The 53,458-nt window shown below is 47.1% G+C and carries 63 protein-coding genes; 19 read left to right on the top strand and 44 right to left on the bottom strand.

Annotated elements, in window-relative coordinates; genetic code table 11:
- Both F5971_RS17785 and F5971_RS17780 read left to right on the top strand, forming a co-directional pair.
- The coding region (locus tag F5971_RS17785; RefSeq protein WP_193496443.1) for an IS3 family transposase at nt 1–110 on the top strand (110 nt) is incomplete at its 5' end.
- Nucleotides 111–152: 42 nt separating this feature from the next.
- Nucleotides 153–413: an AEC family transporter gene (locus tag F5971_RS17780; protein WP_193496441.1), complete on the top strand. Its 261-nt coding sequence runs from the start codon at nt 153–155 to the stop codon at nt 411–413.
- Here the strand turns inward: F5971_RS17780 and aroQ are convergent.
- The 5 genes from aroQ to trkA all read right to left on the bottom strand — a co-directional run bounded on the left by aroQ (nt 405) and on the right by trkA (nt 5,725).
- Nucleotides 405–869 carry a type II 3-dehydroquinate dehydratase gene (gene aroQ, locus F5971_RS17775; protein WP_036512521.1) on the bottom strand — a complete coding sequence of 155 codons (465 nt, stop codon included), beginning with the start codon at nt 867–869 and terminating at the stop codon, nt 405–407. The two genes, F5971_RS17780 and aroQ, sit on opposite strands and share 9 nt — an antisense overlap.
- A 27-nt stretch (nt 870–896) precedes the next feature.
- Entirely contained in the window at nt 897–1,832 is a 936-nt protein-coding gene (locus F5971_RS17770; RefSeq protein ID WP_036512519.1) for an AEC family transporter, read from the bottom strand.
- Nucleotides 1,833–1,869: 37 nt separating this feature from the next.
- Complete coding sequence (locus F5971_RS17765; protein ID WP_193496439.1) at nt 1,870–2,721, bottom strand: shikimate dehydrogenase family protein; 852 nt, start codon at nt 2,719–2,721, stop codon at nt 1,870–1,872.
- A gap of 163 nt (nt 2,722–2,884) precedes the next feature.
- Nucleotides 2,885–4,333 (bottom strand): TrkH family potassium uptake protein, encoded by a 1,449-nt coding sequence (locus tag F5971_RS17760; protein ID WP_036512516.1) that lies wholly within the window; start codon nt 4,331–4,333, stop codon nt 2,885–2,887.
- Between the two features lie 15 nt (nt 4,334–4,348).
- Entirely contained in the window at nt 4,349–5,725 is a 1,377-nt protein-coding gene (gene trkA / locus F5971_RS17755) for a Trk system potassium transporter TrkA (RefSeq protein WP_193496436.1), read from the bottom strand.
- A 295-nt stretch (nt 5,726–6,020) separates the two neighbouring features.
- Here trkA and F5971_RS18735 point away from each other — a divergent pair, with 295 nt between their 5' ends.
- The 3 genes from F5971_RS18735 to F5971_RS17740 are packed head-to-tail and all read left to right on the top strand — an operon-like array spanning nt 6,021 to nt 8,250.
- Nucleotides 6,021–7,502, top strand: a complete 1,482-nt coding sequence (locus F5971_RS18735; protein WP_036512513.1) for a DUF1538 domain-containing protein — start codon at nt 6,021–6,023, stop codon at nt 7,500–7,502.
- Nucleotides 7,499–7,849 (top strand): P-II family nitrogen regulator, encoded by a 351-nt coding sequence (locus F5971_RS17745; protein ID WP_036512510.1) that lies wholly within the window; start codon nt 7,499–7,501, stop codon nt 7,847–7,849. Before F5971_RS18735 ends, F5971_RS17745 begins: the two co-directional genes overlap by 4 nt.
- Before the next feature lie 14 nt (nt 7,850–7,863).
- Complete coding sequence (locus F5971_RS17740; protein ID WP_036512508.1) at nt 7,864–8,250, top strand: CBS domain-containing protein; 387 nt, start codon at nt 7,864–7,866, stop codon at nt 8,248–8,250.
- A 72-nt stretch (nt 8,251–8,322) separates the two neighbouring features.
- Here the strand turns inward: F5971_RS17740 and lipB are convergent, their stop codons facing one another.
- Genes lipB through F5971_RS17690 form a run of 10 tightly spaced genes read right to left on the bottom strand, consistent with a single transcriptional unit; the run spans nt 8,323 to nt 17,208 of the window.
- Nucleotides 8,323–8,973, bottom strand: a complete 651-nt coding sequence (lipB, locus tag F5971_RS17735; protein ID WP_193496434.1) for a lipoyl(octanoyl) transferase LipB — start codon at nt 8,971–8,973, stop codon at nt 8,323–8,325.
- Nucleotides 8,973–9,248 (bottom strand): HP0495 family protein, encoded by a 276-nt coding sequence (locus tag F5971_RS17730; RefSeq protein ID WP_036512502.1) that lies wholly within the window; start codon nt 9,246–9,248, stop codon nt 8,973–8,975. The genes lipB and F5971_RS17730 overlap by 1 nt, the downstream gene beginning before the upstream one ends.
- A gap of 16 nt (nt 9,249–9,264) precedes the next feature.
- On the bottom strand, nt 9,265–10,434 hold the full coding sequence (locus tag F5971_RS17725) for a D-alanyl-D-alanine carboxypeptidase family protein (protein WP_193496432.1): 1,170 nt from the start codon (nt 10,432–10,434) through the stop codon (nt 9,265–9,267).
- Nucleotides 10,435–10,487: 53 nt separating this feature from the next.
- Nucleotides 10,488–11,414 (bottom strand): septal ring lytic transglycosylase RlpA family protein, encoded by a 927-nt coding sequence (locus tag F5971_RS17720; RefSeq protein ID WP_036512499.1) that lies wholly within the window; start codon nt 11,412–11,414, stop codon nt 10,488–10,490.
- 8 nt (nt 11,415–11,422) lie between these two features.
- The gene (gene rodA, locus F5971_RS17715) at nt 11,423–12,565 is read right to left on the bottom strand and encodes a rod shape-determining protein RodA (RefSeq protein ID WP_193496430.1); all 1,143 of its coding nucleotides are present in this window, start codon (nt 12,563–12,565) and stop codon (nt 11,423–11,425) included.
- Nucleotides 12,562–14,460, bottom strand: a complete 1,899-nt coding sequence (gene mrdA, locus F5971_RS17710; protein ID WP_193496428.1) for a penicillin-binding protein 2 — start codon at nt 14,458–14,460, stop codon at nt 12,562–12,564. The genes rodA and mrdA overlap by 4 nt, the downstream gene beginning before the upstream one ends.
- Before the next feature lie 9 nt (nt 14,461–14,469).
- Complete coding sequence (rlmH, locus tag F5971_RS17705) at nt 14,470–14,937, bottom strand: 23S rRNA (pseudouridine(1915)-N(3))-methyltransferase RlmH (RefSeq protein WP_193496425.1); 468 nt, start codon at nt 14,935–14,937, stop codon at nt 14,470–14,472.
- Nucleotides 14,937–15,281, bottom strand: a complete 345-nt coding sequence (rsfS, locus tag F5971_RS17700; protein ID WP_036512653.1) for a ribosome silencing factor — start codon at nt 15,279–15,281, stop codon at nt 14,937–14,939. Before rsfS ends, rlmH begins: the two co-directional genes overlap by 1 nt.
- 16 nt (nt 15,282–15,297) lie before the next feature.
- Nucleotides 15,298–15,951 carry a nicotinate-nucleotide adenylyltransferase gene (nadD, locus tag F5971_RS17695; protein WP_237748646.1) on the bottom strand — a complete coding sequence of 218 codons (654 nt, stop codon included), beginning with the start codon at nt 15,949–15,951 and terminating at the stop codon, nt 15,298–15,300.
- Nucleotides 15,952–17,208: a glutamate-5-semialdehyde dehydrogenase gene (locus F5971_RS17690; RefSeq protein ID WP_193496423.1), complete on the bottom strand. Its 1,257-nt coding sequence runs from the start codon at nt 17,206–17,208 to the stop codon at nt 15,952–15,954.
- A gap of 166 nt (nt 17,209–17,374) precedes the next feature.
- Between F5971_RS17690 and F5971_RS17685 the strand changes: the two genes are divergently transcribed.
- The gene (locus tag F5971_RS17685) at nt 17,375–19,462 is read left to right on the top strand and encodes a hypothetical protein (RefSeq protein ID WP_051514524.1); all 2,088 of its coding nucleotides are present in this window, start codon (nt 17,375–17,377) and stop codon (nt 19,460–19,462) included.
- A 63-nt stretch (nt 19,463–19,525) separates the two neighbouring features.
- Here the strand turns inward: F5971_RS17685 and parC are convergent, their stop codons facing one another.
- Nucleotides 19,526–21,811, bottom strand: coding sequence for a DNA topoisomerase IV subunit A (gene parC / locus F5971_RS17680; RefSeq protein WP_193496421.1), 2,286 nt, complete (start codon nt 21,809–21,811; stop codon nt 19,526–19,528).
- Nucleotides 21,812–21,918: 107 nt separating this feature from the next.
- Between parC and F5971_RS17675 the strand changes: the two genes are divergently transcribed.
- Genes F5971_RS17675 through F5971_RS17630 form a run of 10 tightly spaced genes read left to right on the top strand, consistent with a single transcriptional unit; the run spans nt 21,919 to nt 30,164 of the window.
- Nucleotides 21,919–22,248, top strand: a complete 330-nt coding sequence (locus tag F5971_RS17675) for a hypothetical protein (protein WP_036512494.1) — start codon at nt 21,919–21,921, stop codon at nt 22,246–22,248.
- Entirely contained in the window at nt 22,245–23,141 is an 897-nt protein-coding gene (locus F5971_RS17670; RefSeq protein ID WP_193496419.1) for a ChaN family lipoprotein, read from the top strand. The genes F5971_RS17675 and F5971_RS17670 overlap by 4 nt, the downstream gene beginning before the upstream one ends.
- Nucleotides 23,142–23,157: 16 nt before the next feature.
- Complete coding sequence (locus F5971_RS17665; protein WP_051514523.1) at nt 23,158–23,661, top strand: Na+/H+ antiporter subunit E; 504 nt, start codon at nt 23,158–23,160, stop codon at nt 23,659–23,661.
- A gap of 10 nt (nt 23,662–23,671) precedes the next feature.
- Nucleotides 23,672–23,947 carry an MrpF/PhaF family protein gene (locus F5971_RS17660; protein WP_036512488.1) on the top strand — a complete coding sequence of 92 codons (276 nt, stop codon included), beginning with the start codon at nt 23,672–23,674 and terminating at the stop codon, nt 23,945–23,947.
- Nucleotide 23,948: 1 nt separating this feature from the next.
- Nucleotides 23,949–24,284, top strand: coding sequence for a cation:proton antiporter (locus F5971_RS17655; RefSeq protein WP_193496417.1), 336 nt, complete (start codon nt 23,949–23,951; stop codon nt 24,282–24,284).
- Entirely contained in the window at nt 24,277–25,221 is a 945-nt protein-coding gene (locus F5971_RS17650) for an MnhB domain-containing protein (protein ID WP_193496415.1), read from the top strand. The genes F5971_RS17655 and F5971_RS17650 overlap by 8 nt, the downstream gene beginning before the upstream one ends.
- Nucleotides 25,218–25,526 carry an NADH-quinone oxidoreductase subunit K gene (locus tag F5971_RS17645; protein WP_193496413.1) on the top strand — a complete coding sequence of 103 codons (309 nt, stop codon included), beginning with the start codon at nt 25,218–25,220 and terminating at the stop codon, nt 25,524–25,526. The genes F5971_RS17650 and F5971_RS17645 overlap by 4 nt, the downstream gene beginning before the upstream one ends.
- Nucleotides 25,526–26,974 (top strand): complex I subunit 5 family protein, encoded by a 1,449-nt coding sequence (locus tag F5971_RS17640; RefSeq protein ID WP_223116360.1) that lies wholly within the window; start codon nt 25,526–25,528, stop codon nt 26,972–26,974. Before F5971_RS17645 ends, F5971_RS17640 begins: the two co-directional genes overlap by 1 nt.
- Complete coding sequence (locus tag F5971_RS17635; RefSeq protein WP_193496411.1) at nt 26,971–28,467, top strand: complex I subunit 5 family protein; 1,497 nt, start codon at nt 26,971–26,973, stop codon at nt 28,465–28,467. Before F5971_RS17640 ends, F5971_RS17635 begins: the two co-directional genes overlap by 4 nt.
- Nucleotides 28,464–30,164 carry a complex I subunit 5 family protein gene (locus F5971_RS17630; RefSeq protein WP_193496409.1) on the top strand — a complete coding sequence of 567 codons (1,701 nt, stop codon included), beginning with the start codon at nt 28,464–28,466 and terminating at the stop codon, nt 30,162–30,164. The genes F5971_RS17635 and F5971_RS17630 overlap by 4 nt, the downstream gene beginning before the upstream one ends.
- A gap of 23 nt (nt 30,165–30,187) precedes the next feature.
- Here the strand turns inward: F5971_RS17630 and F5971_RS17625 are convergent, their stop codons facing one another.
- The 4 genes from F5971_RS17625 to F5971_RS17610 all read right to left on the bottom strand — a co-directional run bounded on the left by F5971_RS17625 (nt 30,188) and on the right by F5971_RS17610 (nt 33,677).
- Nucleotides 30,188–30,439: a DUF3137 domain-containing protein gene (locus F5971_RS17625; protein WP_193496406.1), complete on the bottom strand. Its 252-nt coding sequence runs from the start codon at nt 30,437–30,439 to the stop codon at nt 30,188–30,190.
- An 8-nt stretch (nt 30,440–30,447) separates the two neighbouring features.
- Complete coding sequence (locus tag F5971_RS17620) at nt 30,448–31,743, bottom strand: GGDEF domain-containing protein (RefSeq protein ID WP_051514519.1); 1,296 nt, start codon at nt 31,741–31,743, stop codon at nt 30,448–30,450.
- Entirely contained in the window at nt 31,740–33,116 is a 1,377-nt protein-coding gene (locus tag F5971_RS17615) for a substrate-binding periplasmic protein (protein ID WP_193496404.1), read from the bottom strand. Before F5971_RS17615 ends, F5971_RS17620 begins: the two co-directional genes overlap by 4 nt.
- A 165-nt stretch (nt 33,117–33,281) precedes the next feature.
- Nucleotides 33,282–33,677, bottom strand: a complete 396-nt coding sequence (locus tag F5971_RS17610; RefSeq protein ID WP_036512467.1) for a GFA family protein — start codon at nt 33,675–33,677, stop codon at nt 33,282–33,284.
- Nucleotides 33,678–33,738: 61 nt separating this feature from the next.
- Between F5971_RS17610 and F5971_RS17605 the strand changes: the two genes are divergently transcribed.
- On the top strand, nt 33,739–34,116 hold the full coding sequence (locus F5971_RS17605) for a type 2 periplasmic-binding domain-containing protein (protein WP_193496402.1): 378 nt from the start codon (nt 33,739–33,741) through the stop codon (nt 34,114–34,116).
- Between the two features lie 67 nt (nt 34,117–34,183).
- On the opposite strand, the gene F5971_RS17600 is transcribed toward F5971_RS17605, so the two are convergent.
- From F5971_RS17600 to F5971_RS17555, 10 genes are all read right to left on the bottom strand, one after another.
- Complete coding sequence (locus tag F5971_RS17600; RefSeq protein ID WP_036512462.1) at nt 34,184–34,663, bottom strand: YqhA family protein; 480 nt, start codon at nt 34,661–34,663, stop codon at nt 34,184–34,186.
- 69 nt (nt 34,664–34,732) lie between these two features.
- Nucleotides 34,733–35,068 carry a VOC family protein gene (locus tag F5971_RS17595; RefSeq protein ID WP_223116359.1) on the bottom strand — a complete coding sequence of 112 codons (336 nt, stop codon included), beginning with the start codon at nt 35,066–35,068 and terminating at the stop codon, nt 34,733–34,735.
- Nucleotides 35,069–35,224: 156 nt separating this feature from the next.
- Nucleotides 35,225–36,037 carry a DUF6597 domain-containing transcriptional factor gene (locus F5971_RS17590; protein WP_193496399.1) on the bottom strand — a complete coding sequence of 271 codons (813 nt, stop codon included), beginning with the start codon at nt 36,035–36,037 and terminating at the stop codon, nt 35,225–35,227.
- A 29-nt stretch (nt 36,038–36,066) separates the two neighbouring features.
- Complete coding sequence (locus F5971_RS17585; RefSeq protein ID WP_193496397.1) at nt 36,067–36,420, bottom strand: DOPA 4,5-dioxygenase family protein; 354 nt, start codon at nt 36,418–36,420, stop codon at nt 36,067–36,069.
- Between the two features lie 416 nt (nt 36,421–36,836).
- Nucleotides 36,837–37,022 (bottom strand): Txe/YoeB family addiction module toxin, encoded by a 186-nt coding sequence (locus F5971_RS17580; RefSeq protein WP_281348389.1) that lies wholly within the window; start codon nt 37,020–37,022, stop codon nt 36,837–36,839.
- Between the two features lie 106 nt (nt 37,023–37,128).
- Nucleotides 37,129–37,566, bottom strand: a complete 438-nt coding sequence (locus F5971_RS17575) for a helix-turn-helix domain-containing protein (RefSeq protein ID WP_193496394.1) — start codon at nt 37,564–37,566, stop codon at nt 37,129–37,131.
- A 10-nt stretch (nt 37,567–37,576) separates the two neighbouring features.
- On the bottom strand, nt 37,577–37,900 hold the full coding sequence (locus tag F5971_RS18855) for a DUF4258 domain-containing protein (RefSeq protein WP_425489370.1): 324 nt from the start codon (nt 37,898–37,900) through the stop codon (nt 37,577–37,579).
- A 107-nt stretch (nt 37,901–38,007) separates the two neighbouring features.
- Complete coding sequence (locus F5971_RS17565) at nt 38,008–38,256, bottom strand: hypothetical protein (protein WP_193496392.1); 249 nt, start codon at nt 38,254–38,256, stop codon at nt 38,008–38,010.
- Nucleotides 38,257–38,448: 192 nt separating this feature from the next.
- Nucleotides 38,449–38,766, bottom strand: a complete 318-nt coding sequence (locus F5971_RS17560) for a HigA family addiction module antitoxin (RefSeq protein WP_193496390.1) — start codon at nt 38,764–38,766, stop codon at nt 38,449–38,451.
- Nucleotides 38,767–38,775: 9 nt separating this feature from the next.
- A complete protein-coding gene (locus tag F5971_RS17555; protein ID WP_193496449.1) occupies nt 38,776–39,069 on the bottom strand; it encodes a type II toxin-antitoxin system RelE/ParE family toxin in 294 nt (97 codons plus the stop codon).
- Nucleotides 39,070–39,327: 258 nt separating this feature from the next.
- Between F5971_RS17555 and F5971_RS17550 the strand changes: the two genes are divergently transcribed.
- Nucleotides 39,328–40,371, top strand: coding sequence for an IS110 family RNA-guided transposase (locus tag F5971_RS17550; RefSeq protein WP_193496388.1), 1,044 nt, complete (start codon nt 39,328–39,330; stop codon nt 40,369–40,371).
- A gap of 525 nt (nt 40,372–40,896) precedes the next feature.
- Here the strand turns inward: F5971_RS17550 and map are convergent.
- Both map and F5971_RS17540 read right to left on the bottom strand, forming a co-directional pair.
- A complete protein-coding gene (map, locus tag F5971_RS17545; RefSeq protein WP_193496386.1) occupies nt 40,897–41,670 on the bottom strand; it encodes a type I methionyl aminopeptidase in 774 nt (257 codons plus the stop codon).
- Nucleotides 41,663–41,869, bottom strand: a complete 207-nt coding sequence (locus tag F5971_RS17540) for a ParD-like family protein (protein WP_193496384.1) — start codon at nt 41,867–41,869, stop codon at nt 41,663–41,665. The genes map and F5971_RS17540 overlap by 8 nt, the downstream gene beginning before the upstream one ends.
- A 649-nt stretch (nt 41,870–42,518) precedes the next feature.
- Between F5971_RS17540 and ltrA the strand changes: the two genes are divergently transcribed.
- Nucleotides 42,519–43,853 carry a group II intron reverse transcriptase/maturase gene (gene ltrA / locus F5971_RS17535; protein WP_246187841.1) on the top strand — a complete coding sequence of 445 codons (1,335 nt, stop codon included), beginning with the start codon at nt 42,519–42,521 and terminating at the stop codon, nt 43,851–43,853.
- Nucleotides 43,854–43,921: 68 nt separating this feature from the next.
- On the opposite strand, the gene F5971_RS17530 is transcribed toward ltrA, so the two are convergent.
- The 12 genes from F5971_RS17530 to F5971_RS17485 all read right to left on the bottom strand — a co-directional run bounded on the left by F5971_RS17530 (nt 43,922) and on the right by F5971_RS17485 (nt 52,753).
- Entirely contained in the window at nt 43,922–44,275 is a 354-nt protein-coding gene (locus F5971_RS17530) for a hypothetical protein (RefSeq protein ID WP_193496382.1), read from the bottom strand.
- Between the two features lie 327 nt (nt 44,276–44,602).
- On the bottom strand, nt 44,603–44,848 hold the full coding sequence (locus F5971_RS18625; protein ID WP_246187840.1) for a transposase: 246 nt from the start codon (nt 44,846–44,848) through the stop codon (nt 44,603–44,605).
- A 51-nt stretch (nt 44,849–44,899) separates the two neighbouring features.
- Nucleotides 44,900–45,679 (bottom strand): hypothetical protein, encoded by a 780-nt coding sequence (locus tag F5971_RS18620; protein WP_246187839.1) that lies wholly within the window; start codon nt 45,677–45,679, stop codon nt 44,900–44,902.
- Nucleotides 45,601–46,116, bottom strand: coding sequence for a transposase (locus F5971_RS18615; protein WP_246187838.1), 516 nt, complete (start codon nt 46,114–46,116; stop codon nt 45,601–45,603). Before F5971_RS18615 ends, F5971_RS18620 begins: the two co-directional genes overlap by 79 nt.
- A 129-nt stretch (nt 46,117–46,245) precedes the next feature.
- A complete protein-coding gene (locus F5971_RS17520) occupies nt 46,246–46,734 on the bottom strand; it encodes a hypothetical protein (RefSeq protein WP_193496380.1) in 489 nt (162 codons plus the stop codon).
- Between the two features lie 85 nt (nt 46,735–46,819).
- Entirely contained in the window at nt 46,820–47,797 is a 978-nt protein-coding gene (locus F5971_RS17515) for a hypothetical protein (protein ID WP_223116357.1), read from the bottom strand.
- A gap of 105 nt (nt 47,798–47,902) precedes the next feature.
- Entirely contained in the window at nt 47,903–48,409 is a 507-nt protein-coding gene (locus tag F5971_RS17510; RefSeq protein WP_193496378.1) for a hypothetical protein, read from the bottom strand.
- A gap of 93 nt (nt 48,410–48,502) precedes the next feature.
- Complete coding sequence (locus F5971_RS17505; protein ID WP_193496376.1) at nt 48,503–49,060, bottom strand: hypothetical protein; 558 nt, start codon at nt 49,058–49,060, stop codon at nt 48,503–48,505.
- A 104-nt stretch (nt 49,061–49,164) separates the two neighbouring features.
- Entirely contained in the window at nt 49,165–49,644 is a 480-nt protein-coding gene (locus F5971_RS17500; RefSeq protein ID WP_223116356.1) for a hypothetical protein, read from the bottom strand.
- A 101-nt stretch (nt 49,645–49,745) separates the two neighbouring features.
- Nucleotides 49,746–51,608 carry a hypothetical protein gene (locus F5971_RS17495; protein WP_112159978.1) on the bottom strand — a complete coding sequence of 621 codons (1,863 nt, stop codon included), beginning with the start codon at nt 51,606–51,608 and terminating at the stop codon, nt 49,746–49,748.
- Nucleotides 51,609–51,746: 138 nt separating this feature from the next.
- Nucleotides 51,747–52,082 (bottom strand): hypothetical protein, encoded by a 336-nt coding sequence (locus tag F5971_RS17490; RefSeq protein ID WP_193496372.1) that lies wholly within the window; start codon nt 52,080–52,082, stop codon nt 51,747–51,749.
- On the bottom strand, nt 52,082–52,753 hold the full coding sequence (locus tag F5971_RS17485; protein ID WP_193496369.1) for a hypothetical protein: 672 nt from the start codon (nt 52,751–52,753) through the stop codon (nt 52,082–52,084). The genes F5971_RS17490 and F5971_RS17485 overlap by 1 nt, the downstream gene beginning before the upstream one ends.
- Between the last annotated feature and the right edge of the window lie 705 nt (nt 52,754–53,458).

Here is a 53,458-nt window from a genome sequence, read left to right as displayed (position 1 = left end):
TCGCTGAATATATGCGATATTACAACTTGGAAAGACTGCACACAGCCAATGGCGACAAAACGCCGGTGGATTATGAAAACGAGCTAAAAAAAGTGTCCGGTTTTAGTTGACCAGTACAGGGAGCCCTTGTCGGGACAAACCTAAAGGGGAATTTGACAGATGTTAGTTTGATTGTCAGCGGGAAATTGATTCTACATCCCGCCATGATGTTGCTGATGATCTGGCTATTACCGAGCTATGATTCAACCCTACAGATGGGAGCGATACTGCTCGCGGCGGTGCCGATGATGAGCATCTATCCCATTCTTGGTAGTCAATATGGATATCGTAACCTGTGCGCCAGCGCCTTGTTAATGACAACGATTTGCTCGTTCTTTACGCTGGCTCTGTTACTTAGCCTGTTATCAATCTAACTTGGCCAAACCGCGTTTATGCGCCAATGCTTGAATGCCCAACACATACCCCTGCACCCCTAAGCCGACCAAAATACCACTGGCGACAGGTGAAATGTAGGAGTGATGGCGAAATGCTTCACGCGCGTGCACATTGGAAATATGCACTTCGATTACAGGCACATCGGCACCTTTAATGGCATCATGCAGCGCAATCGACGTATGAGTATAGGCACCTGGATTGAACACAACCCCTAGAGACTCACCCGCTGCGACCTCTTTTCCACTTTGATGGATCGCATCAATCAGGTCACCCTCATGATTGCTTTGCCGAAAATCCACCTCTAAACCATACTGCGCCGCCATCGAACGGCACATTACTTCAACATCCGCCAGTGTTTCGTAGCCATATTGAGCTGGCTCACGCGTGCCCAATAGGTTTAAATTAGGGCCGTTTAATACCATTATTTTTTTCATGTTTAACTCCACTGAAGCCACCATTCATTAGCTATACATATGGATCAGCGCACTGACGCTGATAAAAGAGAAGAGCGTCGTAACCAACAAGGTACTGGCGCAAAACTCTCGTTGACCATACTCGCCCCCCAAAATGGGGTAAATACTAAACATCGGCATGGCCGCAAACAAGATCGCCGCCATTTTTAAATCATTGGGCATCGTCGGGAAAAACTGGATGAAAACCAGCACCCACAACGGATGAATAACCAATTTCGCCAAACTCACACTGCCAATGCGGCTGTAACTGCCTTTAATGCTTACACCCACTAAGGAACCACCAATCACAATCAATGCTGCGGCCGCCGCGCCTGAGGCTAACAAGTTAAGCCCAACGTCCATAAAGGCAGGTAAAGACAGCCCCAGAACAGAAAAGAGAACGCCCGCAAACACGGAAATAATAATCGGGTTGGTGCTCACTCGCTTCAGGATACCTAGCCACTGCGCCTTGATACTCCCGTGCTCAGAGCGCCCAAACGCATATTCAACAAAGATTAGGGCAATGGGTAGGATGAGGATATTTTCGATCATCACCGTCATCGCGAAGGCCTGCGTGGGTGCATGATCAAAGAACTGCAAAAGGATGGGGAAGCCAATAAACGAGCTATTGGATAAAGCCGACCCCATGCCCCTCACGCCCGACACGCCTAAGCTGTCTTTAAACAAGTAACGACTGATCAGAACACCTGTAAACAAGGCGCAAATCGAGCCTACGCCATAGATGATCAAATACGCCGGATAGAACAACTGATCAATCGGCATACTGGATACCTTGATAAAGATCAGTGCAGGTAAAGCGACATACAACACGAAACGGCTTAAACCCAACAGCATTTCTTTAGGAATGAGGCGATAACGAACGCTGATATATCCTAGAAAAATGATAAAGAAGATCGGCGCTGTAATATTGAGCACGGCCTGCATAGACTATCCTTTCAGTATCCTAATCGAAGAACCAGGCTTAGCCCAGTAAATTACTTTTAAGCTCAAATCTGCGAATAAACTCGCGCTTAATGCCCTGTTCATTCACCTTTTCACCCGTAAAGTGCTCGAAGGCATCAATGCCTTGATGGATAAACAAATCAAATCCGGAGACAACCGCCAAACCCGATTCATGTGCCGCGACCATAAATTCTGTGTCAATCGGCGTATACACGGCATCAAAGGCCCATTTCTGATCAACAAACAACGCACGATCCAATGGATTACCCGGCGTTTTGTAGTGGCCCACTGGGGTGCAGTTCACCAGCCCATCGGCTTGCAATGCCGCCTCAGCCAACCCTTCTTTGCCGACCTGAGACGCAACAATGCCCGCAGTTTGCAATGCATTGACAAGGGACTCGGCACCGGCTGTGTTCAAATCAAATACCTTAACGTCAGTTGCACCCATCTCACCCAGCGCGAACGCCACGGCGCGCCCGACACCTCCCGCTCCAACCAACAGCACTGAACCGGCATCCTGATCGCCAACACGCGCACGATACCCTTTCATAAACCCTGTGTAATCGGTATTAAAGGCTTCTATATCCGGTCCAAGCAATAATGTATTACTCGCGCCGACATGAGCCACTTCAGGATGCAATATTTGGGCGGACTCAATGGCAACCTGCTTATAGGGATAGGTGACATTGGTTCCGCGATAGCCTTCATCCCGAATGCGCTGCAAAGTCGCTCTGAAGGCTTCAGGACTGCCATCATCGGGAATATGCATTTCATAGGTTAATTCTAAGCCATGAATGTTACCCAACATTGTGTGTAATGCAGGCGAGCGAGACTGCTGAATCGCTTGACCGATTAAGCCTAGTTTTATCATTGTTTTTCTCCTAACCGACTAGGATGTGAAATTGAAAAATGAAAAAAGAGGCTGTGCGCCTCTATCGTAATTGCAGACTATGCTAGCACTGTGAAAGAGACTATCCGAATTGAAACTTTAATTAGGCGATTGATTTTTTGCATCGCCCAACAACACTATAGGATTAACGGCGCCAAAAAACAGGGGTAAACAACACCAATAAAGTGAAGACTTCTAAACGCCCTAACAGCATGGAGAAGCATAAAATCCACTTAGCGGTCGAATTAATATCACCGAAATTACTTGCCACATCCCCTAGACCCGGCCCTAGGTTCGTAATGGTAGCTCCCACGGCAGACCATGCCGTGACTTGATCCAAGCCTGTGCCCATCAAGGCAATTAACATAATGACGAAGACCAACAGGTAAACAGAGAAAAACCCCCACACCGCCTGCAAGACGTTATCAGGAATGGTGCGATTGCCTAACTTTACCGGGAACACAGCATTCGGATGCACCAGTCGTTGTAACTCACGATAGCCCTGCTTCAAAATCAGCAGGATCCGAATCACCTTCATGCCACCGCCTGTTGACCCCACACAACCGCCAATAAAAGCAGTAATAAATAGCATAAACGGCAACATGACCGGCCAATTTGCAAACTCACCATTGCTAAACCCTGCAGTGGTTGCAATCGAAACGGTCATAAATGCGGCTCGTCGTAACGCATCAACCGAGTCATAGGTTTGATGAATAATCAGCACCGCAAGCGTAATCACAAACGTGATCATTAGAATACTTAAAAAAAAGCGAACTTCAGGATCTTTAAGATAGTGCAGCAAAGAGCGTTGCCGCCAAGCAAAGAAATGCAGGGCAAAGTTCATCGCCGATATGATCATGAACGTGATGCCGATCAGCTCGATCATGGGATTATTGAAATAGCCGATACTGTCATCATAGGTTGAAAAGCCACCGATGGCCACAGTCGAGAAGCTATGGCCAATGGCGTCAAAGGGGGTCATTCCTGCCAACCAATAGGCCAGCGCGCACAAAAGAGTTAACGCAGCATAGATATACCATAAAGCCTTGGCGGTCTCCGTGATGCGCGGCGTCAACTTGGTGTCTTTCACAGGTCCTGGAATTTCCGCTCTGTAAAGCTGCATCCCCCCGATACCAAGCATAGGCAGTATGGCCACAGCCAAGACAATGATCCCCATCCCACCCAACCATTGCAATTGCTGACGATAGAACAAAATGGATTTGGGGAGATGATCCAACCCGGTGATGACGGTCGCCCCCGTGGTCGACAACCCCGAGATAGACTCAAACACAGCATCCACGAACGACATTTGCGGCTCGGGCGCTAAGTAAAGGGGTGTCGCACCAAATAAACCCAGTACAGACCAAAACAACACTGTGATTAAAAACCCGTCTCTGACTCTCAATTCACCTTTTACACGATACACAGGCACCCAAATTGCGAACCCAATGCATAAAAGAATGAAAAAGGAGGCCATAAACGCAAAACGCGCGCTGTCATCATAGTAAACAGAGATGGCTAAGGGCGGAAGCTGCGTGAAGCTAAAGAGCATCAACAAGAGCCCCAACACACGTAAAGTCAATCGAAAGTGCATACACTAGCCCGTCGTCTAGAAAAAGGTCAAACCCACTTGGAAAAGACGCTCAACTTCCAAGATTCGGCGTTTATCTACCAAGAATAAAATAACATGGTCATCATTTTGGATTTCAATATCATCATGGGCAATCAGCACTTTATCGTTTCGAATAATGGCCCCGATGGTGGTTCCCGGTGGCAAATCGATATCCTCTATCGTCCGCCCTACCACTTTCGATGAGCCCTTATCGCCATGCGCGATAGCTTCCAGAGCTTCAGCCGCTCCGCGACGCAAGGAGTGGACGGCAACAATATCGCCACGACGTATATGAGTTAGCAGCGCGCCTATCGTACTTTGCTGAGGTGAAACGGCAATATCAATCACGCCACCCTGCACTAAATCAACATAGGCAGGGTTGTTGATTAAGGTGATCACGGTACGTGCCCCTAAGCGCTTAGCCAACATGGAGGCCATGATATTGGCCTCATCATCATTGGTCAGCGCACAAAAAACATCGGTATCGTCAATGTTTTCTTCTACCAGTAGTTCGCGATCCGATGCACTGCCATGCAACACAATTGTGCGGTTCAGTTGGCGTGATAACACATGGCATCGGGGCAAACTGCGCTCAATTAGCTTGACCTGAAAATCGGCTTCTAGACTCAATGCTAAACGCGAACCGATATTGCCCCCACCCGCGATAATGATGCGTTTGTAAGGCTTATCCAATCGACGCAACTCACTCATCACCGAACGAATATCAGGCTTGGCAGCGATAAAGAAAACTTCATCATCGACTTCGATGATAGTATCCCCTTGCGGCAATATGGCCCGATCCTGCCGAAATATGGCGGCAACTCGTGTATCTATATTGGGCATGTGTGTGCGCAGGTAAGCGATTTCGCGGCCAACCAGAGGACCGCCATAGTAGGCTTTGACGGCAACTAACTGGGCTTTGCCATCGGCAAAATCGAGCACTTGCAGTGCTCCAGGGTGCTGGATCAACTTTTTGATATGCAGGGTAACCAGCTCTTCCGGGCTAATCAGCACATCAACGGGCATGGCTTTGCTGCCAAACAGCGCATGATCGCCATATAAATAGTCATGCTCTCGAATGCGTGCAATTTTTGTGGGCACATTAAATAAGGTATGAGCCACCTGGCAGGCAATCATGTTCACCTCATCACTATTCGTGACGGCAATCAACATATCAGCATCCCTTGCCCCTGCACTTTCAAGCACACTTGGATTCGAAGCTGACCCCTCTATCGTTCGAATATCGAGACGATCCGCCAACTCCCGCAAACGGCCAACATCACTGTCAACAATGGTAATGTCGTTTGCTTCACTGGCAAGATTTTCGGCCACAGTGCCGCCCACTTGCCCTGCGCCCAAAATAATTATGTACATACTGTAAACGGCTCACTCGAGTTATTTAGCCATACACAGATCTATTTGATCTGTTTTAAATTCGTGCGCTGCTATTCTAGCGAAAAAATGCTTGAGCGGACACTCAAGCCTCACATCGAGACAACATTGCGCCAGATCAATGGATACAAGGCAAATTACATTTTTACGTATAAATGTGGTGAAATTGTCATCTCATTTAATTATGATGTTGTTTAGATGAGTGATGAACAAATTAACTCTTATTTATCAAACAATTAATAAAACTGATTCGTCAGCAACATAAGAGGCTCAATTCTTGTTTCTGAAAAGCTTCGGACATGCGTTTTTGCATGCACTCAAAAACCTACTGCCCATTGTCGCAGTCGTATTGTTTTTTCAACTGATCATCTTACAACAAATGCCAGACAACAGTCTGAACATGGCATTTGGTCTTCTTATCGTCGCGTTTGGCGTCGCCTTATTTTTACAAGGCTTGGATCTCAGTATCTTTCCAGTCGGCAAGAGTCTTTCGAATCAATTTGCGCGCAAAGGCTCTATCCCGATCTTACTGACCTTTGGTTTTGCCTTGGGCTTTTCTGCGGTGGTGGCTGAGCCTGCTCTGATTGCCGTTGCCAATCAAGCAATGGAGATCAGCGAGGGACGAGTCGATGCATTAACACTGCGCATCCTCGTTGCCATTTCTGTTGGTTTGGTTATCGCACTCGGCGTCTTCCGAATTATTTTCGGTCATGCGATTCACTGGTATATGATCATCGGCTACATTTTAGTGGTACTGGTAACGTTTTTTGCCCCTGAAGAAATTGTCGGCTTGGCCTACGACTCCGGCGGTGTCACCACCAATATTGTCACCGTTCCATTGATTGCCGCGTTAGGCATAGGACTGGCATCGTCGATTAAAGGACGTAACCCCTTAATCGATGGTTTTGGCCTGGTCGCGCTTGCGGTAATGGTACCCATGATTAGCGTTCAACTCTATGGCATTGTGGTGTACTCCCTCACGGCCGAGACTCAAGCCGTTTTCCAAGCGGTTACCCAGCAAGCAACCCAACATGCCCTCGTCACGGCCCTCTTAGACTTGCTGACGATGTTCAGAGATGTTTTACCGATTATCATCACTATTCTTTTCTTTCAGTACATCATTCTGAAACGCCCGCTCTCAAACCCACCCAAAATTGCTTTTGGTTTTTTGCTGGTCATCATTGGTCTTTATGCCTTTGTTGTTGGGCTTAAAATTGGATTGTTTCCCATCGGTTACAGCATGGCGGAGCAGCTTATTAACCTCAATCGTTTTGGCTTTATCTATTTGTTCGCCTTTATGATTGGATTTGCCACCACCATGGCAGAACCCGCCCTGATTGCCGTCGGTCAACAAGCAGAAGAAGCATCGGGTGGACGTATTAAAGGCAATGCCATTCGTTTAATGGTGGCATTGGGCGTGGCTGTTGGGATCACGATTGGCGTCTTTCGTTTAATTACTGGAGGGTCTATTCACTATTTCATTATTGGAGGATACACCTTAGTTATTTTGCTAACGATCATTTCGCCCAAGTACATCACGGCACTGGCCTTTGACTTAGGCGGGGTCACCACCTCAGAGGTTACCGTCCCCTTAGTAACAGCGCTCGGCATAGGCTTAGCGACCCATATTGAAGGACGCAACGTATTAATCGATGGCTTTGGTTTGATCGCTTTTGCATCCATTTTTCCTATTGTCTCTGTCATGTGCTACGCCATAGTGGCAGACCTGTTGACTAAATTTAACAAGGTAGAATCATGAAGTTTTCTGTTTTAGTAGCGATTGTTCCAGAAGAGCTGGAACAAAAAGTAGTTGATAATGCTCGTGATTTAGGTGCGGGTGGCATCACAATCCTAGGTGGCCGAGGAATCGGCAACAACACCAAGAAAACCTTTTTCGGTATGACCTATGAAGGGAGCCAATCGGTTGTCCTGATGGTGTTGGAAAAAGGCTTATCTCTGGAAATTCTAAAAGCCATTCAAGAATTACTGATCGATAAAGATAAAAAATCTCATGGAGTAGTCTTCACCTTTGCACTCGAGCATTTAGGTGGCATAGACTTATCTCAACTGTCAAAATTTGAAAATCATCTTAAAGATTCTATTTAACGGGAGCTTCTCTTATGCTGGTTAAAGATGTCATGGTTCGCGATGTCATCATCGTTTCTCCGTTTGCGACCATTCGTGAAGCCTTGAGCCTGATGAAGCGACACAGTTTAAAGTCACTGGTGGTGGATAAAACCAACGAACATGATGCCTATGGTTTGATTACCTATACCAATATCATCAAGACCATTATTGCTGAAAACGGTGATATCGATTTAATCAATGTCTATGACATTTGCGCAAAGCCCGCCATTTCGGTAGGACAAAGCCTTGCATTAAAACACGTTGCATCCTTAATGGCACAAAACAAAGTCAAACGTGTCTTAGTGCTGGATGATAATTCACTGGTGGGAATTGTATGCATGGATGACTTAATCGAGCAATTACTGAAGAACATTGAATAATGCTCAGCCAGGTTGTTTAACAGGACGTCTAAGCCATCATTGCGGATCAGGGTACGTGTTTTATTACCCTGATCAATGATGAAGGTCTGTTGAGTATTCAATCTCAGTGTAGCCAAGCTGGTTGACTAAGCTCTTCAGCAGTCGACTCGATACCCAGTCTAAGCTGGTGTTGCTATCAAACTGCTTAACCTGCGTCATTTGCATGCCGGCATAGCCACAGGGGTTAATCCGTAAAAAAGGCTCTAGATTCATATCAACGTTTAACGCCAACCCATGAAATGAACACCCTCGCCTCACACGCAATCCTAACGACGCAATTTTCTGCTCATCAACGTAAACACCCGGTGCATCTTTTTTGGCGTACCCCTGCACTCCCACCTGATCCAAGACCTCAACCACGGACTGTTCCATTGCCGTAACAACATCGCGCACGCCCAGTTTGTGTCGTCTTAGATCCAGTAACAGGTATACCACAAGCTGACCGGGACCGTGGTAGGTCACTTGTCCACCACGATCCACTTGAACCACTGGAATATCGCCTGGATTTAGCAGATGCTCTGCTTTGCCCGCTTGCCCTTGAGTGAACACAGGCTCGTGCTCTAAACACCAGATTTCATCGAGCGTGGTTTCCGTACGCTGATCGGTAAAGGCTTGCATTGCATGCCAAACCGATACGTAGGGTTGTACACCCAATGAACGTATAATCAGCGCCTTGTCTTGCATTATAGAACCATATGCACGCGGCCTGACGCCTTTAGATCTTCAAATAATGCCTGCAATTGCGCCTCTCCCGTTGCACGAATTTTCAAGCGCACAGACTGAAAACGTCCATTACGGCTGTCTTGGAATGTCACCTGTGTGATATCCAAGTCAGGTGCATGAATTTGAACCGTCTCAACGACAAACCCATAAAAGTTATTTTCATTATTCCCTACAACTTTTATCGGGTAATCCTCACACGGAAACTCAATTTTTGGGGCCTCTACCGAATCTGACATGCGCGCATCTCTCTATTTAACTGATCAGGCCAGTGAAAAACTGTAAAATCATATGCCATATACGTTTAATTAATCCACCTTGCTCGGCCGCCTCTAACGCAACCAAAGGCGCACTGGTGAGTTCCTCTCCATTCAAGCTGACAACCACACGACCGAGCTCTTGTCCTATCTCAATGGGGGCTTTAATACTGCGTGGCAAGTCTAAGGTCACCTCAACCTCATCCTCCTTGCCTCTTGGCAAGGTCACCGCGAGCTTATTGGACACGCCCACTTTCAGTTGATCCAAAGAGCCGCCCCAAATCCGTGGCTGACTCAACACCTGATTGGCCGGATACAGCTGGTGGGTATTGTAAAAACGATAGACAAACGACATTAACTGCTGCGTTTCCTGAGCACGCGTTTCTTCACTGGCGGAGCCCATCACCACAGTAATCAAACGCATACCATCGCGAATCGCAGAGCTCACCAAACAGTAGCCTGCTTCATTGGTGTGCCCTGTTTTAATACCATCAACGCTATCGTCACGCCATAAAAGACGATTTCGGTTCGGCTGACGAATTTTATTGTACTCAAAATACTTTTCAGCATAGATGGGGTAATACTGAGGTGAGTCATTAATCAAGGCTTGTGACAGCAAGGCCAAATCGTATGCAGATGAATACTGTCCTTCGGCGGGTAAGCCCGTCGCATTCTGATACTGAGTATTGGTCATGCCAATTCGACGAGCATGCTGGTTCATTAAATCAGCAAAGGCTTCTTCACTGCCCGCAATATGCTCTGCGATGGCAACCGAGGCGTCGTTTCCTGACTGAATGATGATGCCACGCAACAAGTCAATGACACTCACCTGTGTGCCTTCTTGCACAAACATGCGAGATCCACCGGTTCTCCAGGCTTTTTCGCTGATGCTGACCATATCGCTTTCTGCCAAGTTACCACGAATGATTTCTTGCTCAGCAATGTAGCTGGTCATAATTTTCACAAGGCTAGCCGGGGGATAACGGTCATGCTCATTATGAGCCACGATGACGTTGCCTGTATCCGCATCCATCACAATATACGAGCGCGCACCTATTTGAGGAGGAGCTGGGATTAACGTGCTGGACTGCGCCACAGGTACAAACACCAATAGCAGAACGACGAGGACTAAGCACTTCGCTGGGGATTTTATAAACTGTTTAAACATGACATTCCGTTCTTTCAGTTAGCGGTTAATAAACAAAATCGGTCTAACGTACATCAAGGCCTATCCACCAGATGAGCGGAATGATACCCCGCTGACTGCAACCTGGCCATCAAGGAGTCCAGAGAATCTCCGATGTTAAAAGGCCCTATTTTAACACGGTACACCGAACCATTGGCGGTTTGTGCCGGATAAATCCCGACAGGAACACCCGCAGATAAATTACTGACCTGCGTTTGCGCACGCTTAGCCGCCACCTCAGTTGAGAAGGCGCCAATTTGCAAATAGCGGCGATCTAATGACACTACGGGGGATGCCGTCCTCACTTGCGTACGGATTTCCTGTGTCTGAGAAGGTGCAGGCTTAGCGGCTGCGATGTTGTCAGACCAAGAAGGCTCTATCACAATAGCTTCTACTTCCACACGCCCTGTACCGTTGCGAAGGATATCCAACTGATACGCCGCCGCATAGGATAAGTCAATAATCCGCCCTTCATGGAAAGGACCACGGTCATTAATTCGAACAATCACCGATCGCCCATTATCAAGATTTGTAACCCGTGCAAATGTTGGTAAAGGAAGACTCTTATGTGCAGCCGTCATTTCATACATATCATAGACTTCGCCGTTCGACGTCAAGTGGCCATGAAACTTCAAACCGTACCAAGAGGCTCCTCCTTGTTCTTTATATCCTTTCGCACTGGGCAGGATATGATAGGTTTGCCCAAAAACCTCATAGGGTGAACGGTTTCCACCGCGACTCAAAGGCTCATAGCGCGGCACTGCATTGGGCACCTTACTCACATCAGGTGGGTTAATCGGTGCTTTATCATGCTGCATTGAATAGCGACCCGCATTGGTTTGCGGTTTCACTTCAGGTTTTTTTTGCGGTGTTTGCACAGTACTTTTAGACGAGCATCCTGCCAAAAAACTCAATACGACGCAGGAAATAATTCCAGCTCGCAACAGCTTAAAACATGACATTTGATCTCCTAATGCCTGCGTAATTGTGGATGAGAATAGATGGACATTAAAATGCCAAACCCTGCCATTAAAGTAACGATTGAGGTTCCACCGTAGCTAACCATCGGCAAAGGCACCCCTACGACAGGCATCAACCCTGTCACCATTCCAACATTAACTAAAACATAAATAAAAAAGGTAAGTGTAATACTGCCCGCCAACAAACGCGAAAAACTGTCTTGTGCTCGCACAGCAATCAGCAACCCGCGCAAAATAATTAACAGATAAATACACATGAGCACGACGATACCTCGCATGCCCAGCTCTTCGCCAATCACGGCAATAATGAAGTCTGTGTGTGATTCCGGCAAAAAGTTCAATTGCGATTGAGTTCCCTGCATCCACCCCTTACCCGACAACCCACCCGAACCTATCGCCGTTTTCGATTGAATGATGTTCCAACCCGCGCCCAGTGGATCGCTTTCTGGATTTATAAAGGTCATCACACGCTGCTTTTGATACTCCTTCATAAAGCTCCATAAAACAGGCAATGCAGCGCCAGCGGCCCCTAGCGCTAGGAACACATAGCGCCAATAGACACCGGAAAGCAAAATTACGAAGATCCCCGATGCCGCTATTAAGAAGCTGGTCCCAAGATCAGGCTGCTTCATGATTAGCAGCATCGGAACCGCCAGTAAAACCAAGGATACCAACAGCCTAACCAACGTTGGCGGTAAACTCTGCCGAACAATATACGCGGCGAGCGTCATAGGGAGCACAAGTTTCATCAACTCGGATGGCTGAAATCTAAACCCTGGCAAGGCTATCCAACGCTGAGCCCCTTTGGCTTGCACACCAAACAAAAGCACGGCAACGAGTAACGCCACCCCAGCGACATAAAGCCAAGGCGCGACGCGCATAAACACTTTTGGGTTAATCTGAGCCAAAAAAATCATCAGCAAAAAACCAGCCCCCATGCGCACCGCTTGACGTTCGACATAGGTGATGTCTTGGCCCGATGCACTGTACAGGACGTAGAGTCCAAAGCCGCAGAGTACACATAATAAAAGCAACATCCAAGCATCTAAGCAGGTATAGCTCCATAGACTTTTGGATCGCTGAAAGTGCGCTTTTGCCCCCGGCATTGTCCGCTGAAAATCACGATGGCTCATGGCATTTCGCCCTCATCATCCAGTGTATAGTTCCCTGACAACCATGCATCCATTACTTTTCGCGCAATCGGTGCCGCCACGCTAGAGCCCCCACCGCCATTTTCAACCACAACCGCCACTGCAATTTCTGGATTCTCAACTGGCGCAAAGCCTATAAACAACGCGTGATCATGAAAACGTGCGTCTATTTTGCTGGCATCGTAGCGAGCATCCTGCGCGATCCCAATCACCTGCGCGGTTCCGGTTTTACCTGCCATTTTGTACGTCATTCCTTGACCAACACGCCGTGCCGTTCCGGTTGGACCGTGCACTACATCAACCATTCCTTGGATAATGGGCCCCCAAAGATCTGGATTTTTAACATCGACATCGGCAGGAACAGGGTGTTGAGTGACGAGATCCGGTAAAGTTAAGCGCTCTTCCCCCTCATTCGTCTCATCGATCACGCCCATCAAAACGCGCGGCTGAACCCAGCGCCCTCGATTGGCTAAAACCGCTGTAGCAATGGCCAATTGCAAAGGTGTTGCCACCATATAGCCTTGCCCTATGCTCATATTGATCGAATCACCTGGATACCAAGGCTCATTCATCGTGGCACGCTTCCAGTCACGTGTTGGCAAAACACCCCGAATGGCCTCGGGCGTATCCACCGCTGTGATTTCACCAAAGCCAAACATGCGCATGTAATGTGCCATGGGTTCATTCCCCATGCGATGCCCTACGTCATAAAACCAAGTATCGACTGACTGAGCAATTGCCAAATTCATATTCACACGACCATGCCCACCCCGACGCCAATCCCGATAACGACGCCCGCCCTGAGTAACTTGATAGTAACCGGGATCCCAAATGGTATAATCCGCTCGCACGGTGTTGCTGTCGATTGCCGCCATTGCCATGATGGGTTTTATGGTCGAACCTGGCGGATACCCACCTCTGACCGCTCGGTTAAATAACGGCAGATCAGGCGAGTCTCTTAACTCGTTATAATCGGCATTCGATATTCCGGTAACAAACAAGTTGGGATCATAGGCGGGGGTGCTGACAAGTGCCAAGATGCCACCGGTTTCAGGATCGATAGCCACCACTGATGCCTTCCAGCCCTGCAGCACTTTTTCGGTAAATTGCTGCAGCTGAATGTCTAAACTTAGTTTTAAATCAACACCGGGTTTAGGATCTTCATGTTCCAGAATACGCAATACACGACCACGCGCGTTGGTTTCTACCTTTTGAAAACCGACTTCACCGTGGAGAATCGGCTCATAAAAGCGCTCAATACCGAGCTTTCCAATATAATCCGTCCCAGCATACTTAGCGGTGTCTATGCGCTCAAGATCTCGTTCATTAATTCGCCCAACATACCCCAGCACATGCGCCAAGGACTCTCCAAACGGATAAAAGCGAATTAAATCAGCCTCGACCTGAACCCCAGGTAAACGGTGATAATTGACAGAAATACGGGCAATTTCTTCTTCCGTTAAACGAAAGCGTAAGGGCACGGTTTCATAAGGACGCCGACGCTGCTGCAGCCTCTGCCTAAAGCGTTCCACATCACGCTCGGCAATATCAATCAACTCCGATAGCGTTTCGAGCGTCTCATCCATGTTCGAAATTTCTTCTCGAAGCAACGTCACGCTAAAGGTAGGCTGATTGTCCGCTAACAGAATGCCGTTTCGGTCGTAGATTAAACCTCGCCTGGGTGCAACGGGTTGCAGCTGTATACGGTTTCGATCTGAAATGGCCGTATAACGTTCATATTCGACCACTTGCAAAAAATAAACACGACCGATTAAAACTGAAAATAAAATCAGGACAATCAGAAACGCCAAAATCACTCTTCGAGTAAATGTACGACTTTCTTTGCTGGATTGATTAAACGTATCGTTAGAATACATGGCAGCCGATTATTTGTGGTATGGGTGACCTTGGAGGAGCGTCCAAGCACGGTACAACTGCTCAGCTAAAACGATGCGAACCAGAGGATGAGGCAATGTCAGTGCGGATAAGGACCATTTCTGGTGCGCAGCCGCTATACAACGCGCATCAAGTCCATCAGGACCTCCGATCAACAAACACACATTACAGCCATTCATTCGCCACCCCTCTGCTTGTTCAGCAAGGGTTTCCGTCGACCAGCTTTTGCCCTCCACCACTAACGCCACCACGTGCTCATTTTTACCAATGGCTGCGAGGATAGCATCGCCTTCTGCTTTCATGGCACGAGCAATATCGGCCCCTTTGCCTCGATAGCCAGGGGAAATCTCATGCAGTTCAATCTGAAAATCAGAGGGCAGGCGTTTGCTGTACTCAGCAAACCCCTTTTCAACCCAATCTGGCATTTTCGTGCCCACAGCAAGAATGCGTAACTTCATCAGCCTGTAACCGGCTCATCATCCGTATGGCGCCACAAGCGCTCTAAATCGTAGAATGCACGCGCATCTGGCATCATCACATGAACCACAACATCTCCTAAATCAACCAGTATCCAATCACCGGAGTTTTGCCCTTCTGACCCGAGTGGCTTAACGCCTGCTTTTTTGATCTTTTCCATCACATCATTGGCTATAGAGATCACATGGCGCTTAGAAGTTCCGCTCACGATCATCATATAATCGGTAACACTTGATTTACCCTGTACATCTAAGAGGACATAATCCTTTGCTTTCATGTCTTCCAGGATGGTTTGCACTTCTTTAATTAATTGCTCAGTTTGCATTGCGAGTCTGTTTGCCTCATTTAAAGCCATAAAGCTTATTTTGTTTAATGTATTCCCACACTTGATCTGGCAGCAAAAAACGGGGTGTTTGGCCGAGTTGTATCAAGTGACGAATCTGTGTTGCTGATATCCCCAAGGGTGTTAATTCATGAATGAATACATGACCATAGGCGCTATCTTTCAATTTTTGTGCATTATTTACTTGATGCGCACGTGTGTAGTGATCCATTATGGCATCTGGTCGGTAATCATACCCAGGCCTTGCCACAGCTATGATATGACAGAGTGACAGAAAAGTATCCCATCCTTGCCAAGTTGGTAGCGTTAAATACGCATCCATTCCAACAACCATAATAATCGATCGCTCACTTCCCAGCTCCTCACGATACGACTGCAAGGTTTTGAGCGTATAGGATGGCGTATCTGAACTGACTTCTCGATCATCGACCGACAAACGCCACGCATCGCGAGCCGCAAGCCTGACCATTTCCAGCCTATGTTGAGCGGGGCAGACATCATAATGTTTATGGACGGGTTGTCCAGAGGGCACTAAGCAAACTTGTTCACAACCTAACCACTGCTGCAGTTCAAGCGCCGAACGCAGATGTCCATTGTGGATGGGATCAAAAGTCCCACCCATGAACACAAAAGGATTCTGATCAATCTTCACTCAGACGCGTACCTGACCATCACCCAAAACGATGTACTTTTCTGATGTGAGCCCTTCAAGACCAACAGGTCCGCGAGCGTGTATTTTATCGGTGGAAATGCCAATTTCCGCCCCTAAACCATACTCAAAGCCATCGGCAAAGCGCGTTGATGCATTCACCATGACTGAGCTTGAGTCAACATCACGTAAAAACGCACGCGCATCCGTGTAGTTTTCAGTAATAATTGCATCGGTATGGTGTGAACCATACTGGTTAATATGGACGATTGCCTCATCCATGGACGCAACGATCCGAATCGCCAACACTGGCGCTAAATACTCTGTCGCCCAATCCTCTTCCGTCGCAGGCAGAATGCAGGGCAAGTGATTCAACGTACGCGAGCAGCCTCTAAGCTCAACCCCTGCGGCTTGATAACGTTCGGCTAACTCAGACAACACCTCGGATGCAATCGATTCATGAACCAATAAGGTTTCCATGGTATTGCACGTACCATAGCGATGGGTTTTTGCATTAATTGCAATATTGATGGCTTTGATTTTATCGGCAGCTTTGTCGATATACACATGACAAATACCATCCAAGTGCTTAATCACAGGCACTCGGGCTTCGTTTGCAATACGCTCAATCAAGCCTTTGCCGCCACGTGGAACAATGACATCCACATACTCAGGCATAGTGATGAGATGGCCCACCGCTTCTCGATCTGGAGTCTCAACAACCTGAATGACTTCAAGGGGTAATCCGGCCACCTCTAGGCCTTGTCGAACACAACGCGCAATTGCCAGGTTGGAGTTGACCGACTCAGAGCCACCACGAAGAATCGCCGCGTTACCTGATTTTAAGCAGAGACTGGCCGCTTCTACCGTCACATTAGGACGAGATTCATAAATAATCCCAATCACCCCCAGCGGCACACGCATTTTACCTACTTGAATCCCAGAGGGCCGGTAGTTCATACCTGTGATCCCCCCGATCGGGTCTGGCAATGCCGCCACCTGATTCAAGCCTTCGATCATGCCATCAATACGAGCCGGCGTCAGTGCTAAACGATCCAGCATGGCGGCATCCAGTCCTTTTTCACGACCAGCCATTAAATCTTTTTCATTGGCGCTCATCAACTCAGCACGTGCTTCATCAATCGCTTTTGCCATTGCAAACAATGCTTTGTTTTTTTGCTGCGTATCTGCTTTTGCAATCAGACGTGAGGCATGGCGTGCCTTTTGCCCCAAATCTATCATGTATGCTTGAGTATTCATGCGATGTACTTTCCCGTTTTATCTCGCTGCCGATACCGCATTATAACCTGCTATTCAACGGGGGTCATTCTAGGAATCATCTTCTCTGACAGGTGTGACTGAAGTAAGGTAACTGGTATCATATTTACTCTTACAAGTTGATCTCTTATTGCGGATTAAGCATCACATGAGCACCGTAGACTCAGACAAGGAAACACCCAAAGGTAACAGCAGCTTTAGAGCCCTGTTTGTCACCGCTATTATTATGCTTGCAGGCATTGTTCTTACCGCTATTTTGTTAAAAACAGATAGCCAACTCATGTCTGAGCGTAATGCATCAGAATTAAGCCAGTCATTGGCGCGCAGTGCCGGGGTCTTAATCCAACCCTTTTTGCTGAATGATGATCGCGTCAGCCTCAACTATATTTTGAACGAACTCAGTTCACAGCCGATGGTGACAGGGATGGAACTCACTGACCCATCCGGTTTGCGGCTCGGGATGGCGGGAGACGCCCAAGGGGCGGTGTTCAGTGTTGAGCTAACAGGTGCCAATGAAATACTTGGCAAGCTGAGTATCTGGAGTGATGTAACGCCTATACACGCCATCATTGAGCGCCAACACAAACTCATGCTCGCAGGGGCAGCGGGTACTTTTTTGTTGACGCTGTTTTCCTTGTGGTTAAGCATCTCAAGCCGTCCTGAGCGCGCGGTTAACCGTGTGAAGGAAACCAAAAGCCGTTTTGATGCAGCCCTTAGCAATGCCATGAAAGAGCAAAATCAGAGCGATAGCTTGCCTGAAATCAATTTAGATGAATTACTGCGTGCACCTGTTGATCTAAAATCAGATGCGATCCCACAAGCGGCATTCAGTAAGACTGATACACTTCCTGAAAGAGCAGCAGAAACAGTGCCTGAGCGGATGCCGGAAAGAGCCACGGAAAGGGCAACTGAACCCCTTTCTGAAAGAGCCTATAACAGCGCACCTGTTCAGACACCGGTTGAAAGACCCCATAATAGTACCCCTCTACAGGCGCCGACTGAAAAACCCCATTACAGTTCGCCTCTAGAGACACCAACTGAAAGACACCATTACAGCACATCTGCACAGGTCCCGACTGAGCCAACGCAACGAGCGCAAGAAGCACCCATTCAGGCTCATGACCGCCACCCGCCTAGTCATTTAACACCTGCGGATACCCGTCAAGTCTTTGCCGATGTCAACGAATATGCAACCAGTGCCCGACCTCTCGCAGACTCAATACGTCGATCTCAGACCAAACAGACTCCACCACAACGAGCGAGATTTGTAGAGGATGAGATCCCATCCATCTCAACGCATTTAGACGATGCACCTGAGCCACCCTTACTCTACCCACATCATAACGAAGCTACGTCTTCGAATATGGGAATGCGCGCCTCGCACAAGCAAGAGCTCAATGATCATGAACTCGTCTCGCTGCTCAAGCCTGAGCCAAAGCATCGTGTGATTCCAGAATTTAATCCTAAGGTCGCCATGTTGCACACTCATGAGCATTTCCAACGCGGCTCGGATCCTGATGATGGCTTTGAATTAGAAGAAAGCTTTGGCAGAGCCATACGCGATGATGAGGATGAGCCTCACTTTTCGATGCCAAACAACCCTCTCAGTGCAAGCCGAGAAGAGACCACGCCTAATATTTATGCATTTGAGCAAGATCTTGAACTTGTATTAGATGCTAAAGAAGCTGCCTATTTGATGCTAATCGACACCACCAGCGCTCATGCTGAATACGTTGATGAAGAAGAGCGCGCGCAGCTCATCGGCGCCTACCAAGAGCTGGCCAACTCCGTTGCCGCCATCTATAACGCCGAAGTGTCCGAGTGTAAAAATGGTGATTTGCTTCTGCACTTTGACGAAGCCCAAGAGGATGACACGCACGGTGTAAATGCAGTGTGCGCAGCAATGCTCTTTACGCATTTATACAAGCACTATAATCAGAGTCGGATTCGGTATTTCCAGCCAGTCATGAACCTCCATATGGCACTTGTCCGAGGGCGTCATGACAAGCAAGACCGTCTACTCGAAGAAGCCCGCTTTTTAACACGCAACACACATAGCAATGATTTAATCAGTCACACCGCGCTCACGGAAGCACCAGAGCTAAAGCGGTCGTTATTAGATGGGGCCAATATCCGTCGTGAAAACGAAGATAAGGTATTGATTTTGCAAGTTGGAACTTCGTATCACGATCTACTTGAAAAACAGGCTAAGCACTTATTAAGTAAGCTTGTATAAACAACTCTCCGGCCACCACCGACGCAATACAGAATCGGTGGTGGCGGGAAAAACACTTCCAGATTACTCGCTACTGCTCTCTGGCTCTTTGTCAGACGCGTCTTGAATCACCATTAAACTATCCACACGCTGATAGCCTCTGGGTAATTTATTGCCACGACGACCGCGCTCGCCTTGATAATGCTGCAGATCCTCACCTTTCAGCTTAAGATGCTGACGCCCTGCATTTACCACGAGCGTTGCATCGACAGGCAATACCGTTAATGCAACGAGCAACTCTTCACCTGAACTGGCTTTCGCCGAAGGAATATTTAAGATCTTATTGCCTTTCCCTTTCGCCAATTCAGGCAATTCAGACACAGGAAACACCAGCATACGCCCTTCGTTCGTCACCGCCGCCAACAGATCCGACTCAGGCTGCTTCACCACCACAGGCGGCAGTACTTTCGCATTGGTCGGCAAACTGAGTGCGGCTTTACCGTTCTTCGTTTTGCTGGTCAAATCTGAGACACGAGTCACAAAACCATACCCTGCATCTGAAGCTAACAAGACACGCTCCGCCTCCGATGCACATAGTAGGGCATCGATACTGGCGCCTTTTGGCAAGGTCAGCTTACCCGTCACTGGCTCTCCTTGACCTCGTGCGGATGGCAGTGTGTGCGTATCCAGCGTATAACTGCGACCCGTCGAATCCAACAACAGGGTGGGCTGATTCATACGCCCTGCGCAGGCCAATTTAAATCCATCTCCAGACTTATAGCTGAGTCCCGACGCATCAATATCATGGCCTCTCGCTGCTCGAATCCAGCCTTGCTTTGATAAAACGACCGTCACCGGATCGGATGACAACAGGTCTTTTTCGCTAAAGGCTTGTGCCTCCTCACGCTCAACCAAAGGCGAGCGACGTGCATCACCGAACTCAACCGCCGCTTCTTCAATTTCTTTACGAATCAACTGACGCATCAACTCAGACGAACCCAAGGTATCCTCAAGGTATTTGCGTTCAGCCGCCAGCTCATCTTGTTCGGAACGAATTTTAAACTCTTCCAAACGTGCCAAATGACGGAGTTTTAAATCCAGAATCGCATCGGCTTGGATCTCTGAAATGCCAAAACGAGCGACCATTTCTTGCTTAGGATTGTCTTCTTCCCGAATAATCCGAATGACTTCGTCGATATTCAGGTACGCAACTAACAAACCTTCTAAAATATGCAAACGGTCCAATACTTTTTGCAAGCGATGCTGCAATCGACGCCGCACCACTTCGGTACGCCAGCCTAGCCACTCAATCAAGATCTTACGCAGATCTTTGACTTGCGGACGACCGTCCACGCCAATCATATTCATATTAACGCGATAACTGCGCTCAAGATCGGTGGAAGCGAACAAGTGTGCCATCAACTGCTCGGCATCAACTCGATTTGAGCGTGGAATGATGACCAAACGTGTTGGATTTTCGTGATCCGACTCATCACGCAAATCACTGACCATCGGCAACTTTTTTTGCTGCATTTGCGCTGCAATTTGCTCAAGTACTTTCGCGCCCGATACTTGGTAGGGTAATGCCGTAATAACAATATCACCGTCTTCACGCGTATACACAGCACGCATTTTGACAGAGCCACGCCCCGTCTCGTAGAGCTTGCGCAACTCGGCTTTCGGCGTAATGATTTCGGCTTCTGTTGGCATATCCGGTGCTAAAACAAACTGAGATAGATCCGTGACACTGGCCTCTGGAAAATCCAGCAAATGAATACAGGCACTCGCCACTTCGCGCAGGTTGTGCGGTGGAATATCCGTGGCCATACCAACCGCGATCCCCGTCCCACCATTCAAGAGAATGTTCGGTAAGCGAGCGGGTAGCACCTCAGGCTCATCTAGGGTACCGTCAAAATTGGGCTGCCAATTCACCGTTCCCAATCCCAACTCTTTCAGCAATACCTCAGCGTAAGGCGCTAAGCGCGATTCCGTGTAACGCATTGCGGCAAAGGACTTAGGATCGTCTGGCGATCCCCAGTTGCCTTGCCCATCGACAAGAGGGTAGCGGTAACTAAACGGCTGTGCCATCAGCACCATGGCTTCATAACAGGCTGAATCGCCGTGCGGATGAAACTTACCTAAGACATCACCCACGGTACGCGCTGACTTTTTATATTTTGCGGTGGCTTTAAGTCCCAGCTCAGACATGGCGTAGACAATTCGCCGTTGAACAGGCTTCATGCCATCGCCAATATGGGGCAATGCACGATCCAAAATCACGTACATCGAATAGTCCAGATAGGCTTTTTCGCTAAAATTTCGTAAGGGTAAACGCTCAGTTTCACCGTTGAAAGTGGTTTCAATCGCCATTAATAATTCCGATCAGTGCAAATTTTTTCCGTAAAAATCAATAAAGAGGCTTCACAATTACAACCCTGATACCATAATAAAGGTATTCACCCAATTGAGGAAAGATCATGGCTGTTACAAATAATCGTTTATTGCTCGAACTTGAAAAGTATCGTCGTGAAATAAATCGCGAGATTATTAATCCCGTCATTCCAGAGCTGAGCCTTGAAGACCTCAAACCGTTGTTGTCCATGGTAGCGCATACCCGTGCCGCTTACATCAGCGAGCTGCTCGATATCGCCAGTTTATCACCGAACAGCGTTCCCTCCGCCGATCAAATCAAACAACTTCGCAATTGCCGTGAAACCTTTGATGAGCTGGTTGCGGCAGTCAATGCGCTGGAAACGGTGATTCAGCGCGACTATCTTGATGTCAAAACTACGCAGCGCAACTCATGATGCCCCGCCTACTCAATGCAGTTTGTCTCTCGCTCTTGCTGGCGAGCCTGCCAATCGGGGCACAATGGCTAGCCCCCGAGCATCAATCTCATCCATTGGTGGGGCAACTTTGGTACAGCGCGGATAATCAGTTTACCGATCTTGATGAGCTGATTGATCGCCTGCCGCCTGGCAGCTGGTTGCTCGTGGGTGAACTACACGACAACCCTGACCATCATCAACTTCAAACCCAACTGATCGAAGCGCTTGCCGCGCAATCACGCTTAGGCAGCGTTGCGTTTGAAATGGCCACCTCTGAAATACAACCCGAACTCGACACTTGGCTAGGTCGAGGACAGGACGTCACACCTGAGGACTTGGGGTGGAATCAAGGCTGGGGATGGAGTCGTTACGAAGCACAAGTACGCGCGGCTCTGGATCATGCAGGTAGAGTCGTGGGGGCCGACTTACCCAGAGACGCACAACGCAAGGCCTATCAAACAGGCTCACCGGAAGGCATCCTGGATCATGCGCATAGCGAGTTCATGAAAGCGCTTCTGTTTAGCAGTCATTGCGAACAGCTTCCACGAGAACACCTCGATAATATGCTGCAGGTCCAACTGGCTCGGGATCAACATATGGCGCAACGCTTGGCCCAGTATCGCGACAAAGACAAGGTCAATGTGTTCATTGCGGGAGCGATTCATGCTCATCGTGACCTTGGGGTGCCTAGATGGATGCATGCCTCGATACCTGTTAAGGTGGTATTGCTCAGTGCGTTGAGTGAGTCCACAACGGCTCAAACCTATTTGCCTGTACCCTATCCGGGATTTCCCCTCGCTCAACTAAGTGCTGATATCCTTTGGTTTACACCCGCCAATACACCTCAAGACTATTGCGCGGCTTTTAAATAACGGAGTGTATCGAGCGATGATGAACCACTTAGCAAGAGGGTTTACCCCCTCCTCGTTTATTGTGCGCAGTTTGGTCGGCGGCCTATTCTGGTGGATCATCAGTGAAGGAGACGCCTCAAGTTGGATGATTGGCCTTCCAAGCGTGTTGATTTGCAGCCTAGTCAGCCTGCGAGTCTATCCACCCTCGCCTTATCGAATACACCCTCTTGGACTGCTCAGGTTTGCTGGTTACTTTCTCTATGCATCCCTGATTGCAGGTATCGATATCGCTCGACGCACATTGGATCGACGGCTTCCGGTATGCTCTTGCATGACCGACTTTACAACCCAGCTCACCGGATTGCCCTTATGGCTGTTTATGATCACCATGAGTCTCTTGCCAGGAACTCTCAGCGTCAGAACGACTCAAAAAGGCTTGAAAATTCACTGTTTAGATACGCCAGATAAAATTCAGCCCGAGCTTCTTCGTTTAGAAAACCATATAGCGCGTGCCTTTTCATTAACACAACCGCCTCATTAAGGGTTACAAAATGAACAGTCTGTACTCCGTAACACTGGTAATTTTGCTCATCTCATTATTGATGGGTGTGTTTCGGATTTGGCGTGGGCCCAGAATGGCAGATCGCATCATGGCCGCTCAACTCACGGGCTCTACTGGCGTTGCCGTGTTACTGATTTTTGCTGAGTTGCAAAACCAACCCGCAGCACGCGACACAGCCTTAGTTCTGGCCTTACTCGCCATGCTCGTCGCCATTGCGTTCGTCGGACGTGTTTGGGGATTCAGTCAAGAAAAAAAGGACTCCTAGTATGAGCTTACTGGCAATACTGCAGAGTTTTTTGTTGATTGCGGGCGCCCTCATGTTTTGCATCGGCTCACTGGGACTGATTCGTTTTCCTGATACCTACACACGCATTCATGCTTTGACCAAGGCCGATAACCTTGGGTTAGGTCTCATTGTGTTGGCACTGATTCTGAATGTCGAATCAGTCGCGCTGGCCCTAAAACTGCTTTTGATTTGGGGACTGGTCATGATTGCAAGCGCCCTGAGTGGCCATTTGGTCGCATGGGAAGCGGATGAACAGTGCATTCCCTTGTGCCAACCCGGTGAAACTGAACGTCACTTGGAGTCAGAAGATGAATGAACTGATCGACTTGACGCTCGTTTGCATCCTTCTTGGCTTAGCAAGCCTCAGTTTATTTACCCAAAGCCTGTTTCGCGCGGTCATGTTCTTTATTTTATTGGGGCTGATTCTCGCACTGGTGTGGATACGCTTAGATGCACCCGACATTGCCTTAGCCGAAGCCGCGATTGGAGCTGGCATTACGGGCATTTTGCTATTGGATGCTCTCGCACATTTGCGCGCGACCTCGAACACCCCGCCGCAATTGCGACAGTTGAAACAACCACGTTTTTGGCTTGCGCTTATTTCTGGGGCAGGCGTCATACTTCTGCTCGCATTGGCCATCAGCGAACCCTTGGCCCCGGCCGTTGCGCTTGATCTGCAGGTCAGCGAGAATCTCACAAACTCAGGGGTCACCCACCCAATTACAGCCATACTGCTCAACTTCCGCAGTTACGACACATTGCTGGAAGTGGCTGTGTTAGTGCTAGCTGCGTTAGTGGCCGTTACTCTGCGGCAGTCCGATGAGCACCCCGTCGTTAACGAATATTTGCCGAACCCCTTGCTTCATGCCTGCTTAAAACTGTTTTTCCCCATGATCTTTTTGGTCAGTATGTACTTACTCTGGGCCGGTGCAGCACAACCTGGTGGTGCCTTCCAAGCCGGTGCCGTATTAGCCGCAGCATTCGTCTTGTTTTATTTGGTCGGTCTTAAAACTCAACTCGCTCAGAATGACATCTATCTTAAAGGGGGCTGGATCTTTGGTCTGGCCCTCTTTGTGCTGGTGGGCAGCATGCCGCTATTGTATGGCCAACCCTTCTTAACCTACCCAGACTCACAGGCTGGCATCTTCATTTTATTGATCGAACTTGGCCTAACGCTTTCAATTGGATGGATTTTATTTAGTATGTTTCTTCTGTCTCAAAGCTCACCGCTTCAAAAGAAGGATTCGCCATGAGCAGTTATTTGATATTCGCATATGGAGGCGTCGGTTTGTGCGGTATTGGTGTGTTCGGCTTCATATTGCACACGCATTTGTTACGACGCCTGATCGCCTTTAATTTACTGGGCAGTGGCACATTTTTGATTCTCGTTGGACTGTCCCAAAGTGGCCGTGGAGAAGCGGATTACATTCCGCAAGCCTTAGTGCTCACCGGAATTGTCGTGGCCGTTGCCGCAACCGCTTTAGCACTGGTCTTAATTCGACGCTGGGCAGCGTTGACCCAGCACGCCACACTTCCTGAAGATCAGGGGCCTTCATAATGGTCCACTTTCCTATGGCTGGACTCGTCGTGTTTCCTCTGTTAGGCGCCTTGGTGTCGCTGGCACTGTCGCAGCGCTGGCGTACCCTGATGTCATTTGCCCTCATTCTAGCCTTGCTGCTAAATAACGCCCTGTTGCTCCTTCAATTTTACAGCCAAGGCATGTTTAACGAAGCCATGGGTAACTGGCCAGCGCCATTGGGTATTGAACTCAGAATCGATGGCCTTGCCCTCATCTTTTCATTAATGAGTGCCATTGTTGCCAGCATCTGTGCACTTTATGCCTATGTGTATCTGCGTCCAGCACAGCTGAAATTATTCTGGCCATTTTTCTGGTTTCTCTGGGTGGCGCTGAACAGCATATGGCTCAGTTCAGACCTCTTTAATTTATACGTGGGCTTAGAACTTTTAAGTTTAGCAGCCGTTGGCCTGGTTGCACTCAGTCGAGACGCTCTTTCCTTGGCCGCAGCCCTCCGCTATTTATTTGCGGCACTCTTGGGTTCAATCGGTTACCTGCTGGGGGTTGCACTGCTCTACGCCACTTACGGAACCTTGTCGTTAGTGGAGTTAAGCCAGCACTTTTCACTGACGCTTTCCTCCTCTGTGGCCTTGGGCTTCATGTTTATCGGTTTACTGATGAAAACTGCCGTATTTCCGATGCACAGCTGGCTTCCGCCTGCCCATGGCGGGGCATTAACGCCCGTCAGCGCCTTACTGTCCGCCTTAGTCATCAAAGCCTCTTTTTACATCGTTTTACGCTTGTGGACAGAACTCTCCTTGGATTCTGCCCCCACAAGTGCTGGTCTGTTGATGGGTATTTTAGGCAGCGCGGCCATATTGTGGGGAGGATGGATGGCATTGCATCAAACCCATCTTAAGTTAGTGGTCGCTTACTCAACTCTGGCACAGATTGGCTATTTCATGCTGATTTTTCCATTGCTCTCCGACACTAATCCTCATGCCAGCCACTTGGCCTTTCAAGGGGGGATATTAATGTTACTTGCCCATGCGCTGGCAAAAGCAGGGATGTTTCTGGCTGCAGGTAATTTACTCTTCTGCACTGGGCAAAAGGATCTTCACTCCCTCGCTGGGTTAAGTCGCTACCGTCCCTTGAATATCTTTGCATTTGGTTTAGCAGGCGTCAGTATCATGGGGCTGCCACCGAGCGGTGGTTTCAATGGCAAATGGCTCATCATTCAAAGTGCGATGCTACAGTCCCAATGGCAGTGGGTTCTTGTGATCCTACTCGGCAGCCTTCTCTCAGCCGCCTACATTTTTCGTGTTTTTTCATATACCTACCAAGAGGTTGAAGGCGGCGACCGGTTTAAACAACCCTCTCCCCTTCTTGAATGGTCGGCACTGAGTTTATCGGTGTTAAGTATTTTGCTCGGGTTTGCATCGATGCTTGTGCTGGATTTGCTGCCATCACACTCAGTGGTGACACAATGAACATTATGAGTTTGTTACCACTCTGGGTCCTAATGACATCTTTTTTAGCTGCGATTGTCATTTTTTTGTTACCAGAAGAGCGGCACCGGCTGCGCTCGACCATTAATATTGGTGCGGCGATCATCAAAATAGGGCTCATCATCCTGCTCATTCGCCTTGTAGCACAACAGGAGACACCTGAGGTGTCCTTAGAGGTCCTTCCAGGGCTCTCCTTAGTGCTCAGAGCCGATGCACTGGCGATGCTGTTCGCGGGGCTATCCTCTATTCTGTGGTTGTGCACCACCCTCTACGCGATTGGGTATCTGGAAAACGCCCCCAACCGCAGTCGGTTTTTCGGCTATTTTAGTCTGTGTGTCGCCAGCACGATGGGGATTTCGCTTGCGGGTAATCTATTCACTTTTCTTATTTTTTATGAACTCCTGACTCTGTCAACCTACCCCCTTGTCGTCCATCGCGGCACCCCCCAGTCCCTGAAAGCGGGGCGAACCTACCTTGCCTACACACTCAGTGGCGGGGTCGTGTTGCTCGTGGGGGTTGCCTTATTTTATGCTTTTGCCGGTGATTTGGCGTTTGGTCAGACTGCACAAATGGCTGAATTCACCCACACGTCTCCCATCGCCAGCGCCATTATTTTTCTTCTGCTGATTGGCGGCATGGCCGTGAAAGCCGCCTTGTTTCCTTTCCACGGTTGGTTACCCACCGCCATGGTTGCACCCGCTCCAGTCAGCGCGCTGCTACATGCGGTTGCGGTGGTCAAAGCAGGGGCTTTTGGCATTATTCGGGTTGTCTACGATGTTTTTGGCATCGAATTGGCGTGGCAACAAGGCTATCTTTTACCTTTAAGTCTGATAGCCAGCTTTACGATTTTATATGGCTCATGGCGAGCCTTGCAGCAAACCGACATCAAAAAACGCTTGGCTTTCTCAACCGTCAGCCAAGTCTCCTACATTATCTTGGGGGTCACACTGATCGGGCCCCTTGGCACCATTGGAGGACTGGTTCACCTTTTACACCAAGGTCTGATGAAAGTGACCCTGTTTTTTTGTGCCGGCAACTATGCCGAAACCTTGGGGATTCACAAAATACACGAACTCAATGGCACAGGAAAACGCATGCCCATGACCAGCGCAGCGTTTACGCTTGGGGCACTGGGCATGATCGGCATCCCCCCCGTCGCGGGTTTTATCAGCAAATGGTATCTCGGCACAGGTGCCCTAGCGGCAGGAATGGATTGGGTCATTTGGGTGCTGATTGGCAGCAGCCTCTTAAATGCTGCGTATTTTTTACCTGTGCTCTATCGTATCTGGTTTTTGCCCCAGCAGGGGCAATGGCCCCATGAGTCCTTTACGCAATGGCGTGATACCATTCCCTTACTGCTCATTCCAGCCTTAATTACCGCCGCATTAAGTGTAGCGGCCGGTTTGTTTGCAGGCTCAGATCTCAGCCCACTGAGCTGGGCGCGACTCATTGTCATTCGGGAGTACCAACCATGACGTTTTTTCAGTTCTGGCTGCTATTCACCCCTTGTCTGCCTTTGATATTGCTATTGGCATTTTTACATCCTGCTGGCCGAGCCATGATCCCCTTCTTGGCCATGTTAGCGCCACTGCCTGCACTCTTGCTAAGCTTTATGCCCAGTCAAAGCATAGAACTCTCGTCATTGTTTTTGGGCAGTCTGTGGGGAACCGATGTCACCCATAACGTGTTCCTGCGCTTTACCGCCTTATTGTGGATCTTTTCAGCCTGTTTTGGTCTTGGCTACTTAAAACGTGATCAACATGCGAACCGCTTTTGGCTGCTCTGGCTCATGACCCTCACAGGAAACCTCGGCTTGCTCATCAGCCAAGATATTGTCAGCTTTTATACGTTTTTTGCATTGATGACCTTCTCCGCTTATGGCCTGGTCATTCATACCCGGCAAGACAATGCCTTATTTGCTGGACGCATCTACCTAGTGATGGCCGTTGTCGGTGAAATGCTCATTCTGGCTGGATTATTTTTAACCAGTGCGGCCTCTGCCCATTCCACACTTATTTTTGCGGAACTCAAAACCCATTTACCTCAGGCCGAAAATCTATGGCTTCCCTTAACCTGTCTACTGCTGGGCTTTGGTGTTAAAGCGGGGTTGCCTTTTTTACATATGTGGTTGCCCTTAGCCCATCCGGTTGCCCCCACGCCAGCCAGTGCGGTTTTAAGTGGCGCGATGATCAAAGCAGGGTTGTTTGCGTGGCTCTCCATCTTGCCATTCGGCCTGGTCGCCTTGCCTACAATGGGACTGATTATGATATTCGTCGGGCTGTTGGCTGCCTTCGTTGCCGGGGGTATAGGGTTCTTACAAACTCTGCCCAAAGCCGTTCTTGCCTATTCAAGCATCAGTCAAATGGGCTTGATGACCTGCGCCTTGGGTGCGGCACTCATCCTTCCAGAGATGTGGCATTTTTTGCTGCCCACACTGCTCGTCTTTGCCTTTCATCATGCCATTGCTAAAGGCGCTTTATTTTTATCCGTTGGCCTTAAAGATCACTACCGCGGCGTATCCTTCTTTATCATTGTACTCGGTGTTTTAGTGCCAGCCTTGTCGCTGATCGGTGTGTTTGGCAGCGGTATTCAAGCGAAACTCGCCCTCAAAGGTGTTTTAGAGCAAGACAGTCTGCCTAGTTGGTTGCTGCCCAGTATTACGTTAAGTGCTATGGCTACCACCTTACTCATGTTTCGTTTTCTGAGTCTGATGTGGAAAAACAAAAGCCCGACGCCTTCTGCGTTGCCACTTAGCATGAACCTGGGATGGGCAGGCTTAGTGATCATCTGCGGTCTGGGGCCAAGCGTGCTCATCCCTGAGCTGGATCTACCGTCGGGATTGTCTCAATGGTCAGCCTATCCCAGCCTGCTTCTAGTGCCTGGGCTCACACTGATTGCTGTGTATTTTTTGGGGGCCTATCCGCGTTTTCAAATACCCGCTGGAGACATCATTTACCCGTTAATTAAACTAAAAGAGGTCTGCACAACGCAACTGGATCGACTTACACCACACAAGGCTGTTGGTGTTGAAGAACAAGCAACGAAACCCAGTTTTTCACTGCCGACGTTAATAACACTTAACCAAGCCGAAAAAACCATACAAAGCTACTTATCTGCTTTTTTTGGGCTGTTAACGCTGGTCTTAATTGTGTCGCTTTACGCCTTACGCTGATATCAACGCAAGGCATTCAAACCTTAGGGTTGTGACGTGTGTGCAAATTGTGCCAAGAGTGCTTCGATTAACGCGTACATGGCAGATACCTCTACCACAAACTCGTATCCGGCTGCGCCATCGCTTAATGGGACCGCAATGGGCGGTGGGGGTAAGAAATCCTGAGACGTATTCAGTAAAACCAACAATTTATCCTGATACAGGCTGGCTTGAAAATCGATACAGTTAAAGACGTTAGCGAGTTGCTGTAAACGCTGCATAACGGCAGGAGTCAAGCTTCGCGCTACACCCTAGAGCGTGGCACCGTCGGCAGATCGCGATTGGGGTGTTGCCGAACAATCTGGTTGCGCCCTGCCGCTTTGGCTAGATAAAGACGCTCATCCGCTAAGCGTAGCAACCGATCAGGCCCGGTTTCATCAAGCTCTGGAGTTTCTGAAGCCACCCCAATACTCAGTGTGATTCGATCACTGCAATTTGAGTAGGCATGAGGCAAATTCAGTTTGGAAATACTTTCCTGTATCCGGCAAGCCAGCTTACAGGCTCCCTGCAAATCAGTCCCAGGTAAGATACACACAAACTCCTCTCCGCCATAACGGGCAACCAGATCATCAGGTCTAGTGACTGTCGACAGCATTGCAATGGCTACTTTCTGCAAACACTCATCTCCAGCTGCATGGCCGTAATTGTCATTAAAGGGCTTAAAGTAGTCGATATCCATAAAAATCAGGGCTATGGGTTGTTGCTGCTCTCGGGCCTCTTGCCATAGCTGACCGAGTCGCGTATCAAAGTGACGTCGATTGGCTAAACCAGTTAACCCATCAATACTCGACAGCGTGTGCAAGAGATCACGTTGATCCAAGCCGTCTTGAAAGGCCCTCAATAGTTGATCAAGCCCTTTAACCAAATGATCCAGTTCATCCCCTTTATTGTATTTAAGGTGTGGACGGTGCCATTTTCCAGGCTCTTCAGGATTGACGGTTTGCAGTGCATTATAAACACGTAACAGTGGACCCGTTATCAAAAACGCAAACACCCAGACCATGAGCAAGACGATCCCAAGTGTCTTTAACAAACTTAATGAGAAGATGAGTAGGCTGCGTTGAGAAAAGGCCTGCCCCAATACTTGCTGTGCCAATATCAGCTCAAGCTCTCCGACCATTCGTCCTGTGTCATTCACATGCGCCAGATATTCCAGCGGTTTTTGGTAATGCAAAATATCACCGAACAAGTATTGGTATAAAAGATTGTTGGTCTCTTCTACATCCCCAAGGCTATACATGACTCGACCAAAATCGTCTCGCAACTCCACTTTAGCGACCGTTTCGCCCGAATAAAGACCCGACACCACCTGCTCGGCCAGCTCTGGATTAAGCTGAAAAGCGGCCTCTGCTGCACTGGCACCCACCAGTTTAAGCATTTGTTGAGTTTGGCTCTGCACCTCAGCTCGCATGTTGCGAAGATCAATGATGAGCTCGATTGAGCCCGTAATAAAACTAAGCATCAGTCCAGCCAGCAGAGTAGCCAGAGCCTGCTTACTGGTTAAACTGCGGCGTCGGGAAACCTTATTCGTGCGTTTCATTCCTTCATCTCGTTGTACTGATTTAAGCTTAGCGCCTCACCCTCCTGTTGCAAAAGTATATCTAGAGTGGTTTGCATTTTTTGGTGTAGATCAGATGAAAGGGACCTGTTGCACGCTAGATAGAGCGGAACCTCATTAAACACAAACAGTTTTTTTAACGAAACGCTGTGTCGATCAGCTAAGTAATTCGCGGCCGCAACACCCGTGATCCAAACATCAATTAAATCCGCATTCAAACGATCAAGGTTCTCGTGATCTGCGGTTGCCAGAATCAAATTGTGGCCTTGATCCTGTACATAACGTCCAACTGCATCTTCACGGAAACTACCTAAACGCAATCCAGACAAGTCATCCAGACCGCTAGCTTCAATAGATGAAGAGGCCAAAGAAAAAGCTGCCCACTGATTGCTCACCAAAGGGCCAATCCATTTAAACAGAGGTTCTCGTTCATGCGTGCGAGTGGCTGAATACACACAGGTGTTTTCACGCATCTCGGCTTCAGTAATGGCACGAGCCCACGGCAATAACTGAAACTCCGCTTCAAGCCCGCTATGCTCGATAAGACGTTTCAGCAACTGAGTTGCCGTTCCCCATATTTCACCTTTTTCATTAAGGTAATTGTAGGGAGGGTACTCTTCTGTCACAAATTTAAGCGATGGCACCTCAGCGCTCGCTTTATTCACAGCCGTTTGCAACTTGGCTGTCAGTTCAGGATCTGTCTTGGGATTGAGGGCAAAATAAAGATAGGCTTCATTGAGGATGTACACGTCCTCAAACGCGTTCCGATCATACCCGTGGGTGTCCATCAGCCAATACGCCACATCTTCACTGTACGCCCACATATCAACACGATTGGCCTCCAACATCGCCAATGCCGTTGTATTATTGAGCGCCGTGATGATACGCGACGGATCCACCCCTAACTCTCGTAATCGCTGGGCGCCTATGTCCTCATGGATAACGGCGATCCTCAGATTAGATTGATTGAGTGCATCTATACTGTCAATCTGAATGGCACTCGATTTACGTGCCATCAGCACTACTCGATCAGCCGAGATCGGGCCCACCCAATGAAATAATTCTTCACGTGCACTTGTGCGCGTCGTCGAAAACAGAACACTGTTTGGGGTATTGAGTACGGTTTCATAACCGCGCGCCCAAGGCAAAATCTCGACACTACCTCGATCCAGCTGTCGACCCTCAAATGCGAATGCACGCTCAAGAAGCTCTAAAGCGATGCCCTGCAACTTACCATTTTGTACATAGTTATAGGGCGGATACTCTTCTGTTATGAATCTGAGCTTATCTAGACCAGCCTGCACGTGTGTTGGCAAAGCGAGGATCAGAAGGAGTAAAAGCAACCAGTTACGCATAGGTCATCCATACCTGTATTAATATACCTAACGATTAACAACGTTTTGACTCTATTATATTTGTATGTTAACTAGAGTCTTTTGTAGGTTTTGTTTAGAAAATACAGAATAGAGCAACGATATACAAGCCGTACTGCAACTTGTATTGGATTGATTCTGTTTAAATTAGGTGTAATCACTACCCACTTGGCCTTCGTTTTTTTGTAACCAGCAGGCCCTAGACTCCAAATGAATATCCTTGACACTTTTGGGATCAAAGCGGGTATCGAGTGATGCCACCGCTATCGAAACCCAATCTGGAAACTTTTTGCTGCCACTCCACTCAATGTTCGAGCCACAGATACTACAGAATTTTCGAACAACCCCCTCTGATGAGTAATAAGACGTGAGCTGTTCTTGACCCGACACATACTCCAAATCAGCTTTTGGAAGGCTTGCATAGGTAGCAAATGCAGCACCATGTTGTTTTTGGCACATTCTACAATGGCAGTTGGATACCGCTTTAGGCTCAGTCCGTAAACGGAATGAAACGGCCCCACACAAACAGCTCCCCTTATGCATGTTGACTCCTACAGTTAAGTTAACAACTCTATAAAAAACCCGAGCATCAATGATCTTTCACATGACACAGCAGCACCTGCATTGCTATCTTCTCGATAGCCTCCTCTGGCAAACAATGATATACCCGCTGCCTGAAGTACACTACTCTGCTCCCTGTTTAAGCCCTATAAAAATGCTTGACCGCAGCGACTTTCCTCTCAAAATTCCAACATGGGTCGGAAGCTATACTGGTGCTGTCGTGCTGGCCCGCTCTACGGATTTAATTGCAACCGTTCCAGCCAAACACACGCAGAGCTTTCGCAAGGATATGCATAGCTTTGTATTGCCCTTCACCGCTCCAGATATTGCCATTTCAATGTTTTGGCACCCGAGAATGAATGCTGATCAAGCTCACCGTTGGCTAAGGGAAACCATCCTTAAAATCGGTGAGCACCTGTAATATCAAGCTTAGAAGTGCGACTACCTCAATAACGATTGATTCACCCTCGCTGCAAAGCAATGGGTAATCAGTGTCCCATATTCTTCCAAGCAAACACCGACGCCAGAATCACAATACCGATCGCCGCACCAAAGTATAACGTCTCGATCGTGCCACCAACCTCCACCGCCTGTTCAAGAAACAGAATAATCAGGATCACAACGGCGACCCGAGCTAACGTGACCTTGAGGTCATGAAAACTTTTAATATCTAGAATTTCCAAGAACTTACTGTCCCCAATCGAGATAGGACGAATGAACAAACGGTACAGGCTCACTGAGATAATCTGAAAGGTAATTGCAATCAGCAAGAGATCCAATAATTTGAGAAGCCTAACTGCGAGATTCTTGCCCGAATCCGACGATGCCGGAAGGTTTTGCACAGAATCCAATACAATATTGAAGATAATATTTAATGAAGAGGCATACAGGAGAAAGCACGATACTGCACTAATAAAGACGGCGACCAGCACAAGAAACCGACTGCTTCTAAAAACCCTCTCGATCATGATTCCTCCAGACAGCCTAACAGTACCCAATATACTTATTTGGGTGAATGCAAGCCAAGTCTATTCCCTTCAGTATCTAGAAAGCAATGCGAAGAAACCACTTTCATCTGCATGGGGTGTTTTGGATACAAGTATTTTTCCGCCACTGTCCTCTACTTTGGATAGGACGACTTGTAGATCTTCACCTGCATTTAAATACAGTGTTAGACCAGAACTGGAGGGCACATAACCTTCACCTTGAACAATCACCCCCACCGTAGATTGCCCCTCATAGGGGAACAGACCCATATTCATCTCTGGAAGATCAACTCTTTCAATGGTTAAATTAAAAATGCTACTGTAGAATTTTACGGCACGATTTAAATCTGTTGCGGGTATCTCAAAAATCGATGCAAAACTATGCATAGTATTCTCCTTATTGCTTTACGTGTGACAACGCGTACATTGAGTCAACAACACAATCATTGGAAGAGCTGTTCTCAATCCAACATACTTTATCAACCAGGATTCCAATATAGGTAAAGGACAGCATCACAAATTGTAAAAAAGCGACAAAGGGGGTTACTTGTAGAACAGTGAAGAAAGCACCGTACTTTTTTCATTCAGAAAATCACTCGGCTTTACGCCCGTAAACTCTTTAAAGTCTTTTATAAAATGTGATTGATCGTAATAATGACTTTCGTGCGCTATATTGGTTAGACTCTCCTCTTGATTGATTAGTTTTCGCAAAGCAACTTGCAACCGAATAAGTTTACCTAACTGCTTTGGGCTAACGCCGACTATATCCAAGAACTGTCTTTCTAATTTTCGTCGCTGGCTGGGATCTGAATTTATAATTTCATTAATGGATATATTTCCATTATTTGAAAAAAGAATATCAACGGTTTCTTTGATAACACTTTCAATAGTTTGCTGACGACTAAGTATTGATAACAGAAACGCTTCTAGTATTTCAATTCTCTCAGCTGTATTTACTGCCTTAATAATATTTCTTTCCAGCCCCTCTACTTCAGCATTATCAAACAATTCGTAAATTGATGTTTCTTTATTTCTTAGATTTTTAAAAGGCATAGAAATGAATTTTGAAAAACCATGAGGGAAGAAACTTGCTGAAAACGTATTAACATAACCCGTCGGTTGAATATAGAAGGGGGATACTGTTTGTCCCAGCACCATTGCACGTGGCTGAATTATATACTCATGTTCAGAAGTATATCGTCTAATGTCATCGCCTAATATGAAAGCTAATTCGATACAACCATCGGGTACAATTCTTTGCTTTTCTGAGCTCTCTTGAGTCGCTACCTCGAGTGTCCAGTAAAAATTAACAATAGAGGCTAAATCCTTGCTCGGTGAAAACCTATTGTAATCCATAAAACCTCCATTTTTAAGATGCCCAACAGTTAAGCTTTTAGTCCATCTAAATTTATTTCGACACTGTCGCCTAGCCAATAGGCATATTTCGTATGATCTGCCAGGTCATCACCGGTTAAAGCGTGAACCAACACAGTTAAAGTCCCTCTATTCTGATCCAACCAAGGAATGAATTCATCAAAGGACTTATGGCTAAACGTAATCTGACAACTCCACTGAGTATGAGGCCCAACTAACTTCTGATGAACGCGCCCAACCTTCATCCCAAACCTCTCACCTGCTTCTTTACAAAGCTTAGAGGCAAAATCCAATGTTTCTTGATCAAAATAGACATGAGCATGATACCCTTTGTGTATATTGACTGGTCTTTTGGGATTACTCACTTTAACTTCGCCTTAGAATTAAATTGTATGAAAGCTTAACGAGCCTGTAGAAAAACTTAATCTCGACACGTTAGCGGGACTTCTTCGTCGCTACGAACAACCTCGTTCGTCACGGCGCAGATCTCAAAGCCTATGTCGTCAACACCACCCGCCAATTCCCGTTTGTGTGCCGAAAACGAGTATATGCTGGTTGTAGTCATAATGCTTGAGTTTTGCCATCCCAGAACCTCCGTTTCCTGAAAGTCTTATCAAGGTATAGATGGTGAGGTTTTTTACAGCCTGTAACGCCCAATTAAGGTGTAAACCACGCTACCACAACACGCAATTTGAACACCGTAAACACTGAACTAGACACAAACCAAAAATGCCAAGCGTTTTCCGGTACAGTAACTAGCTGCGCTGTTTAAGGGCCTAACCTAATAGTGATAACGACAAGAAATAATCGTAATCGCATTATCATCAACTGCATACACCAATCTATTCGTATCATCTATACGCCGGGACCAAAAACCAGCTAAGTTTTCTTTTAACGGCTCTGGCTTACCAATACCTTCAGAAGTGCCCTTGGGTATGTTTGCTGTAAGCCATTCACAGCCAACGATGACAGATGAAGTAGGATCACTGGCTCAGGGACTTGATATTGGCCGCTAACGTGGCCAATAAAAAACTAATGCCTATTGACAAGGTTTGGGCCCATAGGTGTTAGGGTTATGCTACACGCCACTTGTTGTCTTGCTCTTCTAAATGTAACTCTGCCATTGTTGATTCAATTTCAGAGTCTGAAAGCATATTTAGCAAAAGACCAATTTGGCTATCGTCGTCATTGAGCTCTGCATACAATGCACGAAGAGTCACATCGGCTGTCCTTGGAATTACTGACTGCCCCTTTTCCCAGCGAGCAACTGTTTGAGTGTCTACACCTAACAAGTTACCCAGCGCCTTTTGCGACATATTGAGCTCTATGCGAATAAACTTGAACTCTTGATGAGAAATAGGTCTTACTTGAGATACTATGTTTCTACCGATAAGAGCGTGCAACTCATAAAGGTTGTCGATACTAACAAATTCTTCATCCTCTACTTTGTCGATAGTGAAGCCATTTGTTAAATAAACATACGGTAGACCACATTCTTTATAGTGATACATATTAGCCCCTTTACTTAACTATAACCGTAACAACAAATACAGATGGATCGTCTGCGTGTCTCTTTAGGAAAACAACAACTTCTACGATTTCACCAGCAGCCATACCTTGAAGGTTACATTTCCAGTCACCTCTAGGTGTTTGATGAGGAGCTTCCGTTATTCTACTGTGCTTATTGCTAAGCACTTGAAATACTTGCATTCGAGTCACACCACGTTGCTCCATGCGTTCTCTCGCATGAGAACAAATGTAAACTCTCGCTGTATGATTACTTGCCAGTTCGTTGATGAGTTTCTTTGCTGACGCTGAGGTCAGCGGGAACTCATCTATTCCCACAAGTTTATTATCTGATATACGGACTACCTGTCAATTTGATAGGTAGAATTATGAGCGAGAAAAAGATTAAACGCAAGATTTGATGAATAGCCCTAACAAATAAGCGGTTATACGGCGGCGCAGCCGCAGCTATAACCGCCTGTTGAACGCCGCTCAGCACTTAATCTAGGGAATTTGCTTTTTGTGATCGGTGGGGATTCCGTGGCGTTAGCACCAGAAAACATTGCGAGTTTTGAATTTTTAAGCTCTGAAATCAGGCACAAACCAAATGCAATAAAAAGAATACCTAGAGGAAAATTATTGATTAGTGGCGAAATAATATGAGTTGCTGAACCCTCTGCTCCCAGCTCACTCATTGCTTAATTAATATGGCTATAACCTGAATTCATTGCCCCTGCAATTAATACCCCAAGAAAAAGCCAAGCTGGGATAATCATTCCCGAATATAGTGAAAATTTCTTTAGCACAATCTATCCCTACATATTTAGCGCTCGAAACACCGGACAATTTGCAGCGAAGCGAAAAATTGCTCCGTGTGCTTGCGTTTGTTAAGCCATCTGCCGCCAATGAGTAACATCTTGAATCTCGGCTAAATCGTCCTGCTCTGCTTGTTGTGTCTTGTAAAGATCCCATCTGATTTGCAGGTTAAGCCAGAAGTCAGCTGAAACCCCAAAGAACAAGCCCAAACGAAGTGCAGTACTGGGCGTGATACCACGCTTCTGATTAACTAGCTCATTCACCCTTTGGTAAGGAACATGGATAGCATCCGCCAGCTCGCGCTGCGTAATCTGCATAGGATGCAAAAACTCTTCTAACAGCATTTCACCTGGATGGATCGGCTGTCTATTTGTGGGAATACGGATCATATTTTACCTCTAGTGGTAATCAGTTAACTCTACTTCATCGGGGCCAGCTTCAGTCCACTTAAAGCAGATCCTGTATTGATCGTTCACTCGAATGCTGTGCTGCCCTTTTCTATCGCCAGACAAAGCTTCCAACCTGTTACAGGGAGGAACTTTCAGCTCATCACGATGGATAACAGAGTCCAATAATTCGAGCTTTCTTACAGCAATTCGCCACAAAGACTGTGGACATAACTTTCGGGCTGCCTTGGAAGCCACTCCATTGAAGATATCTTCGGTGCCCTTATCTTTGAAATGAATAATCATGATAGAACGGTAGCACGGCATCCATGCTACGTCAATTTAGATTGTGAGCGAACAGGCTTAACGCCCAATTAAGGGGTGAACAACGCCTACACCCAAACCTAAAGCATTGTGCCATAAACACTAAATTTGAAGTAGAAGCAAAAGTGCCAAGCGTTGTGAATCCCTCTTAAATTGCTTGATACTCATTGAGCCTTCTCCCTCAGCCTAGCCAGATTGGCTAAGCTGAAAGGCGACGAAACCCAAAAAGGAGAAGACCCAATGAGATTTTATACTACACAACATCCGTATTATTGTGGAATAGATTTACATGCACGGTCTTTATACGTGTGCATTCTGGATGAAACCGGTGAAACCATCCTGCACCGCGAAATCAAAGCACGACCAGAACCCTTACTGGACTTATTAACGCCCTATATCGGCAACACTGTTGTCGGTGTTGAATGCATGCACTGCTGGTACTGGGTTAGCGATTTCTGTGCTCAACATGGCATCGACTTTATTCTGGGCCATGCGCTTTACATGAAGGCTATCCATGGCGGCAAAGCCAAAAATGATCGCATTGACTCCTATAAGATCGCTCATCTTATTCGTGGTGGCAATTTTCCGTTGGCTTATGTGTATCCACCCGAGATGCGTGCTGCTCGTGACTTACTCCGTCGTCGTACCCGTATCGTTCGGCATGGTGCCGATTTAAAAGCGCATGTGAAAAACACCACCAGCCAATACAATTTGCCACCGAATAACCTGGATCTAAAATACCCTTGCGCTCGGGAAGCGATGCGGAACTGCTTTGATGATGTGTTCGTGCAACGCAATATTGACCTGGACTTAAACATCATCGCGTTTTACCGCCATGAACTCAGCTCAATTGAGTGCTTTATTGAAAAGCATGCCAAGCACCACAACGGTCGAGATTACCACATCCTCACCAGCTTCCCTGGCATTGGTCGCATTCTGGCACTGACTATCCTATACGAAGTCGGTGACATTGGCCGTTTTAGCACGGTACAGGACTTTGCGTCGTACAGTCGGCTTATTAAGTGTAAAGCGGAATCAGCAGGCAAGAGCTACGGCACCCAAGGCAATAAAATTGGCAATGCGCATCTGAAGTGGGCCTTTGGCGAAATTGCTGTGCTGTACCTGCGCGGTAACGACAAAGCAAAAAACTACCTATTAAAACTACAAAAACGCATGAGCAAAGCCAAAGCACTCTCCGCCCTAGCGCATAAGATTGGTCGCTGCGTGTACTACATGCTGAAAAATCAAAAGGGGTTCGATGAAAAACGTTTCCTAACTGGTTAAGTCGCGGGGCAAGGTGAGCTGAACGTCTAACTGGAACACCCTAGCTGATGCTCAAATGAAGATTGGGTTACCCTTAGCCATATAAGCTTAATCACCTATCTTCTGGCACACAGCCGTAGCCAGATCGTTTGATTAGACACCTTGCCGCCGCGCACTACCATCAGCAAGATGGTTTGCACCTGTACTGAGCCTGAAACTAACTGGCTTTAAGCCCGTCACACTTGAATAGTGCCAGCAACAGGTTAACCGATGAATGTCCCGGCTTTGGCTTCCTGCGTCGCTCTATCGCCTACATCCTTGTAGGCGTGGTGCCCCTCCCCTGCTACCAGTACGGAAGCTGAAATCAGCAGGCGCTCATTGAGCATGAGATAAGAGAGCCCCGATATGTGTTTGTTGCAGGCTATCGCCTGGCAACCATGATGACAGATGAAGCAGTCTATCTTGCTGATGGATAACAAACTGGCCGCTAACGCGGCCAGAAGAGCGGTTTTATCTATTGACTCCGGAGGGGCTCATATGTGTGTGTTAAATTCGCTCTTCGGCTCTGAGCGTCAGAACCTCGTAACCATCGGAGGTAACGGCGACCGTATGCTCCCACTGAGCAGATAATTTTTTATCACTGGTGACAACTGTCCACCCATCTTTCTTTAATTTAACCTTGGCCTTCCCCTGGTTAATCATGGGCTCTATTGTAAACACCATCCCTTCCTGCAGAGCCAAACCTTTACCGGGCTGGCCATAATGCAGAACCTGTGGCTCTTCATGCATTTCTCGTCCAATCCCATGCCCACAATACTCGCGAACAACAGAATAGCCATGTTTTTGGGCATGGCTCTGAATGGCATGACCAACATCACCAAGGGTCGCGCCAGGCTTTACACTCCGTATCCCTTCACACATTGCCTCATAGGTTTTATCAACCAAATGCCTAGCGACCGGAGTCACGTTACCGATCATGTACATTTTGCTCGAGTCAGCGATAAATCCTCCCTGCTCCAACGTTATGTCTACGTTGATAATGTCACCGGATTTAAGCTTTTGAGTGGCTGAAGGAACACCATGGCATACAACGCTGTTTACAGAGCTATTCAGAACATATTGATACCCATACTGACCTTTACTCGCTGGTCGAGCACGTAGCTGGTCAATGATGAACCTCTCCGCCAAATCGTTGATATCCATCGTTGAGACACCAATTTCAATATAGCCATCAAGGTATTCAAAAACCCTTGCCAGAAGCCGACCGGACTCCCGCATTACACTCAATTCTTCAGCACTTTTCAGTTTTATGCTAGCCACCCACAACTTTCCTTAGGTCTACTTCGGCCAACTTCATTTGGTCGCGCATAATTTCAGAAAAAGACATACTGGGATTCGCCTCGGCGAGCATGCCAATCTTTATCCAATACTCAGCCTGAGCATTGATAGAGCGAACCATAACCGAGCTCGCCTTGCGAATCTCTCCATGCAGTTCGTCGTCAATCTTAACAATTCCCATAGTTAGCCCTCGATATACGATATGTATACGAATCATATATCAACGATACTGGACTGGCAATATGGTCCGTGAGGAATTTAACGCCTCAAGCAGGGGCGCAGCTTTGCTGCGTCCCTTGCCTTGATTTGTGTACGCCCAGCATGGGCATGAACTTATGAGGTGAAAGTCCTCTGTAGGAAGATCACCGTCTACCCTGATTTATCAGACCAGTAGACGATAACTACTAGCGAATGGCAAGGGCAAAGTCGCGAGGCTTTGTCTGGAGGAAGCCGCTAGCAAAACTGCGAGCTGATGAACAAGAACATCATATGAGGCGTAGGCTGGAGGCGAGTTGGCACAAGACAACGAAGCCACGTGATCTAACGGCCACCGTAAATGATGCAGCAGTGCAGTGAAGGTTCATGTCCTTATCTGGGGAGATCTGCTTAACCAGCGATCAATGAAAAGCCAGTGAGGCTCTGGCTAAGAAGTGCCTCGGTTTCTGGGAACTCATCAGCCCGGAAAAGCGAATTGATGAAACATTGATAGCGCCAAGGGGAGTAATCCTCAAGGTGATTAAGCAGAAGTCAGCAGACGGCATAGTAGCCAAATGCCTGCCGTAATGGGCAGGACACGGTGAAGGCCTGAACATTCAGATAAAGGAGGAGCCTTGTCAAACTTGAATACACGAATGCCGCCTGGCAATGACGTGACTCAGCGTATTGATTCGCAGCCAGCCTTTAGCAACGATCTATTCGAGCAGGTTCTCAAACCCGCGAATCTTCAGCGGGCATGGAAACAGGTTCGAGCTAATAAAGGAGCCGCAGGTGTTGATGGCATGACCATTGACGACTTCCCTGCATGGGCCAAAGCTGGCGAATGGGAAAAGGTCAAAGACCAGCTCCAGGCTGGTCAATACCACCCTCAACCAGTCCGACGTGTTGAGATAGAGAAACCAGATGGTGGTAAGCGGATGCTTGGCATCCCCACCATCGTGGATCGCGTGATTCAACAAGCCGTTGCTCAAGTGCTCACTCCCATCTTCGACCCGAACTTCTCACAGCACAGCTATGGGTTCCGTCCGGGACGTAATGGGCAGCAAGCGGTTAAGCAGGTGCAGCAGATCATCAAACAGAAACGGCGCATTGCTGTAGATGTCGATCTGTCAAAGTTCTTTGACCGAGTTAATCATGATTTGCTGATGTCGCTAGTGGGCCGACGGGTTCACGATAAGCGATTGAATCAATTGATTGCTCGGTATCTGCGAGCTGGGGTTATCGATAACCAGCTCTTCCAGGAAACCAGAGAAGGTGTTCCACAGGGCGGTCCGTTGTCGCCCTTACTGGCCAACATCACGCTCGATCCTCTGGATAAAGAACTTGAAAAGCGTGGACACACATTTGCTCGTTACGCCGATGACTTCATCATTTTGGTGAAAAGTCAGCGAGCGGGTGAACGAGTCCTGCACAATGTAACAAAGTATCTGAGTAACCGCTTGAAACTGGTGGTCAACACAGAGAAAAGCCAAGTGGTGAAAACCAGCGACAGTAAATTCTTGGGTTTTACATTCAAGAGTGGCCTGATCAAATGGCACCCGAAAACACTGCATAAATTCAAGCAGTGTATACGGGAACTCACCAATCGCAACTGGGGTGTCAGCATGCACTACCAGCTCTTTAAGACCAGCCAGTTTATACGTGGCTGGATCAATTACTTTGGAATCGCCAATTGCTATCAGCTTTGCTGTGATCTGGATCACTGGATACGCCGCAGAGTTCGAATGGCCTACTGGCGTCAATGGCGAAAGCCACGTACCAAAGTGAGGAATTTAATGAAGCTCGGAGTGCATGTACAAGCCGCAGTCGCGTGCGGGATCACCAGCAAAGGCCCATGGCGTAGCGCCAAAACACCCGGTATCAATCAGGCGTTGTCGAACGAAAGATTGAAGAAGGCTGGGCTGGCATCGCTACGTGATGGATGGATCAAGCTTCACTATGCTGAATGAAACGCCCTGTGCGGAGCCGCATGCAGGGTGTTGTGGGGACTGGGGGTTAGAGACCCCCGGTTACCCGATTAAATGTTGATTAATATTTTTGTGAGGATAGCTCCGGTGACAGTAAAGAACATGCCTACAAAAGCCCACGCAAATTTTTCTATAACTGAGAATATGCGTGATTTGATGCTCATCTTTTCTAATAAAGAGCCCCATTCAGCTAAATGTACGGCTCCTTTAGGCGTGATTAATACCTTGATTAATTTTAGCTCTGCAAGGCTTGATTCGTCTCTGCCAGTAATCAGCCCTTGTTCATGCAAGGACATAACTTTTTTCATATCCACGCTAGAAGATGACTCACTAAACTCAACAGATTCTGAGGAACTAGCCATGAGGAGAATGTCGAAATATTCACGAATAGGATCTACTGACAACGGTGCCTTCCTTTGGGTTTTAGTAGGTTATTTTATTGACTTAGCCATAATCTCTGAATGGTTAAGCTATACATTTAACGAGCCTGTAGAAAAACCTAATTTCGACAAGTTTTCCGCCAGTGCTCGATCTATATTTTTCATTTTCAATTGCTAATCTCAATCAGCAATCCGTTCTTTATCCTGCCTAGACGGCTTTAACCTATGCAGACCTTCGGCAATTGGCTTTTCAAAACCTCATTCAATGGCAAGGTCTACCTCATTCTCGCTTTATCCACTCAAGCTTCCGTATTTCGCTAACTTCTCAACATTATGCACCAAGCAGTACAATTACCATTGTCCCTGAACCTTACTTTTACCTCGTAAACTGAAGCGGTTCAGCCCTTTGTTGGTGCAAATATTGCCGAATACAGGTTCAACGACAGACATTCGATGGCTATAAATTTGCTTTCCTTTCGGACTATCCACACGATGTTTCATCCAATCGGTATAGGTTGGTGCTCGCTGGTCGCTAAGTGTAAAACTGACTTGCATGCCCGCACCCTTTCGATGATTAGCCGACGCAGGGTTTTTCATGCACTTATTGTTTATATCGCAATGACGGCACTGAAGTAAGCGTCCCTCGAACTAGGCTGTGCGCTGTCCTCGATCATTTATTTTTACACCGCGATGACTGATTTGTTCACCCGCTGGGCAGATGCAACTCATCTTTACTGGATCAAATTGGAATTCACTGGCTGGAATAAGGTGTTTAGCTTTAGGTTTACCGGGTGTCTGGTGGCGCTTGCCGTATTTGTCTTTCTGGTGTGCGAATTTGGGATTACGACTTCTGAATTGATTGTCAAGAATATAGCCGTTGATATGGTTCTGGTGAAGGTATTCCATATTGGCTTCATTCGCAAAACACGTATCGGCGGTTGCTATGATGCCACTCGCATATACGTTGTCATTAATGCACAGTCGTTGATAACGAGCCTTGATACTTTCCAATACAGGTTGCAGAGTGTGGTGTTCTTGCCCTTCACCAAAGGCTTGTGCATCAATGATAATTTGATGCTCCTTATCGACGGCAGCAACACCGTTGTAACCTTGAATGGTGCCTTTACTGGTCGTCATTTTTGCTGACTCAGGATCAGTGATATTACTCTTCACTTCCTTGCTGCGTTTGCCCTTGCCCATCCTTGGCTCACTGCGATTTAAAAAATCACCGATCTTGTTGGCCGCCGCATCCAGTGTCTGAATGGTCTTGGCCTTGCGAATATCACGCTCCAGCGCTTCTTCGCTTTCATGGGTATCCCTTTCCTGATGCTCACTGAGATGATGGTGAATCAAGCGTTTGAGCTTCTGGCGTTTTTGTTCCAACTCCTTAAACGTGCCAGACCATTCCTTCGACACATTAGAACGCATCTTACAACCATCGATGGCAAAGAGTTCATGACCCAGCAATCCTTTTGTTGATCACAGATCAGCAGCACTTGTTCAAATAAGGCTTCAATCGCTAGGCCACGGCTACTGACAAAGTGAGCAATCGTGGTGAAATGCGGAATAGTATCGCAAGATAATGCCTTAAATATGATATTGGTTTCGCAGCACCACTGAATCTCTCGACTGGATGTAATGCCCTTTGAATATGCGAATAGAATAATCTTTAGCAATATAGCCGGGTCGTATGCTGGACGACCTTCAGTATCATTTTCATAGGGCTGATGGAAAGCGGTGAGATCGAGTTTTTCAGAAATCAGGTAATGAAGGGCAAACTCAAAGGTACCAGGCTGGATCTGTTCTAGATAGTTGATCACCACCATCGACATCTGGTTATAGTCGTAATGTTTGAACTTTGCCATCCTGAAGCCTCCGTTTCCTTAAAAACTAATCACATCATAAATGAAGAGGTTTTTCTACAGCCTGAACGCTTCAATAACCGGCGGCGCTTTTTGCCGTCCGGCGCCGAAGGCGCGTAGTTGATTGATTTTCTAGCTTATTTTTCTCCAAACCCACTCATCACCTTTCACTTCATGAACGGTCTTCGAATGGCCAACCCAACGTCCTTTCATATTCTTTGAATCGTGAATCTGTAGCTGAAATGCTCCAAAGTAACCTTTTGGATCTTTTTTTTCGTACCAGTCTCCAACGAAATAATCACCCATGACCCTGCCAAAAACAACATAGGTGACACCTTTCGATATAAATTCACCATAACAGTATGAGCCAAGCTGCTTTATGTCAGGATGTCCATGCCGATCAACTTCGGACTCAAATGATGCGCTATTTGCTGATCCCCATACTTGATCCCACTTACCTAATATTTGCGTTGGTTTATCACGGAGGTAATTTCTCAGAGGAATCCATGACAGCCATTTGACAGAGAATTGAGCAAGCCTTAGATCAAGAAGAGCTTTCAAAACTATGAGAAGAAAAAATGTGATGGTTCCATTTAAGACTGCATTCCAATCTATGCTCATACTCTTCGTTATCAGCTAGCGCCAGCCATAAACGGCGCGAGGCACGAGCGTCCGGCGACCGTAGGGAGCGAATTTGATGGCATTGTTAGCCAGTGTTCCGCACATGCTCAGGCTCGATGTCATCCGGTATTGTGGTTCTGTATTCTTTAGCATTGATTGTATGGGTCCAGTCATCGGTCCGTACTGCCAAAACGGGCCAAGGAAAAAGGTAAGCATCAACTACTTCGTCATCCCTGATCATTAAAACACGCAAGTCAAAGGAGTAATCCTGATTCACATATCTCGCTGCAAGATCACTATGGATTGACATCAGGTCAACGAGAAGCGGATCAGAGCCTCCCATGTACACTCTTACGCACGTATGGATGGGGCGCTTCTGACCCAAGGAGGACAGTCCATGTAGCGCCGCAAGCTCATCCAAGTAGTGGCGCAGTGTCTTTTCGCGGAAATCATCGAGCAACCAAGTACCATCGACGTACTTCAGGACGCTCACGATTGTAAATGAAAGCTTCCGAAGCAGAGTAGCACTGATCTCGACAGGCGCTCCTATGATTCCTTTCTTCGAACTGGCGATGCGGATGGCACCGTCTGTTGCAGTGAAGTGCTTGTCATGAATGATCGTTCCGCGAAGCGGTTCGAGTGTGCTGTACAGGCCAACAAGACGCTCCTTTAACCAGATCCGGGATTCGAGAACAGGTGGAAAGATGGGGGAGTTATGCAGATGTTGCAACTTCTGCTGAAACCGAAACGTCGGCGCGAATCCATTCTCTTCAAGGATCCATTCGATGAGCATGTCGAGAAGCTTGAAGGTCGAAACAAAGACAAGAGGTGCCCCTGCGTTCAAAAATTCAGGCCGCCAATCGCCGATGATGATATTGGCGCGCCCATGCGTAATGAACTGGGGTTTGGACTTCTGTACTGAGTAGATTACTCCATCGGGCCAAGTCGGAAATAGCTCTTGTTCGGCAAGAGCGTAAACAGCTTCAAGAAGCCAAGTCTCGTATTCAGTACGCTCACCAAGCTTGGTCAGCGCATTTACGTTAAAGCTTGGCTGCTGAGACATGAGTTCGTGCTGATTCCTTTTGGCTAACGCCCCGCTAAACGGCGAGCGTTAGCGAGTCCGGTGGAGGCCACGCTTTTTGTGGCCGGAACGAATTTGAGCGGTTTGTTATGCATTACCCTTTCGCCGATTTATTTCTGAGTATGCTGTTTTCATTATTTGCTCTTCAGTTGCATACCCTGTTGTAGTAACCAAGTTCATTAAACTATCAGAAATACCTTTGTGAATAGATATAGCCATATCAGTGAAATTTAGCATTTTGTGAGCAAATAGCTCTCTTCCTTGATCAGTGTATAAATCTTCGCTATTTTCCCTCATTGAGTTATGGACAACCCACTTTCTTAATGAGTTAAACTCTTTTAGATCAGACAGCATTACTTCATGAACTCGACCAGTGTTTTCAAGCAACCCAATTAGCTGTCCAAGAGTCTTCTTACTTACTTTCGCAAGCATCTCTTCGGCGTTAACCCTGGTAATACCGTCACATTTAAAGTGGACGCAACACATGATATAGAACTTACACAGAGCCTCTTCTACATACTGCAAATGCCAAATAGCTTCACCAGTTGCTCTATAGAAGAATTCAAGTTCTTCGGCGTTAATCTCTCTGCGCATTCGAAGCCTCAATTGATGCATAACGCCCGCAGCACGGGCAAAACTGAAGCGCAGCGGAAATTTTGTCCCAGTGACTGCGCTTGTTACATGAATTTATGCTGCCATTTTTAAGCCTACATTAAAGAAGGCAAACATTACACCTGCAGATAAAGCAGAAGCTAGCGCATAAAAAGCACCGTGATATTTTGTGAAATGAGTAATAAATCTAATTAGAGATACGGTTCCTAAGACTATTGCAACGACAAAAAGGAAAACAACATATACAGCTGCGATGGCACCACCATATGTTGCTAGAGCCTCTTTACCTGTGAAAATTAATACTGTTGCTAAAAATGACGCCAATGCTTGGTCGCTTAAGAAACCTGATATTGTAGAAAATGTAAACCTTGAGTCTTTTTCCGGTAAATCGAGAAAAATCTTAAGTTTTTCATTGGATACTTTTTCCGATTTTTTGGATAGGTAAGGAAGGGCCACTATGACCAAACACACAAGGTCGATAAATATGACCATGAACAAAATGTGCTGCGTAATCGTATCACCTGCTATAACTCCTTTAAAAAATAGCCAGTTAAAGTAACAAAGAAAGCCAAAAACTCCTACTGAGATAATTGTCTCGATAACGCCATATTCTCCAATTATTTTTTTACGCACGATCTCTCCTGATTCATGTAACGCCGCCAACACGAGCGGATTTGTAGTGAAGGCGAAGCCGTAACAGAAAAGCCGTCACGTGCTTGGCCTTGTTAAATTCTCGCTCAATTCACACCATCGGCAATAACTGCCTCACCATTTTCGAGGAGATCCGCTTCAGATGCTGATAGCGCTATATTTGTCGCCTGATCACCTTTAATCTTGAAAATACCGTATTCTAAGTACGGCATATTAAAGGTGCGAGGAATTGCACGTAAATTTGGAGGGAGCGCCATGAATGCTTTTGGAGGCGACCCGTTAAGATATATTGACAACTGATAGTACTGTGTATCATAAGCAGGTAAACGAGAGGCAACTATACGTAGTTCTCGCCAGCTATCACTATTCTTTTGAAATCCCGCAACCTCTTTCAAAAGTTTAAGAGAAAGAAGTGAACCCTGCTTTCCTGATGAGTGCAGGTAGTTCAGTAACCAGCAAAGTCCTTTGGACGTTAAAATAATATTTACGCCATATACCCCACTTTCGACAGAGATACCCCGCTCGGCAAGCACCACTTCGTCTTTTTTGCTTAGTGTCGGCACCATACTCTCCTTATGAATTTAACGCCCGCAGCACGCGCGGCTTTGTAGTGAAGGCGAAGCCGCAACGAAAAAGCTGTCGCTGTGCCTGCGATTGTTATGCATATCTATTCAGCCCCCAGCATATCTCGCACCTCATTTACATAACGCTGCCATTCCTCAACAACCTGACTAGTAACGCTAGATTCAAACTCTGGATATTTTTTCGCGTGAAACCAAGTTTCAGATTTACCGGAAACCCTATCCTTGTATCCAGGGCCCATTCCCCACTCTTGAAACAAACCATTCCAGAGCTGACTATCTGATGAAAGCTTTCCTTCATAAACCGCGCGTCCTTTAGCAAACGCTTTTTGGTAAATATCACCAAGTCGTTTCTCAGTTGTTTGTTTCAACTGTTTAAGCAGCGCATAAGCAGGTTGTAGTTCATTCTGAGAAAGCATGTTATCGATTAGTACGATAAATTCATCCTTTAGCGTGCCGATTTGGTCCACAACTTGCTGACGAGCACCTGTAGCTAAAAGCTGATAGTAATCGAGATTATGCCACTCTCCCTTGCGATTAACACTAGCTCGAACACTAGCAGCATATGTACCCTTGTTTCTAATGTCATTAATTAAAGGTAAAAAATACTCTCTTAACGCCGGAGAGCAGCCTTGAGCCTTTTTTATCCAAGGTTCCAGCGTATTCTTAACCTGATTCTTCGCCGCTGTAGCTGATTGAGAGACCAGTTCAGTTTCGATGTCGACAATAGCCTTCTCGATATCGACAATAGTCTGAGCATATTGACCGCGCAGCACAGAAACTTTTTCGACCAACAGTTTGTTAAGTTCCTTCGGATCATCAGACTTTACATCGAAAAATCGCACATCTAGGTTGTCTAATTGTAGTGTGTGCCTTAGATCATTAACGACCTGCTCAGCACGGATCTCACGTCCCTCAGTTTTATCACCAACAGGTTCATCTATGTCGATAACTTTTTCAGCTTCACTCTCCCTGTCAAGAATTAACAATACTGTTTCTTTGGCAATTCGGTGATTCAGACCTGCATCCTTGGCAAGCTTCAGTAATCCGGACATTGTCTTATCGGGCGCTTCGTTGAATCGGCAGCACAGTACACTGACAGTACGATTGTCTGTAAGGCAGCTATCAAGATCCGCACGGTTAACCGTCTGATCGACACCCTTTGTATCAACTACTGACAGAGAGTAATCGACGTCATCGAAAAGTTTTAGCGGCGCCAATATGCATATATGCTTGGATAGACCAACGCTCGGATGAGTGCAGCTATTGATAGCTTTGAATGTTGTGTGCAACCACTCGTATTGGTCTACTCCATCATCACTGGTGAATCGCGTTTGATGACGAGCTGTATAATCAAGACGTTCCAACAACGCTTCTTTTAACAATTCGACAGATTGGTAATTGGCCGCAAAATCTTTAGCGTTGTCCGTAGTTATTCGCTTGCCTTCGGAGGTTTTTGTACGTGATATTCGGAGGTCAAGCATGTTACGGAGCGCCCTCTCAACTTCGGCGCTCAGTTTAAATGGCTCTGAATTATCCGATTCTTCGATATCTGATAGTAAGTACTGAGCAAAGTCCGTGAGGTAGCCCCTTACTTCAGCTTCGGAATGCGGAGTGACTTCGATCTCAAGTTGAGAACCAAAAGATATTTCCACTTCGCATAGCGTAGTACGACCGCTACCCGTGCTAAGAATCGGCTCTTCTCCATCTAACAAGCCAAGTAGATGGCATATGGCGGTTGTCTTCCCGGTACCTATGTTACCGATAAATGCCAGTCTTTGATCTGAGTTTGAGAGATAAGAAACCGCATCGTCAAAAAGCTCCCGATGATTATCTAATTGTTTCCGTGTTGCGCTTTCCTCAGGCAGCTTTGTCATCAAACTTTCTATCGATTTATGCAAGGCCCTTTGACGGTCTTTCAGATCATTAGATTCAATTTTTATACTCATTTACCGCACCCTCTGGTTCCCATTTGCAGGCTTCCCAAAACTACCCATAATTGCATAACGCCGCCAACACGCGCAGCTTTGCAGTGAAGGCGAAGCCGCAACGAAAAAGCTGTCGCCGTGCTTGGCCTTGTTACATGACTACTTGCCAGAACCAGCTTTTTCTCCAGTTAAGAAAGCAATTGTTCCAGTCACTCCTGCGGTAATTATTGGTGCAATCATGACCCAAAAGTCTTTTGCATGTTCGGGTGTTTTGATGAAAACAACTCCACCAAAGATCGCCAATATAGAACAGGTTACACCCACAAGCCACAGCACACCAACTTTAACTTTAACATCGCCGGCAGCGCGAATTTGTGCTGGTGTTTTTGGCTTAGATGCGTCGGCTAAAGCTTTCTGTTGCCATGCTTGTAGTTCATTTGGCTGCGTGGACGAGCTTCCTGTAAAAGTGGTTTGACTTGTAGATGAACTTCCCATTATCTCACCAGTCCATTAACTTTATCAGGGGAGAAAGAGGGCATTTGCTTTTCTATAAATTGCAGCAAGCTGTCCGTTTTAATGATTTCATCAGTAGGGATATTATTAACATCTAATTCAATGAAAATACCTTTGTCAGCAAGACCATTTGTCTCCGCAACAGCCGTGTTTATAGATGTTATATTATTAAGGCTAAAGCCATGACTAGAAGACCTCTTGTTAAAACGTAAATTGATTTCTTCAGCTGAATTTAAGTCAACTTTCAAGTACTTCCTTGTCATTGAGGTAGACGCTGATTTATCAGGAATAAAAAAATTCCCAATAAGACCGAATCGAATAATCTTAGACTCACTAAAGACATAACTTACAAAAAGCTTAGCCTTTGCTAAAAAGTCACGTGTAATATCCGGCCACGCGATCTCGTCACGGAAGTCTCCGTTTAATATAAAATCAATCCTAGAACACGCGATGTTGCAGTTGTACTTTGAATTTTCAGAGCGCATTTGAACTCTGGGTATTTCGGCAGGTGCCTCTGGTGGAATAGGTAATATTTGAGGCATTGCATCAAACAAATTCCCCATTGATGAGTTGACGCCATTCATCAAATTGTCAGGTCTAGACATCTGATTTTGAAAGAATAAAGCTAGCTGTAGCTTGACGATTTTTTCCATATTTAGTCTCTATTTTCTCCAAGGCCTGAATGACATGTAACGCCTGCAACAAGGGACGCTTGTAGCGGAACCAATTTGCAATAAAATGAGCGCAGCGAATTGCAAATTGGTGGAGCGTAAAGCGGTCCCTTTGCTTGCCCTGGTTAGCGGTGCCACCTGAGATGCCATAGAAACTGCGTTGCTAAACTCCATGCCTTACGTCCAGGTTACACCAACAATGAATTCAGTTTAGCGGTAGCCGCCGGACAGTGCACGAAGAAACTCGCGACGAACCTGCTACCTGCGCCGGACCCGACGCACCCACCAAAACCACCAGCACGAACAGAGCGCCCAACTGGCCGCCACACTGTACCTGCTAAACGCCGCTGCCCAGTTCAGGGCTTGCCGTTGCCAGCGGCACAATCAAATTGCCATTTCAGTGCTCTGATTTAATCGCTTGGCAGATCACTGCCCGATAAAAACTCAAGACCCATCGCGCCGCATGAAACACCTAAAAGCCGACCAGCCCAGTGGCCCGCTAACGCTTAGTTAATGAGCCGACGAAAGCGCAAAAAAAATACCCGCCAGCACCAAATTTAGGATGTATCATCCAATCTATCACTTTCGAGGCCTCTTTCAACGCCTTGTTGGACTGAACCGCTGGCACCGTCTTGGACGCCTACTTTTATATAGGAAATTCCTTTTTTCGACTGCCGCCATCGCTGT

It is taken from the genome of Nitrincola alkalisediminis, from assembly GCF_009821115.1.
GTDB classification, from domain to species: Bacteria; Pseudomonadota; Gammaproteobacteria; order Pseudomonadales; family Balneatricaceae; genus Nitrincola; species Nitrincola alkalisediminis.
This window is presented reverse-complemented; position numbering and strand designations above follow the sequence as displayed.

Excerpts from the sequence above, each read along its gene's own strand:
- F5971_RS17500 (WP_223116356.1), bottom strand. The coding sequence starts at position 49,644 with ATGGTGCCGACACTAAGCAAAAAAGACGAAGTGGTGCTTGCCGAGCGG.
- F5971_RS17655 (WP_193496417.1), top strand. The coding sequence starts at position 23,949 with ATGAGCTTACTGGCAATACTGCAGAGTTTTTTGTTGATTGCGGGCGCC.
- F5971_RS17515 (WP_223116357.1), bottom strand. The coding sequence starts at position 47,797 with ATGTCTCAGCAGCCAAGCTTTAACGTAAATGCGCTGACCAAGCTTGGT.
- F5971_RS17615 (WP_193496404.1), bottom strand. The coding sequence starts at position 33,116 with ATGCGTAACTGGTTGCTTTTACTCCTTCTGATCCTCGCTTTGCCAACA.
- F5971_RS17485 (WP_193496369.1), bottom strand. The coding sequence starts at position 52,753 with ATGGAAAAAATCGTCAAGCTACAGCTAGCTTTATTCTTTCAAAATCAG.
- F5971_RS17555 (WP_193496449.1), bottom strand. The coding sequence starts at position 39,069 with ATGATTATTCATTTCAAAGATAAGGGCACCGAAGATATCTTCAATGGA.
- F5971_RS17665 (WP_051514523.1), top strand. The coding sequence starts at position 23,158 with ATGATGAACCACTTAGCAAGAGGGTTTACCCCCTCCTCGTTTATTGTG.
- F5971_RS17645 (WP_193496413.1), top strand. The coding sequence starts at position 25,218 with ATGAGCAGTTATTTGATATTCGCATATGGAGGCGTCGGTTTGTGCGGT.
- F5971_RS17610 (WP_036512467.1), bottom strand. The coding sequence starts at position 33,677 with ATGCATAAGGGGAGCTGTTTGTGTGGGGCCGTTTCATTCCGTTTACGG.
- F5971_RS17630 (WP_193496409.1), top strand. The coding sequence starts at position 28,464 with ATGACGTTTTTTCAGTTCTGGCTGCTATTCACCCCTTGTCTGCCTTTG.
- F5971_RS17720 (WP_036512499.1), bottom strand. The coding sequence starts at position 11,414 with ATGTCATGTTTTAAGCTGTTGCGAGCTGGAATTATTTCCTGCGTCGTA.
- rsfS (WP_036512653.1), bottom strand. The coding sequence starts at position 15,281 with ATGCAAACTGAGCAATTAATTAAAGAAGTGCAAACCATCCTGGAAGAC.
- F5971_RS17770 (WP_036512519.1), bottom strand. The coding sequence starts at position 1,832 with ATGCAGGCCGTGCTCAATATTACAGCGCCGATCTTCTTTATCATTTTT.
- rodA (WP_193496430.1), bottom strand. The coding sequence starts at position 12,565 with ATGAGCCATCGTGATTTTCAGCGGACAATGCCGGGGGCAAAAGCGCAC.
- F5971_RS17605 (WP_193496402.1), top strand. The coding sequence starts at position 33,739 with ATGACACAGCAGCACCTGCATTGCTATCTTCTCGATAGCCTCCTCTGG.
- F5971_RS17510 (WP_193496378.1), bottom strand. The coding sequence starts at position 48,409 with ATGCGCAGAGAGATTAACGCCGAAGAACTTGAATTCTTCTATAGAGCA.
- trkA (WP_193496436.1), bottom strand. The coding sequence starts at position 5,725 with ATGTACATAATTATTTTGGGCGCAGGGCAAGTGGGCGGCACTGTGGCC.
- F5971_RS17575 (WP_193496394.1), bottom strand. The coding sequence starts at position 37,566 with ATGTATCACTATAAAGAATGTGGTCTACCGTATGTTTATTTAACAAAT.
- rlmH (WP_193496425.1), bottom strand. The coding sequence starts at position 14,937 with ATGAAGTTACGCATTCTTGCTGTGGGCACGAAAATGCCAGATTGGGTT.
- F5971_RS17565 (WP_193496392.1), bottom strand. The coding sequence starts at position 38,256 with ATGAGTGAGCTGGGAGCAGAGGGTTCAGCAACTCATATTATTTCGCCA.
- F5971_RS17745 (WP_036512510.1), top strand. The coding sequence starts at position 7,499 with ATGAAGTTTTCTGTTTTAGTAGCGATTGTTCCAGAAGAGCTGGAACAA.
- F5971_RS17560 (WP_193496390.1), bottom strand. The coding sequence starts at position 38,766 with ATGATCCGTATTCCCACAAATAGACAGCCGATCCATCCAGGTGAAATG.
- parC (WP_193496421.1), bottom strand. The coding sequence starts at position 21,811 with ATGGCGATTGAAACCACTTTCAACGGTGAAACTGAGCGTTTACCCTTA.
- F5971_RS17620 (WP_051514519.1), bottom strand. The coding sequence starts at position 31,743 with ATGAAACGCACGAATAAGGTTTCCCGACGCCGCAGTTTAACCAGTAAG.
- F5971_RS17740 (WP_036512508.1), top strand. The coding sequence starts at position 7,864 with ATGCTGGTTAAAGATGTCATGGTTCGCGATGTCATCATCGTTTCTCCG.
- F5971_RS18615 (WP_246187838.1), bottom strand. The coding sequence starts at position 46,116 with ATGGCAAAGTTCAAACATTACGACTATAACCAGATGTCGATGGTGGTG.
- F5971_RS17600 (WP_036512462.1), bottom strand. The coding sequence starts at position 34,663 with ATGATCGAGAGGGTTTTTAGAAGCAGTCGGTTTCTTGTGCTGGTCGCC.
- lipB (WP_193496434.1), bottom strand. The coding sequence starts at position 8,973 with ATGCAAGACAAGGCGCTGATTATACGTTCATTGGGTGTACAACCCTAC.
- F5971_RS17635 (WP_193496411.1), top strand. The coding sequence starts at position 26,971 with ATGAACATTATGAGTTTGTTACCACTCTGGGTCCTAATGACATCTTTT.
- F5971_RS17690 (WP_193496423.1), bottom strand. The coding sequence starts at position 17,208 with ATGAATACTCAAGCATACATGATAGATTTGGGGCAAAAGGCACGCCAT.
- F5971_RS17550 (WP_193496388.1), top strand. The coding sequence starts at position 39,328 with ATGAGATTTTATACTACACAACATCCGTATTATTGTGGAATAGATTTA.
- F5971_RS17675 (WP_036512494.1), top strand. The coding sequence starts at position 21,919 with ATGGCTGTTACAAATAATCGTTTATTGCTCGAACTTGAAAAGTATCGT.
- F5971_RS17670 (WP_193496419.1), top strand. The coding sequence starts at position 22,245 with ATGATGCCCCGCCTACTCAATGCAGTTTGTCTCTCGCTCTTGCTGGCG.
- F5971_RS17650 (WP_193496415.1), top strand. The coding sequence starts at position 24,277 with ATGAATGAACTGATCGACTTGACGCTCGTTTGCATCCTTCTTGGCTTA.
- F5971_RS17590 (WP_193496399.1), bottom strand. The coding sequence starts at position 36,037 with ATGGATTACAATAGGTTTTCACCGAGCAAGGATTTAGCCTCTATTGTT.
- F5971_RS17765 (WP_193496439.1), bottom strand. The coding sequence starts at position 2,721 with ATGATAAAACTAGGCTTAATCGGTCAAGCGATTCAGCAGTCTCGCTCG.
- F5971_RS17520 (WP_193496380.1), bottom strand. The coding sequence starts at position 46,734 with ATGAGCATAGATTGGAATGCAGTCTTAAATGGAACCATCACATTTTTT.
- F5971_RS18620 (WP_246187839.1), bottom strand. The coding sequence starts at position 45,679 with ATGCGTTCTAATGTGTCGAAGGAATGGTCTGGCACGTTTAAGGAGTTG.
- F5971_RS17490 (WP_193496372.1), bottom strand. The coding sequence starts at position 52,082 with ATGGGAAGTTCATCTACAAGTCAAACCACTTTTACAGGAAGCTCGTCC.
- F5971_RS17595 (WP_223116359.1), bottom strand. The coding sequence starts at position 35,068 with ATGCATAGTTTTGCATCGATTTTTGAGATACCCGCAACAGATTTAAAT.
- F5971_RS17725 (WP_193496432.1), bottom strand. The coding sequence starts at position 10,434 with ATGTTTAAACAGTTTATAAAATCCCCAGCGAAGTGCTTAGTCCTCGTC.
- F5971_RS17540 (WP_193496384.1), bottom strand. The coding sequence starts at position 41,869 with ATGGGAATTGTTAAGATTGACGACGAACTGCATGGAGAGATTCGCAAG.
- F5971_RS18625 (WP_246187840.1), bottom strand. The coding sequence starts at position 44,848 with ATGAAAAACCCTGCGTCGGCTAATCATCGAAAGGGTGCGGGCATGCAA.
- aroQ (WP_036512521.1), bottom strand. The coding sequence starts at position 869 with ATGAAAAAAATAATGGTATTAAACGGCCCTAATTTAAACCTATTGGGC.
- mrdA (WP_193496428.1), bottom strand. The coding sequence starts at position 14,460 with ATGTATTCTAACGATACGTTTAATCAATCCAGCAAAGAAAGTCGTACA.
- F5971_RS17495 (WP_112159978.1), bottom strand. The coding sequence starts at position 51,608 with ATGAGTATAAAAATTGAATCTAATGATCTGAAAGACCGTCAAAGGGCC.
- F5971_RS17640 (WP_223116360.1), top strand. The coding sequence starts at position 25,526 with ATGGTCCACTTTCCTATGGCTGGACTCGTCGTGTTTCCTCTGTTAGGC.
- F5971_RS17760 (WP_036512516.1), bottom strand. The coding sequence starts at position 4,333 with ATGCACTTTCGATTGACTTTACGTGTGTTGGGGCTCTTGTTGATGCTC.
- F5971_RS17730 (WP_036512502.1), bottom strand. The coding sequence starts at position 9,248 with ATGTCAGATTCGGTAGAGGCCCCAAAAATTGAGTTTCCGTGTGAGGAT.
- F5971_RS17660 (WP_036512488.1), top strand. The coding sequence starts at position 23,672 with ATGAACAGTCTGTACTCCGTAACACTGGTAATTTTGCTCATCTCATTA.
- F5971_RS17685 (WP_051514524.1), top strand. The coding sequence starts at position 17,375 with ATGAGCACCGTAGACTCAGACAAGGAAACACCCAAAGGTAACAGCAGC.